This window comes from Mangrovibacterium sp. (assembly GCF_059905295.1).
On the sequence record NZ_JBZQJF010000129.1, the window covers coordinates 1 to 56915 of the forward strand.

The 56915-nt window shown below is 43.1% G+C and carries 53 protein-coding genes and 1 riboswitch; of the genes, 19 read left to right on the forward strand and 34 right to left on the reverse strand.

Annotated features, from left to right (window positions below):
- A partial coding sequence (locus tag AC37HE_RS06775) for a hypothetical protein (protein ID WP_500782043.1) occupies positions 1 to 226 on the forward strand: 226 nt, incomplete at its 5' end.
- Positions 227 to 266: 40 nt separating this feature from the next.
- Here AC37HE_RS06775 and AC37HE_RS06780 read toward each other — a convergent pair.
- The 11 genes from AC37HE_RS06780 to AC37HE_RS06830 all read right to left on the reverse strand — a co-directional run bounded on the left by AC37HE_RS06780 (position 267) and on the right by AC37HE_RS06830 (position 11423).
- Entirely contained in the window at positions 267 to 614 is a 348-nt protein-coding gene (locus tag AC37HE_RS06780; protein ID WP_500782044.1) for a hypothetical protein, read from the reverse strand.
- Positions 615 to 973: 359 nt separating this feature from the next.
- Complete coding sequence (locus tag AC37HE_RS06785) at positions 974 to 1585, reverse strand: alpha-ketoglutarate-dependent dioxygenase AlkB family protein (RefSeq protein ID WP_500782045.1); 612 nt, start codon at positions 1583 to 1585, stop codon at positions 974 to 976.
- Between the two features lie 268 nt (positions 1586 to 1853).
- The gene (locus AC37HE_RS06790; RefSeq protein WP_500782046.1) at positions 1854 to 2654 is read right to left on the reverse strand and encodes a hypothetical protein; all 801 of its coding nucleotides are present in this window, start codon (positions 2652 to 2654) and stop codon (positions 1854 to 1856) included.
- 309 nt (positions 2655 to 2963) lie between these two features.
- Positions 2964 to 3779: a bifunctional hydroxymethylpyrimidine kinase/phosphomethylpyrimidine kinase gene (thiD, locus tag AC37HE_RS06795; RefSeq protein ID WP_500782047.1), complete on the reverse strand. Its 816-nt coding sequence runs from the start codon at positions 3777 to 3779 to the stop codon at positions 2964 to 2966.
- 46 nt (positions 3780 to 3825) lie between these two features.
- Positions 3826 to 4827 carry a thiamine-phosphate kinase gene (gene thiL / locus AC37HE_RS06800; protein ID WP_500782048.1) on the reverse strand — a complete coding sequence of 334 codons (1002 nt, stop codon included), beginning with the start codon at positions 4825 to 4827 and terminating at the stop codon, positions 3826 to 3828.
- Positions 4828 to 4849: 22 nt separating this feature from the next.
- Positions 4850 to 5497 (reverse strand): TenA family protein, encoded by a 648-nt coding sequence (locus AC37HE_RS06805; protein ID WP_500782049.1) that lies wholly within the window; start codon positions 5495 to 5497, stop codon positions 4850 to 4852.
- An 11-nt stretch (positions 5498 to 5508) separates the two neighbouring features.
- Entirely contained in the window at positions 5509 to 6132 is a 624-nt protein-coding gene (thiE, locus tag AC37HE_RS06810) for a thiamine phosphate synthase (RefSeq protein WP_500782050.1), read from the reverse strand.
- A gap of 2 nt (positions 6133 to 6134) precedes the next feature.
- On the reverse strand, positions 6135 to 6932 hold the full coding sequence (gene thiM / locus AC37HE_RS06815; protein WP_500782051.1) for a hydroxyethylthiazole kinase: 798 nt from the start codon (positions 6930 to 6932) through the stop codon (positions 6135 to 6137).
- A gap of 106 nt (positions 6933 to 7038) precedes the next feature.
- Positions 7039 to 7136, reverse strand: a riboswitch (TPP riboswitch).
- Positions 7137 to 7196: 60 nt separating this feature from the next.
- Positions 7197 to 8483, reverse strand: coding sequence for an acetylxylan esterase (locus AC37HE_RS06820; protein WP_500782052.1), 1287 nt, complete (start codon positions 8481 to 8483; stop codon positions 7197 to 7199).
- Between the two features lie 46 nt (positions 8484 to 8529).
- Complete coding sequence (locus tag AC37HE_RS06825) at positions 8530 to 9324, reverse strand: polysaccharide deacetylase family protein (protein WP_500782053.1); 795 nt, start codon at positions 9322 to 9324, stop codon at positions 8530 to 8532.
- Between the two features lie 95 nt (positions 9325 to 9419).
- Positions 9420 to 11423, reverse strand: coding sequence for a fructose-1,6-bisphosphatase (locus AC37HE_RS06830; protein WP_500782054.1), 2004 nt, complete (start codon positions 11421 to 11423; stop codon positions 9420 to 9422).
- 331 nt (positions 11424 to 11754) lie between these two features.
- On the opposite strand from AC37HE_RS06830, the gene AC37HE_RS06835 reads away from it, so the two are divergent.
- Positions 11755 to 14571, forward strand: a complete 2817-nt coding sequence (locus AC37HE_RS06835; protein ID WP_500782055.1) for a PAS domain S-box protein — start codon at positions 11755 to 11757, stop codon at positions 14569 to 14571.
- Here the strand turns inward: AC37HE_RS06835 and AC37HE_RS06840 are convergent.
- The 3 genes from AC37HE_RS06840 to AC37HE_RS06850 form a co-directional block, all read right to left on the reverse strand.
- Positions 14568 to 16052 carry a sodium:solute symporter family protein gene (locus AC37HE_RS06840; RefSeq protein WP_500782056.1) on the reverse strand — a complete coding sequence of 495 codons (1485 nt, stop codon included), beginning with the start codon at positions 16050 to 16052 and terminating at the stop codon, positions 14568 to 14570. The genes AC37HE_RS06835 and AC37HE_RS06840 overlap by 4 nt on opposite strands.
- Positions 16053 to 16098: 46 nt before the next feature.
- Positions 16099 to 17007 carry a dihydrodipicolinate synthase family protein gene (locus AC37HE_RS06845; protein ID WP_500782057.1) on the reverse strand — a complete coding sequence of 303 codons (909 nt, stop codon included), beginning with the start codon at positions 17005 to 17007 and terminating at the stop codon, positions 16099 to 16101.
- 68 nt (positions 17008 to 17075) lie between these two features.
- On the reverse strand, positions 17076 to 18200 hold the full coding sequence (locus AC37HE_RS06850; protein ID WP_500782058.1) for a sialidase family protein: 1125 nt from the start codon (positions 18198 to 18200) through the stop codon (positions 17076 to 17078).
- A gap of 173 nt (positions 18201 to 18373) precedes the next feature.
- Between AC37HE_RS06850 and AC37HE_RS06855 the strand changes: the two genes are divergently transcribed.
- Complete coding sequence (locus AC37HE_RS06855) at positions 18374 to 19246, forward strand: AraC family transcriptional regulator (RefSeq protein ID WP_500782059.1); 873 nt, start codon at positions 18374 to 18376, stop codon at positions 19244 to 19246.
- A gap of 115 nt (positions 19247 to 19361) precedes the next feature.
- Here AC37HE_RS06855 and folD read toward each other — a convergent pair whose 3' ends face one another.
- The 4 genes from folD to AC37HE_RS06875 all read right to left on the reverse strand — a co-directional run bounded on the left by folD (position 19362) and on the right by AC37HE_RS06875 (position 25659).
- Positions 19362 to 20237 carry a bifunctional methylenetetrahydrofolate dehydrogenase/methenyltetrahydrofolate cyclohydrolase FolD gene (gene folD / locus AC37HE_RS06860; RefSeq protein WP_500782060.1) on the reverse strand — a complete coding sequence of 292 codons (876 nt, stop codon included), beginning with the start codon at positions 20235 to 20237 and terminating at the stop codon, positions 19362 to 19364.
- A gap of 19 nt (positions 20238 to 20256) precedes the next feature.
- Complete coding sequence (gene ffh / locus AC37HE_RS06865; RefSeq protein WP_500782061.1) at positions 20257 to 21585, reverse strand: signal recognition particle protein; 1329 nt, start codon at positions 21583 to 21585, stop codon at positions 20257 to 20259.
- Positions 21586 to 22049: 464 nt separating this feature from the next.
- Positions 22050 to 23843, reverse strand: a complete 1794-nt coding sequence (gene argS / locus AC37HE_RS06870; protein ID WP_500782062.1) for an arginine--tRNA ligase — start codon at positions 23841 to 23843, stop codon at positions 22050 to 22052.
- A gap of 544 nt (positions 23844 to 24387) precedes the next feature.
- The gene (locus AC37HE_RS06875; RefSeq protein ID WP_500782063.1) at positions 24388 to 25659 is read right to left on the reverse strand and encodes an OmpA family protein; all 1272 of its coding nucleotides are present in this window, start codon (positions 25657 to 25659) and stop codon (positions 24388 to 24390) included.
- Between the two features lie 155 nt (positions 25660 to 25814).
- Between AC37HE_RS06875 and AC37HE_RS06880 the strand changes: the two genes are divergently transcribed.
- Positions 25815 to 26351 carry a 3'-5' exonuclease gene (locus tag AC37HE_RS06880; RefSeq protein WP_500782064.1) on the forward strand — a complete coding sequence of 179 codons (537 nt, stop codon included), beginning with the start codon at positions 25815 to 25817 and terminating at the stop codon, positions 26349 to 26351.
- A 98-nt stretch (positions 26352 to 26449) separates the two neighbouring features.
- Here AC37HE_RS06880 and AC37HE_RS06885 read toward each other — a convergent pair whose 3' ends face one another.
- The 3 genes from AC37HE_RS06885 to AC37HE_RS06895 all read right to left on the reverse strand — a co-directional run bounded on the left by AC37HE_RS06885 (position 26450) and on the right by AC37HE_RS06895 (position 29922).
- Positions 26450 to 26866, reverse strand: coding sequence for a DUF5606 family protein (locus tag AC37HE_RS06885; protein WP_500782065.1), 417 nt, complete (start codon positions 26864 to 26866; stop codon positions 26450 to 26452).
- 220 nt (positions 26867 to 27086) lie between these two features.
- On the reverse strand, positions 27087 to 27419 hold the full coding sequence (locus tag AC37HE_RS06890; protein WP_500782066.1) for a DUF5320 domain-containing protein: 333 nt from the start codon (positions 27417 to 27419) through the stop codon (positions 27087 to 27089).
- A 445-nt stretch (positions 27420 to 27864) separates the two neighbouring features.
- Positions 27865 to 29922, reverse strand: a complete 2058-nt coding sequence (locus AC37HE_RS06895) for a TonB-dependent receptor plug domain-containing protein (RefSeq protein ID WP_500782067.1) — start codon at positions 29920 to 29922, stop codon at positions 27865 to 27867.
- Between the two features lie 318 nt (positions 29923 to 30240).
- Between AC37HE_RS06895 and AC37HE_RS06900 the strand changes: the two genes are divergently transcribed.
- Together AC37HE_RS06900 and AC37HE_RS06905 are read left to right on the forward strand one after the other, a co-directional pair.
- A complete protein-coding gene (locus AC37HE_RS06900) occupies positions 30241 to 30747 on the forward strand; it encodes an RNA polymerase sigma factor (RefSeq protein WP_500782068.1) in 507 nt (168 codons plus the stop codon).
- 103 nt (positions 30748 to 30850) lie between these two features.
- Positions 30851 to 31408, forward strand: coding sequence for a DJ-1 family glyoxalase III (locus tag AC37HE_RS06905; protein ID WP_500782069.1), 558 nt, complete (start codon positions 30851 to 30853; stop codon positions 31406 to 31408).
- On the opposite strand, the gene AC37HE_RS06910 is transcribed toward AC37HE_RS06905, so the two are convergent.
- The 6 genes from AC37HE_RS06910 to AC37HE_RS06935 form a co-directional block, all read right to left on the reverse strand.
- Positions 31405 to 33438, reverse strand: a complete 2034-nt coding sequence (locus tag AC37HE_RS06910) for an ATP-binding protein (protein WP_500782070.1) — start codon at positions 33436 to 33438, stop codon at positions 31405 to 31407. The two genes, AC37HE_RS06905 and AC37HE_RS06910, sit on opposite strands and share 4 nt — an antisense overlap.
- A gap of 140 nt (positions 33439 to 33578) precedes the next feature.
- Positions 33579 to 34160: a DUF2202 domain-containing protein gene (locus tag AC37HE_RS06915; protein WP_500782071.1), complete on the reverse strand. Its 582-nt coding sequence runs from the start codon at positions 34158 to 34160 to the stop codon at positions 33579 to 33581.
- 134 nt (positions 34161 to 34294) lie between these two features.
- Complete coding sequence (locus AC37HE_RS06920) at positions 34295 to 34768, reverse strand: hypothetical protein (RefSeq protein ID WP_500782072.1); 474 nt, start codon at positions 34766 to 34768, stop codon at positions 34295 to 34297.
- A gap of 227 nt (positions 34769 to 34995) precedes the next feature.
- Positions 34996 to 35514 carry a Spy/CpxP family protein refolding chaperone gene (locus tag AC37HE_RS06925; protein WP_500782073.1) on the reverse strand — a complete coding sequence of 173 codons (519 nt, stop codon included), beginning with the start codon at positions 35512 to 35514 and terminating at the stop codon, positions 34996 to 34998.
- Positions 35514 to 35939 (reverse strand): anti-sigma factor family protein, encoded by a 426-nt coding sequence (locus AC37HE_RS06930; protein WP_500782074.1) that lies wholly within the window; start codon positions 35937 to 35939, stop codon positions 35514 to 35516. Before AC37HE_RS06930 ends, AC37HE_RS06925 begins: the two co-directional genes overlap by 1 nt.
- A 37-nt stretch (positions 35940 to 35976) precedes the next feature.
- The gene (locus AC37HE_RS06935) at positions 35977 to 36552 is read right to left on the reverse strand and encodes an RNA polymerase sigma factor (protein WP_500782075.1); all 576 of its coding nucleotides are present in this window, start codon (positions 36550 to 36552) and stop codon (positions 35977 to 35979) included.
- A gap of 406 nt (positions 36553 to 36958) precedes the next feature.
- Between AC37HE_RS06935 and AC37HE_RS06940 the strand changes: the two genes are divergently transcribed.
- Positions 36959 to 37237 carry a hypothetical protein gene (locus AC37HE_RS06940; protein ID WP_500782076.1) on the forward strand — a complete coding sequence of 93 codons (279 nt, stop codon included), beginning with the start codon at positions 36959 to 36961 and terminating at the stop codon, positions 37235 to 37237.
- 6 nt (positions 37238 to 37243) lie between these two features.
- Here AC37HE_RS06940 and AC37HE_RS06945 read toward each other — a convergent pair whose 3' ends face one another.
- Positions 37244 to 37729, reverse strand: coding sequence for a PaaI family thioesterase (locus AC37HE_RS06945; protein WP_500782077.1), 486 nt, complete (start codon positions 37727 to 37729; stop codon positions 37244 to 37246).
- A 54-nt stretch (positions 37730 to 37783) separates the two neighbouring features.
- Positions 37784 to 38599, reverse strand: coding sequence for a prohibitin family protein (locus AC37HE_RS06950; RefSeq protein WP_500782078.1), 816 nt, complete (start codon positions 38597 to 38599; stop codon positions 37784 to 37786).
- Positions 38600 to 38753: 154 nt separating this feature from the next.
- On the opposite strand from AC37HE_RS06950, the gene AC37HE_RS06955 reads away from it, so the two are divergent.
- On the forward strand, positions 38754 to 39623 hold the full coding sequence (locus AC37HE_RS06955; RefSeq protein WP_500782079.1) for a nucleoside phosphorylase: 870 nt from the start codon (positions 38754 to 38756) through the stop codon (positions 39621 to 39623).
- A gap of 27 nt (positions 39624 to 39650) precedes the next feature.
- A complete protein-coding gene (locus AC37HE_RS06960; RefSeq protein ID WP_500782080.1) occupies positions 39651 to 40517 on the forward strand; it encodes a transglutaminase-like domain-containing protein in 867 nt (288 codons plus the stop codon).
- On the opposite strand, the gene truA is transcribed toward AC37HE_RS06960, so the two are convergent.
- Positions 40514 to 41284 (reverse strand): tRNA pseudouridine(38-40) synthase TruA, encoded by a 771-nt coding sequence (truA, locus tag AC37HE_RS06965; protein WP_500782081.1) that lies wholly within the window; start codon positions 41282 to 41284, stop codon positions 40514 to 40516. The two genes, AC37HE_RS06960 and truA, sit on opposite strands and share 4 nt — an antisense overlap.
- A 177-nt stretch (positions 41285 to 41461) precedes the next feature.
- Between truA and AC37HE_RS06970 the strand changes: the two genes are divergently transcribed.
- The 9 genes from AC37HE_RS06970 (at position 41462) to AC37HE_RS07010 (ending at position 51102) form a co-directional block, all read left to right on the forward strand.
- Positions 41462 to 42457 carry an AAA family ATPase gene (locus tag AC37HE_RS06970; RefSeq protein ID WP_500782082.1) on the forward strand — a complete coding sequence of 332 codons (996 nt, stop codon included), beginning with the start codon at positions 41462 to 41464 and terminating at the stop codon, positions 42455 to 42457.
- Positions 42458 to 42584: 127 nt separating this feature from the next.
- Positions 42585 to 43466: a DUF58 domain-containing protein gene (locus AC37HE_RS06975; RefSeq protein ID WP_500782083.1), complete on the forward strand. Its 882-nt coding sequence runs from the start codon at positions 42585 to 42587 to the stop codon at positions 43464 to 43466.
- Positions 43467 to 43469: 3 nt separating this feature from the next.
- Positions 43470 to 44462 carry a hypothetical protein gene (locus AC37HE_RS06980; RefSeq protein ID WP_500782084.1) on the forward strand — a complete coding sequence of 331 codons (993 nt, stop codon included), beginning with the start codon at positions 43470 to 43472 and terminating at the stop codon, positions 44460 to 44462.
- 69 nt (positions 44463 to 44531) lie between these two features.
- The gene (locus AC37HE_RS06985; protein WP_500782085.1) at positions 44532 to 45524 is read left to right on the forward strand and encodes a vWA domain-containing protein; all 993 of its coding nucleotides are present in this window, start codon (positions 44532 to 44534) and stop codon (positions 45522 to 45524) included.
- A 12-nt stretch (positions 45525 to 45536) separates the two neighbouring features.
- A complete protein-coding gene (locus AC37HE_RS06990; protein WP_500782086.1) occupies positions 45537 to 46571 on the forward strand; it encodes a vWA domain-containing protein in 1035 nt (344 codons plus the stop codon).
- Positions 46568 to 47425: a tetratricopeptide repeat protein gene (locus AC37HE_RS06995; RefSeq protein ID WP_500782087.1), complete on the forward strand. Its 858-nt coding sequence runs from the start codon at positions 46568 to 46570 to the stop codon at positions 47423 to 47425. The genes AC37HE_RS06990 and AC37HE_RS06995 overlap by 4 nt, the downstream gene beginning before the upstream one ends.
- A 102-nt stretch (positions 47426 to 47527) precedes the next feature.
- Positions 47528 to 49369 (forward strand): BatD family protein, encoded by a 1842-nt coding sequence (locus tag AC37HE_RS07000; RefSeq protein ID WP_500782088.1) that lies wholly within the window; start codon positions 47528 to 47530, stop codon positions 49367 to 49369.
- A gap of 23 nt (positions 49370 to 49392) precedes the next feature.
- The gene (locus AC37HE_RS07005) at positions 49393 to 50142 is read left to right on the forward strand and encodes a tetratricopeptide repeat protein (RefSeq protein WP_500782089.1); all 750 of its coding nucleotides are present in this window, start codon (positions 49393 to 49395) and stop codon (positions 50140 to 50142) included.
- Between the two features lie 93 nt (positions 50143 to 50235).
- Positions 50236 to 51102 (forward strand): enoyl-ACP reductase FabI, encoded by an 867-nt coding sequence (locus AC37HE_RS07010; protein ID WP_500782090.1) that lies wholly within the window; start codon positions 50236 to 50238, stop codon positions 51100 to 51102.
- Between the two features lie 562 nt (positions 51103 to 51664).
- Here the strand turns inward: AC37HE_RS07010 and AC37HE_RS07015 are convergent.
- The 4 genes from AC37HE_RS07015 to AC37HE_RS07030 all read right to left on the reverse strand — a co-directional run bounded on the left by AC37HE_RS07015 (position 51665) and on the right by AC37HE_RS07030 (position 55964).
- Positions 51665 to 52141 carry a hypothetical protein gene (locus AC37HE_RS07015; protein WP_500782091.1) on the reverse strand — a complete coding sequence of 159 codons (477 nt, stop codon included), beginning with the start codon at positions 52139 to 52141 and terminating at the stop codon, positions 51665 to 51667.
- 85 nt (positions 52142 to 52226) lie between these two features.
- Positions 52227 to 53684: an arylsulfatase gene (locus AC37HE_RS07020; RefSeq protein WP_500782092.1), complete on the reverse strand. Its 1458-nt coding sequence runs from the start codon at positions 53682 to 53684 to the stop codon at positions 52227 to 52229.
- Between the two features lie 74 nt (positions 53685 to 53758).
- A complete protein-coding gene (locus tag AC37HE_RS07025) occupies positions 53759 to 54346 on the reverse strand; it encodes an indolepyruvate oxidoreductase subunit beta (protein WP_500782093.1) in 588 nt (195 codons plus the stop codon).
- A gap of 10 nt (positions 54347 to 54356) precedes the next feature.
- The gene (locus AC37HE_RS07030) at positions 54357 to 55964 is read right to left on the reverse strand and encodes a thiamine pyrophosphate-dependent enzyme (RefSeq protein ID WP_500782094.1); all 1608 of its coding nucleotides are present in this window, start codon (positions 55962 to 55964) and stop codon (positions 54357 to 54359) included.
- Positions 55965 to 56111: 147 nt separating this feature from the next.
- Between AC37HE_RS07030 and AC37HE_RS07035 the strand changes: the two genes are divergently transcribed.
- The coding region (locus tag AC37HE_RS07035) for a sodium:solute symporter family transporter (RefSeq protein WP_500782095.1) at positions 56112 to 56915 on the forward strand (804 nt) is incomplete at its 3' end.

The window sequence follows — 56915 nt, forward strand, 5'->3', positions numbered from 1 at the left end:
GTTCGGCAATATGTATATGTTTTTTGACTACCTGGGACAAGCATTCAACGTTATAAAAAATGACAACCAAGGTGTCGACCTTATGCTGCAAATTGCAATCTACCAAATTTACTATGGCGATATGGAAGGGGCCGCCGCGACACTTAAAGAAATACGAAAAATTATCGGGAATGACGAATGGGAACTTGCCGACACCCTGAAACGCAAATATTTGAAGGGGGAATAACTTCGCCCGCTGCAACTCTGGATTCAAGTCGATTTCGCGATCAGTGTCTAAAAGCTTGCTGAAAAGTCTCCTTCAAGGTGCGGTTTTCAATTTCCAGCTCCAAAATCCGTCGTTTCAGCTTTTCCATTTCTTCATTCATACTGTTCACCCCGTTCTCTCCCTCACAAGGGGGTTCATCGTAAGGTAGCTTTTGGGCTAATTCGCGAAAGAAGTTGTATTGAAACATCTCCGAGAGCTCAGCAAGACGTTGTACCTGGATGGTAGGACGCAAAAACATTCTTCGTGCTGAAGTGTAACTTAAGCCAAGCTGGTTTGACACATCAACAGCCCTGATCTTTTGCTTTCGGGCCTCTCGTTTTATCATTTGCATAACAGGTAAATGTTCCATAACTATTCGTTGTTTAATTTGAACCAGATCATAGCTATAAGTTACGGCTATTTTTACTAAAAAATACAACACTACAACTTATTAATACCCTATAGTGTAGCTTTATACTTTGATTTATCGTATTTAAACTTCTATTTCCAACCTTTTAACACCGATTTCGAAACTTTTTAGATTCAATTAGAATCTAAAAAATTCAACTTCGATTCTTTAAACTCCATTTCAGATCTTTTTACTTCTATATCGAGTTTTAATAAATCGATATAGAATCTTTTTAACTCGAAAAGAATGCTTTTATAATCAAATATGAATAAAAAAGCTTCGGTATTTTAATATTTCTATAATTAGTTTGGGCATTTCTGCTACTGCCCCACAATGGTTCGGAAGGTCAGGTTAATGCGGGCGGTGCTAACCTTCTTTGTTGGTGGCAGGCGATGCAGCCAGTGTGCTTGTGTTTCGTCTTTCATCACCAGCAGGCTGCCGTGCTCCAGCAGCAACGAGCGGGTTTCTTTGCTTTCTTGATGCTTAAACGAAAACTTACGCTCGGCCCCCAGCGACAAGGAAGCAATTGCTCCGTTGGGCTTCAGATCCTTTTCCCCGTCGGCATGCCAGCCCATTGTTTCGCTGCCATCGTGGTATAGGTTAAGCAGGCACGAGTTGTAGGTTTCGCCGCTTTGCTTCTCGCACAAATGCTTTAAGGCCAGCAAATCATCGTTCCAGGGCAGGGCAAACTTGCTGGTATTGGAATAGCTGTACCGAAAAGGCCGATCGCCATACCAGGCCACTTTTCGTTTGGTCACAAACTTTTTACCAAACAGAATAGCTTCGTCGTTGCGCCATTCAATATCCTTTAACAAGCGGTTGAAATAACCGGTAGCTTCATCAACCGCAAGCACACAGCCATAGTATTCAACGGTTCCGTCATAGGGTAATAAGTTTTCCGATCTCGTTGGTAAGGTTCTAAACAGGTTCATCGCTCTTATTTTTCAGGATAAACAGCTCGAACGATAGAATGGTTGAACAGCTTTCACCACAAGCCCCGAATACAACAAAAAATCCTGATTCTAAGGAATCAGGAGAAGGGATGAAAGTGGAAGATGGCCTGAACATCAGGTTGTCGTTGTTATCCGGAGTTATCGGGTTGTCTTGAAACTCGAAACTCCGAAGGGGCTTTCACACAAAAAATCCTCCGCCGTTATCGTTGATTCGGCGAAGGATTAAATCAATTTCTTACTCAGGAGTCTATTTGGGGAACAAAAGAATAAACACCGCACGAACACCTAAGTCAGCTTTCGCACCTTTAGGTGCAGCCAGGTTCAGGCGAGGGCCGATAGCAAACTGTGCTTTTTGTTTGCCCAGGCTGGTTACTGCCGATGCAATCGGGTTCAACCACACTGTTGTGGTATTGCCTTTCCAGTTCTGTGTTATCTCAAAGTTTGCACCAAGGCCAGCACCCGAGGCCCAGTTATAGGTGAAGAATGGCTGAATAAACATGGAGCTAACATCGCCGTAGTCACTGTCACCGGCAATACTCCAAACCTGGTTAATCAGGCCACCAATGGTCATCCCGTTTCCCTGGTACAAACCAACCGCTGTAGGACCAACGCCCAATTTATGGGCTGAAAGATTTTTCGATCCATCCGGGACAAGCAGCACTGGCCCAGCTCCCCAGGTAATGCCGTTTTTGGCTTCTTTCGGACTAAAGAAAGCACTTACTACAGCATCGCCCAAACCATTCTGATGGCTACCCGCGCCACTAATGTTATACTGCGAAATTACCGGCTGTACCCAGCGGGCAATCAGGTTCCAGTCTTCAGAAATTGAAAGTGGAACAACCGGTTGAATATTGAGGGTATTGCGTGTACCATTGTTCGGCCCGATTCCCCAGTCGGTATTATTCTGAAGCGGAACACTGATCAAACTCGCAATGGGGTTCGACAACTTTTTAGCTAACTCGGCAGCATCATCCTGCGCCATTACAGTTTGCATACTTGCCAGGCATAGCAAGATTCCGAAGACTGAAACAAATTTTTTCATCATCATCTTAGTTTGTATTTCGTTGTTAAACTATTTATTTAAAACTTGGTCTAAGTCCTTCGCTATTTATCACTCATCCAAGTAGATTACCATACAATTTACGACATAATCATAAAACATCATATCGAAAATCAATAAATATTGACGATAATTTTTACGGGAATACAAATAAGCAATCGTACTCGACCAGATCTCCTTAGCGAGTGGCAAATCAAAAATTTGAAAAAAGCGGTGATGAATAACAGGATTAAATGAAGTCAGGGAGCTTCCTGATCCATCCATGAAGGATTTGACAAGAAAGCCCCTGCTGGGCTGCTATTTCCAGAATGGATGGAAGTGGTGTACCGGTCCGTGTCCCCGGCCAATATTGTACGAAGCTCCGTCGACAATGGCTTTATTGATATATTCTTTGGCTGCCTTCACCGCATCGTTGAGCTCCAGCCCTTGGGCCAATTGTGATGCTACTGCTGAAGAGAATGTGCAACCGGTTCCATGTGTATTTTTTGTATTTACACGCTTCGATTTCAGCTCTAACAGCTCGTCGGTCTCCGCATTATAGAAGATATCCGTCAACTCATCTTCTGTCAGGTGACCGGCTTTCAACAATACGGAAACCCTTCCTCCGCAAGACATGCTTCTCACAGCCTTGGGCAAATCAGCCTGGCAACTAATCTTTTGTCCGGAAAGAATTTCAGCTTCAGGAATATTTGGGGTGATCACCCGAACGGTTGGTATCAATTCATTTTTCAAAGTTGAAATGGCCTCATCCAGCAATAGCTTATCTCCCGAGGTGGCGACCATGACCGGGTCGAGCACAATATTGCGAATTTGATAGGGTTCCAGTGTCTCTTTAATTCCACGGATTAACTCCGACGAATGCAGCATCCCAATTTTAATAGAATCGGCACCAATATCGTCTAACACCGATTTTATCTGGCCTTTCACAAAGTCAACCGGAATTGGGTGCACACCATATACGCCCACCGTATTTTCATCGACAACTGCGGTAATGGCGCTGGTTCCAAAGCAACCACATGCCGACATGGTTTTCAAATCGGCCTGAATACCGGCACCTCCACTTGGATCGCTTCCCGCGATCGTTAAAACTCTTTTATAATTTAAACTCATCATGTGTTTTCTTAAACTTGAAACCTAGAACTTGGAATTTGGAACTTCATCATCCAAAATGATTAAAACCACCCTTGCTAAACTCGACAGCACATCCGTTTCGTAACCACTGAATTTGGGGCTCCCCCTCTTCAATTTGTCCAATAACGGTAAAGGACTTTCCAAACTGACTGGTAAAGGCGTTTTGCAAAGTCTCAACCCGATCAGCAGCAACCGTAAACAGCAATTCGTAATCTTCCCCGCCACCACTGGCCAATTCATCAATCTTCCAGCCCTGAGTTTGGGAAACACGCTTCAGTTCATCCGAAAGCGGCAATTGATCCAAATCAACCCTTGCTGATCTAGCAGATGCTTTCAGGATATGCTTCAGATCGGACGCAATACCATCTGAGATATCCATGATGGCATGCACGCCACCATTAGCAGCCAGAAAAGCTCCTTCGGGTAAGCGCGGTTCAGGCTGATGGTGACGCTCCAGCAGGTAATTGTGATCTTCGGACTGATTAAGTCCATCTAAAATAACCTGTAAGCCACCGGCAGAGTCGCCCAAACGACCGGTTACACAAACCATATCGCCGGTTTGTGCCATCGAGCGCATCCGTGCCTGTCCTTTTTTAATCGTTCCCAGCACGCAAACATTAATCGCCAAATGCTTGACTGATTTAGTCGTATCGCCTCCCAGCAGGGGCACTTGGTATTTTTGAGAAATAGTATGGTAACCATCCATCAATTTATCCAGGTATTCCACATCCATATCCGGCGGAATAGCAATGGACAGGAAGGTTCCGATTGGAGTTCCGCCCATCGCTGCAATATCACTCAGGTTTACCGCAACCGACTTATAGCCCAGCTGCTCCGGAGTGATGGCTGAACGCAGAAAGTGAACATCCTCCATTAACAGGTCGGTCGTTACCAACAAATCTTCGTCATCATTCATCGGCAAAATGGCACAATCGTCTCCAATGCCGGTCAGATTTTTTGTAACCAGCTCTTTAAACGATCCCGAAAAGCGATCGATAAAGCCAAACTCCCCTATTTCTTTTAATTTCATGATTCAATCTTTAGTTGACCAATCAAACACGCCACTTCTCCAATTCATAGGCGCTTTGCCAAAATAGCCATTCCATCTTAAACGATAGTTTGAAAGCTTGTGTCATGCGCTCCTGTTGAGCCGAAGTGCACTTATCGGCGTAGGTATCGCAGATATATAGTGCTTTAGCCACAGCCTTGGCAAATTCATCACCACCGTAGGTATCAATCCACGATTGGTAAGGATTGTCTCCTTCTGCTTGATTAGCGAGAATAAAATCACCAACTTCTTTGTACACCCAAAAACAAGGCAATACAGAGGCTAAAGCTTCTTCGGTTGAGGCACTTGCCAACTGTCGCCACATGTGCCCGGTATAAAGCAAATTGGTAGGTGTCGGCTCTGCTTCAACCGATTGATCTTTCAGGTAAAATTGATGTAATGCCTGCTCTACAGCAACAGTATCAGCTGAAAACCCCAGGAAAGCTTCCCGAAATTCTTTATGATCGAGACGAGCAGCAATGGCAGCCAGGATCTTTCCGTATTCTGCCAGGTAAAAAGCATCCTGTCGCAGGTAGAATAAAAACTTCTCCCGCGGCAAGCTCCCGTTCATCAGTTCATGTAAAAAGGGTATTTTTTGAATTTCAGCAAAGACCGGTTTACATTCAGCCCAAGCCTTTTCACTCCATGTCATCTTCTATCAATTTATTGAATTCGTTCTTTTAAATCTTTAGCGGCCAGCATCGGACTCTCGGCCGAGGAAATGGCCGATACAACAGCAATTCCCTGTGCCCCTTGCTCTATAATAGAAGCTGCATTCATCGCATTAATCCCGCCAATGGCTACTGCCGGATATTTGCTTATTCGGCAAGCTTCTTTTAATCCCTCCAAACCAAAAGGCTGAAAGGTGTCGGTTTTGGTAGGCGTTGCAAACACCGGAGAAACACCAACATAATCGATATCCAGGAGGTTTGCTTCCTCTGCCTGCTCCATATTTTCAACCGACAAACCCAGAATCTTATCCGGTCCCAGCAGCTGTCGAGCCACTTGCCAGGGTAGATCACTCTGCCCGATGTGCAAGCCATCAGCCTCAACAGCCAGGGCAATGTCCAACCGATCATTAATAATCAATGGGATATTCAAGGGGGAAAGCAATTGTTTCAGCTTAAGGCCGAGCTCGAAAAACTCCAGCGACGAGCAATCTTTCTCCCTCAACTGCACCATCGTCACGCCACCTTTCACTGCTTCCTCCACAATGTACTCCAGCGGCCGACCAAGTGACAAGCCCCGATCGGTTACCAGGTATAAACTTAAATCAAAGTTTTTCATGCTTACGACTTATAGATTTCTGCAATATTCGCGTCACTTAAATTGTAAAGCATATCCAGAAAGTGTAACTGTAAAGTGCCCGGTCCGTCAGCTTTGTTGGCAGCCATCTCCCCGGCAATACTCATTACAGCCATGGCATGCGTTGCAGCTTCCATGCGATTCGTATTTACACCGGCAAAAGCACCCAGTACAGCAGTTGCCGTACATCCCATGCCCGTTACACGAGCCATCATTGTCGAGCCGTTCTTTGTTGAAAGCACTTCTGTTCCATCGGTAATAAAATCTTCAGGGCCGCTAATTACAACCACGGCCCCTGTCTCCAAGGCCAGTCGCTTTGCAGCCTCAATCGCCGAATTGCTCGACGCGGAGCTATCTACACCTTTGGTTACAATATTCTCCTTCGCCAAAGCCATAATCTCGGATGCATTGCCTCGGATGAAAGTTGGCTTACAATCAGCCAAAATACGTGCAGCCACCTCGTTGCGGTATGGTGTAGCTCCAACCCCAACAGGATCGAAAACCACCGGAATACCTTTCGACGTAGCAGCCTTTCCGGCTTCAATCATTCCTGAAACCCAATCGGGGTTCAAGGTTCCCATGTTAATCACTAAGGCGGAGGCAATATTGACCATATCCTTCACTTCCTCCACGGCATGAGCCATTACAGGCGATGCTCCAATAGCCAGCAAGGCATTGGCCGTATTATTCATAACCACAAAGTTGGTGATGTTATGCACTAAAGGAGATTTTTCGCGTACTGCAGCCAAATCGGCGCTGATTGATTTTACTGTAATCATCATTTCAAATTTTAATGGTTCAAAAATTTTGAAACGATCATCTGCGGAAGGCCAAAAAAAAGCCGCCTCACAGGAAGTGAAAACGGCTTGTATATTACAAAATCTGGATTTTTTACAATCCTCGTTTCCCTACGCTGTTATGATACATTTCAGGTTCACGGAGTATGATCTCAGACAGGCAATCGCCTGACACCCCCAACGAGATGCGCAAAGGTAAAGATAATTTGCAACAATCATCCTTGGGAAACGAGTTAAGTGTCCAACTGACTATTTAAGTTTCGATGAAATCCAGTCTAAAATAACATGTCTTGTTTCTTCAGATACCCAATGTTCATTTACCGGAGTCAACAAGGCTTCCTTCGGGCTGGTCAAGGTATTGTAAACAGCATAACTGGTTGTTGGCGGACAAACGTTGTCGTTATATCCCCAAGTCATGAAAACCGGAACTTTGATGAACCGGGCAAAGTTGACCACATCGTAATAAGCCATTGTCTTTATCTTTTCCGGCGTATCCATGCCATTAAAATAAAGATCGAAATGCGGATAACCAGCTGCACGGCCTGCTTTAAACGCAGCCATATCACTCAATGCCGGGTGATTGGCAGCACACAAGGTTACACGATCATCCAAGGCTGTTGTGATCAGGGACAAAGCGCCTCCCTGGCTTCCACCCTGAGCAATCACATTTTTACCATCCCATTCCGGCAACGAGGTCAGGTAATCGATCGCACGCACGCAACTTAGATAAACCTTTTTCATGTAGTAATTATCTCTATTGTCAAGCCCGTTGGTCAAATAGCTGTTGTTTGCCTTGCCGAATGCACGACTGATTTCCGTATAGCGATCCTTCTCTAAATCGGGCCGAATGCCATGGATCTCCATATCGAAACGGATGTAACCACTTTCAGCATAAAACAGGTGTTTAGTTGGATCCATGGGTTTTATACCAGCTCCCGGAGGAGAGAAAACAACCGGAAATTTTCCTGCCTTTTTAGGTATGGTCAGGTAGCCATACACAAAAGCATTCTTTTCGTAAGCCTGCAATTTCACCAGGTAGCAGTCAACTTTATCGCTCGAAAACTCAGGAACAAAAGTCTTTTCAACCTTCATTGGGCATTTCTCAGCCTCGGCCTTTGCCTGGTCCCAGAAAGCCGTAAAATCATCCGGCAATTGGGTGTATGGTTTTAATTTTTCGGGTGAAAAGCCAACTTTTATATGGTGCTTAAATTCTTTCCCATTGAAGGTCACTGTTAACCGGCAATCTTTAAATCCCGGTTCTTTCATTGTTCCCAACGAAATTGTTGCCTGCCCCTTTTTTAACTTCACAGTTCCTTCATCCTCGGCCGGTCTTAACTCCGGACCAATACTATACTTAATCTCCACGCCATCCTGCAGCATTCCGTATCGGTACAAAGCAACAGTAACTGTGGCCTTTTCTTTCGTTTTATAAAGCCAGTCCGCGTGGTTTGGCGTTGTCACCCACAGCACGTCACTCCGATAGGGATAATTCTCCGCACGGCTAAGGCAAAAGCTTAGTACAAAAAGTACAAGCATGCTTATTCTTTTCATCATCATTGATTAATTTATAGAATTGTAGTAATTAATTTTTCAGTGTGAGCCCGAAATCCGGTTTAATTTCTTTCGTCGCCTCCTTCACATCAACAAATTGCAACAAGTCGCGAAGGGCAATAACATGATAATCGTTTTGGGACAGATATTCCAGGTATTCTTTGAAAAGCTCTGGCGGTGTTGTTACCCAGGGATGCTCGGCATCGGGCACGCCATGAATTGTAAGCACCACAATTTTCCCATCCTTAGCCTCAGTAAAAGCCTGCATAATTTCAGCTTTATTCTCCGCATTGCATGCCCAACTCGGAACCAGCAGCGGGTGATCGGTTAGCGGGTTGTATGGACGACTTCCTCCGGCACGAGCAAACTTGTAGCCCTCCTCCTTCAGAATATCTAAGGCCGATTGGTTTAACCCATAACCAGGATAGGCAAAATCGATTGGTTTTGCAATGCCCATTGAATCACATTTTTCGTCAATATAATGCAGGACCTCCAGTGCTTTATCCTTTTTCAGACTATTAATGTGTTCATGATGACGGGTATGATTGGCAATTTCAAATCCCATTTGATCCAGTTCACGAATCTGCCTCCAGTTCATGTACTTTGTGGAATCCGCAAAATTGGGAGGGAACTCACAAATAAAGAAAGTTGCCCCGAAGCCATATTGCTTCAGCAAGGGAGCAACAGTAGCATACTGGCTGGCCGTAGCATCGTCAAAAGTTAATACAACCAGCCGATCAGGAATTTCTTTTTTCAGGATCTTTTGTGCTTTTAGAAAAGGTGTACACCAAACCAAAAATGTAATCGTAAGTAGTAGCGTTTTCATAATTCGTAGAAATTGAGCGATCTTCAAAGATACAGCAATTATCAGTTTACAAAAACTGTGCGATCTTCATTGATCCCAGAGGTCAAGATTCAATCCTACCTAACACTTTTCACTTTCACGATTCCTTTTCGATACGCCTCCAAAAGACGATTCAAATCCTGAATTTGATTTTTAATATCGATTCCGTTATCGGTATCACCGACAAGTATGCGATCGGTTGCCCGCTCAATCATACTTCGGGTTGAAACAATATCAATCTCTTCCTGAATAGCATTTCTACTTGATTCGAAAGGAGCATGTTCTGCCAGAATCAGGCTATATGAATCATAGATCAAGGTATAACCGGCAATGCCTGTTACTTTTTGATAGGGTTTCGACATTCCTCCGTCGATAACAAATAGCTTACCATCAGCCTTTACCGGGCTCTCGCCTTTTCCAACTTTTACCGGCACATGTCCGTTAACAATGTGCGACTTCTCCGGATCGAGACCAAACTCTTCCAAAATCCGTTTACAGGTCTCTTGATCATCCCGCAGTTTATAATATTTATTGCTGGCTTCGTACTGGGAATCCTTATCATTCAGGAAATAACGTTCAAAGGTGGCCATCTTCTTTTTTCCAAACAAGGGAGAATCGGCACCGCTCCACAAGTACCACATATAATCGCGATCGCGACTACGTTTATCTTGTCTTTCCCGATTGTAATAAGCCCGCCGCGATACCTGATCGAATTGTTCACAAAGCTCTTTCCCTTTATAGGGTTTTCCATGAATGACAACTTCCTTAAAATTACCGTCATCATCAAGGGGAATGCATCCGTGATATAATAAGTTGGAATTATAAGTTAAAAACGTACTTCCCTTGGTGAATAAGGTCTTCACATGACGTTGCAGCCGTTCACTGTTCAGGAAGGAGAACCGAAGCTTTTCTGCCAAATCTTTTTCCTCAGCGGTCAACTGATACGGATTTTTAGGATCAATCGTCGGGAAATTTTTATCCGTTAATTCCAATTCGCGGCCATCAATTGTAATTGTTCCTTTTGTATAGTCGATTTTATCCAGCAATAAACGGTCGTCCATATGCATCTCCGGATTTCGTCGGATAATCTCCCCATTAAGCTTCATCTCCAAAATCATGATCGCTTTATGCATTTTGCTGGTCAGCTTAACTTGTGTTGAACCGGTATTTTCAGCAGGTGTATTGATTGGGATAAATGCTTCACAAGGATCATCGGCATAAGTCTTCAAGGCAAATGTTGCCAAAGGAAGTAGGTTGATACCATAAGCATCTTCCAAAGTCGCCAGGTTATCATAGCGGGCACTAATCCGGATTACACCAGATATGCTGGCCCGAATACCCGAGGCTGCGGCCATCCACAGAATATCATGATTTCCCCACTGAATATCCACCGAATGATGGTTCTGGATCACATCCATTACTTTATCGGCATGCGGACCACGGTCAAAAATATCGCCAATTATGTGCAAACGATCAATCAGCAACCGCTGAATAAATTTACTGATCGCGATGATAAAGGAATTCGCCCGGTCAACATCGATGATCGATTTTATTATGCTATTGTAATATTGCTCCTTTTTTGCATTTCGCTCATTCAGTAATTCGTCAATAATATAGGCAAAATCTTCAGGCATTGCCTTACGTACTTTCGACCGCGTGTACTTATCGGCCGAAACTTTAGCTACTTCAATCAACCGTAATAAGGTAACAGCATACCAACCTTCCAGATCTTCTTCCTCCTTGGTAATAATTTCGAGCTTCTCCTCCGGATAGTAGATCAATGTGGCTAATTGACGTTTCGTTTTTTCATCCAGCGAATACTGGTAAACAGTTTCAATTTTTTTTCGAACCATTCCCGATGCATTTCGCAAAACATGGCTAAAGGTCTCGTAGGCTCCATGTATATCTGTCAAAAAATGTTCAGTTCCCTTGGGAAGGTTTAAAATTGATTCGAGATTTATAATTTCAGTACATACAGACTGTACCGTCGGGAATTTTTCAGCAAGTAAATTAAGGTGCTTAAACTCATCAACATTAAAATCATCTTGCAATGATTTACTTCTTTTGTAATCTAAAACCATTTTGTAAAAAATATTTAGTTACTACAATTATCGAATCCGTATCGATTGGACCCTACAAGATAGCAAACATCTTCTTTTTTGAATTTAAATAGCCCCTGAAATTCTTGATAAAATTAACGGCATAAGCATAAGACCGAAATGTTGCTGAACAAATATAAACTCCGTCGAGTTTCCGCGGAATAAGGAAGTAGTGTTCGAACACTAATTTTTAGGGTTTTTCGAATACATGATCCTTTTTAAAATCATAAGTTTTATCTCTTTAAAATTTAATTGTAATTTTCTCGCCAACTTTATGATTTAAAAAGAACTCAATAAAGAAAGCTTCCAAACGATGATTTACGAGCTTATTTTAAACTCGACCTTACTTATAACACTAACGGTTCTCTTCAGCTTTGTTTCCAGAAGTAAAGAATCCGGGGTTGTGCCTCAGCCGGTCCTTGCGGGGCTCCTGTTTGGAGGGATAACCATCATTAGCATGAATATTCCGGTGACAATCTCTCCCGGGATCTTTTACGATGGCCGTTCAGTCGTCCTGGCACTTTCCTGCATATTTGGCGGCTATATTTCTGGCCTCATCTCCATGATCATGGCTTTTATCTATCGGCTATACCTTGGAGGCGATGGTGTTTACGCCGGTATATCGACCATTATTCTGACAACAGCCATGGGAATGCTTTTTCGCCGGTTATATAAAAATCAAACTCATCGGATTCCGGCCCTTGCATTCTATTTATTAGGAGTGGTAGTCCATCTTGCGATGTTAGCTTGCCAGTTCCTTTTACCATCTGAAACCGCCTTCCATGTTATTCAGCAAATATGGAAACCTGTACTTATCGTATTTCCGGTAGCAACGCTCATTATGGCTTTGGTACTACGAAATGAAAGTAACAGAGTCAACACTGAAATTGAACTATATAAAAGAGAGGCGACTTACCGATCCACGCTCCATAGTATCGACAACGCAATTATTACAACCAATGAAAAAAGGATAATCACCTTTATAAACCCAATGGCTATAGCACTCACGGGTTACGAAGAGCTCGATGCCATTGGTAAACCAGTCGATGACCTCATCCGGTTGATCAACGAAAATACATCGGAACAAATCAATTTTCCATTTCAGAAAATTCTGAGTGAAGAACGAGCATTTCGTTTCCCGAACATTTACCTGCTTTTATCAGCAAAAGGAGCGCAAACACCTATCAGCATCGGAGCTTCGCCTATCAAAGACAGTTTAGGCATTGTCACAGGCTTGGTTCTTTCATTCCGGGACCAAACACAAGAACGAAATTTGCGGCGAAAATTATCGGCAAGCGAACGCCTCTATTATTCACTGACGGAGCAATCACCTGTTGGTATTTTCAGAACCAAGCCAGATGGCTACACAAGCTATGTTAATCCGAAATGGAGCGAAATAAGCGGGCTCGATTTCGAAGAAGCATTAGGCGACGGATGGCTAAAAGCAGTACATCCGGCTGACCGTAAAAAAATTACTGAAGGTTGGGCACAAGCAACTGAAACCCAAAATCGATCTGAAATCGAATACCGATTCTCAAGAAAAGATGGTTCCGAGAAATGGGTTATGGGTGTTGCTGTGCCTGAATTCGACGAAAATGAAAACCTGACAGGTTACATTGGAACAATCGTGGATATTGATGAGCGAAAAAATGCCGAACGAGAATTAATTCAGTCCCACCAAAACTTTCATAGAACCATGGATGAGTTTCCTTTGGGCATGCGAATTATTTCGAATAAAGGAGAAACTCAATATACGAACAATGCCTTTTTAGAGCTCTATGAATTCGATAGCGAAGAGGAGTTTAACCAAACACCAACATCCCTCCGGTATACCGAAAAAAGTTTGCATGAACACGAAAAAAGGAAACTCAAACGCAAACAAGGAATTGAGACAGACTCGGAATATGAAATCGAAATTATTACGAGACGAGAGCAAATCAGAAATGTGCTTGTAAAGCGTAAAATCATCTTCTGGGATGACCAGCCCGAGTATTTAGCAATCTACCAGGATATTACAGAGCGTAAAAAAGCAGAGCACTCTCTGCAGCTCCTTGGACGCGCCATAGAGCAAAGTCCTGTTAGTACGGTCATTACAAACAACAAAGGAGAAATTACTTATTTAAACCCCAAATTCACCGAAGTATCAGGCTTTACCTGGGATGAAGTGATTGGCAAAACGCCATCGATTCTAAAGTCAGGACATCATTCTCGCGAATTCTATACCGATATGTGGCAGACTATTACTGCCGGCAAGGAATGGAAGGGTGAAATCCTGAACAAACGAAAAAACGGTGAGTTGTTTTGGGAAAATGCGCAAATATCGTCACTCGTTGACAAGAAAGGACAAATTACACACTACATTGGAATTAAAGAAGATATAACTGAGAAGAAGGAAATTATATCCGACCTGAAAGACGCTAAAGAGAAAGCAGAAGAAAGTGACCGCTTAAAATCAGCCTTCCTGGCAAACATGAGCCACGAAATCAGGACTCCGCTGAATGTTATTCTGGGATTCACCAACTTACTGATCGAAGAAGAAGTAGATCAAGAAACCCGGCAGCGCTTTTCTACCATTCTTTCTCAAAGCTCCGATAATCTGCTGCAGGTTATTAATGATATTTTGGATATCTCTAAGATTGAAACCGGACAGTTGATTTTTAACAACATCCACTTCAATATTCAACCGGTTATCCATGAGCTATATACCATTTCAAAACAATTGCTTAAGAAATACGATAAAACGCACCTCAAGCTCAACTATTTTGTTCCTCCAACCAGTGTTTCTATTCATACCGATAAAGTCCGTTTCAACCAGATATTCACGAACCTGATAAGCAACGCCATCAAATTTACGGAGGAAGGCGAAATCAATTTTGGAGCCAGATCTATTGAGAATGGTAATGTGGTCTTTTTTGTGGAAGATACCGGTATCGGAATCAGCAATGCACAGCAACAAGACATATTCGAACGCTTCCGACAGGTTGAAGATTCCACCACCCGTACCTATGGAGGAACAGGGTTAGGCCTTTCAATATCGAAAAAACTGGTTGAGCAAATGGGCGGTACCATCAGCTTAGCATCAGAACCGGGTAAAGGCTCAAGCTTCACCTTCCGAGTTCCGGTCAGCTAAACAACTGGTGACTTTTTAATCGCCCGATTAAGAACATGCCCCAATAAAAAGCCAACAATGAAAATTGCCACTGTTCCAAACACAATTGACAAATAGCTATGGAACGGACTGGCATAAGCTTCGAGTCCCCATTGTGGGAACCAAATTGGCGAAAGACTCATCCAGCCAATGATTAAAACACCGCCTACTACACCCCAAACAGCAGCCTTGCTGGTTACCTTCTTCGATAGATAACCCAACAGGAAAAGTCCGAGCATACCACCACTAAAAATGGAAGCCAATTTCCACCACGCATCCAATGCACTTTGCACATTGATCATGGCCAGTGCCACGCCAATACTCAGCACACTAAAAATGAATGAAGCCAAATAAAGAATCTGCATCGAGATATTCCTCTTCCACGCCCCCGACGATTGTTTAAAAAAGTCTGTTAGAATTACAGTAGCAGAGCTGTTAATACTCGTAGAGATTGTACTCATTCCAGCGGCAAAAACAGAGGCAATCAGAAAACCGGTTAATCCAACCGGCAACTGATTCGCAATAAACCAGGGAAATACTTTATCGGCCGGAGTTCCTTCTGGCAGCAAACCAGCATTCTGCTTATAAAAAGCAAAAAGCGCTGTTCCAATAAATAAGAACATAGCAGAAACCGGAACATACAACAAACCACCCACCAAAGCTGATTTTTGCGCTTCACGCTTAGAGCCGGAAGTCATGTAACGTTGAATATAGTTTTGATCAATCCCATAGTTCTGCAAATTGATAAAGATTCCATAAATCAAAACCACCCAAAAGGTCGAACTCGTTAAATCCAAACTAAAGCTTCCTAAACTAAACTTATCATTTTCAGCTGCAATCTTAAAAACCTGTCCAACACCATCAGGCATTTCAAATATCAGCGTTCCAATACATAAAAACGCCCCCAAAATCAGAATGATCGCCTGGATCGCATCCGTCCAAACCACGGCCTGAATACCGCCTAACAACGAATAAAGCATCACGCTAAAGCCCGTAACAATAATAATCGTCGTCATATTCCAATCCAGCAAGGTGTGAACCATTAAGGCCAGCAAAAACAAAATAGTCCCTGCCCGCATCAACTGAGTCAACAAATACATCACAGAAACATAGGTTTTAGCCCAACGACCAAAACGCATCTCAAGGTAAGTATAAGCCGATGGACTGTTGATGGACCGATATAACGGAACAAAAAAGCGCACTGCCATATAAGACGCAAAAGGAATGGACAAACTGAATGCAAATGCATTCCAATTGGTTAAATAAGCTTGACCGGGCAAGGCCAGGTAGCTTATGCTACTCACAAAAGTTGCAAATATGGATAACGATACAACCCAGGTTGGAATTCGTTGGTTACCCATGGTATACGCTTCAGCCGATTTATTTTTTCGGTAAAACGAACTTCCAAATAAGACAATCCCGAGCAAATAGGCTATAAATACGATGACATCCAGCTTACTCATGCTTTTATTTCAGTTTAGGTTTGAAGGTTTTATTGTTTTCGTAGGTTTAAAGAAGTGACTTATAATCTAATTTTTCCAGTGCTTCCTGGACTATTTTTCGTTCGGGTTCGTTAAAGCGATGAAAAGGTTCAGCCATAAAATCGTTGCAAATTCCCATAACTGAAAGCGCACACTTCAGTCCTTTCAGATAACTGGAACCAAATTGACCAACATTGTAAATAGTGGTACTAATTTGCATCACCTTATCGCGCAATGCCATCACCTTAGGCATATCGTGTGCCGCAGCTGCGTTATACAAATCGACATAGAGTTTTGGAAACATATTCGCACCTCCATTTACACCACCGTGACCTCCCATCATGACAAACTCAGCAGTAATTTCTTCCGGACCAACCATAAAGGTAAAATCAGGGCGGTGTTTCAGCAGATGCTGTACCTGGTTAAAATAGGCCAGGTTTGCCGAACTGTCTTTCATGCCGATAATTCCGGGAATTTCAGCCGCAGCACGTACGGTCTCCGGTGCAAACATCACTTTGGTATGAACAGGCATGTTGTAGATAAACAGTGGCAGTGGCATTTGTGCCATAATCCGTTTCAAATATTCGAGCAATTCAGGTTGCCCCGAAGAGAAATAATAAGGAGGGGTGATTACGACCGCATCAGCTCCGTATTGCGCAGCCTTATGTGCCAGGTTTAAACTCTCGGTAAAAGCTGAATCAGAAATACCGACCAATACCGGAATCCGGCCTTTTGTAAATTGGCAACTTAAGCGGATCAGCTCCTCCCGAATCTTGTAACTTAGACTGGCAAATTCGCCCGTTGTACCCAATAGAAACAGGGCGTGGACTCCACCTGAAATCGTATGTTCAATTAATCGTTCCAGACCATCAACATCAAGTGTGTCATTATCCAATAAGGGAGTTACCAATGGAGGTACAATCCCTTTTAATGGCATTGAAAAATTTGGTTTCATGTTATATATCCCAATAAGAAGGTTGATTTATATCGAAGCAGTCTAAAACATTAATTATCGGCTGCTTGCTCTTTATCATTTTTGGTACCCGGCCATTGCCCGTCTACAATTGGCGTCAACACCAGTTTCTTCGGGTCAACAACAATGTGCTTTATTTTTATCCGGTTCCAGGTATAGAGAATATGGACCAGTCCATCGCTCGTTTGAATCACTGCCGGGTAAGAAAATTTTGAGTCAGGCGTGTCTTCCAACACCAAAGCTGCCGACCAATGTTCACCATCTTCCGATACCGCAACATTCAGTGGTGTACGCACGCCTTTATATTTACCGTCGGGAGGCAACACGTGGTTGTAAACCAACAACTGTCGTCCGTCGGCCAATGTTACGGCATCGGTTCCCGAGTTATTTTGAGGCAAACTGGTCTTCGTCATTTTTGACCAGGTTTCACCACCATCAGTTGACCAGGTTTGCAAAATAGCCCGGTTCTTACTACGACACAATGCCTGCAAACGACCATCTGCATATTTCAGGACACTTGGCTGAATGGCGCAAATTTTATAGCCATCATTAACCGGTGCTGTTTTTCGCCAGGTTTTCCCAAGGTCATCCGAAATTTCAAAATGAACCCGCCAGCCATCTTTTTCAGTACTGGTCGGTGAAATAATTTTACCATCGACAAACACCGGCTTATTCTTAATAGGCCCGATGATTCCATCCGGCAAATGCGCTGGTTTCGACCAGGTTTTTCCACCATCATTTGAAGTCATCTTCATCCCCCACCAATCCCGTGGATTAGGTCCGATCTTGTAGTATAATTGCAACTCACCATCCGGAACCTGAAACAAAACCGGATTCCATGTCGGGTAGCGAAGTGTATCATTTACAATACCATTGGCTACATTTTCGGGGGCTGTCCAATGACCATTTTCATTACGGGCGACATAAATACAGCAATCCGGTTCCCGCTCATAAGTCCCACCGAACCACGACGCAACCAAGGTTCCATCAGGTGTTTCTGCAATCGTGGCAGCATGGGGTGATCTAAAGGGTGCTCCCTGAAAAACGAAAATAAATTCTTCTTTAACGATCCCCTCTTTATAAGTCCGCTCTTTGGTGCAACTCACGGTTGCTCCCAGTATAAATATTAACAAAAATAAATTCCAGTATCTTTTCATTGTCTTTCCGTGAAAACGTTTACAGTTCGAAAACGTAAAACTCCTGTTTCTATTGCAAAAAAACAAATTCGAAAGGAGAACTCTTTAGCAGATATTAACCAAAACATATGCTTTCTTAACTATTTTGTATTAAAAATGCTTATTTTCACTAACGATTAGTTAATATTTAACAAATGGAGTACATATTCGAAAATATTTACGTCCCCCATCAGCATTCCTTCATAATCCGCGAGATGGAGTTAAAGAAATACACAGCGCGTGTACACTCACATAAAAACTTCGAGCTTAATTTCATTCTATCTGGCTCAGGAAAACGGATTGTCGGTAATAACATCTCAAGCTTCGATAAAAATGATTTGGTCCTGCTGGCTCCCAACCTTCCTCATTGTTGGGAATTTCTTCAAACCGAAAACGAAGAGCCACCAAAATGCATTGTTATTCACTTTTACGAAGATCTGATCAGTTCTGATTTTTTTAACAAGCCCGAGCTTGAAGTGATTGTTGATCTGTTGAAACAAGCTGATGCCGGTCTTTTTTTCAGCGGACGGGAAATACCTGAGATAAAATTGATTCTTGAAGAACTTCCCAATCAGCAAGGGCTGACCAGTTACATCAGCTTACTTCAGATATTTAGCTTATTGCTTCAATGCGAAAAAAAGGAATCCATTTCACAGGGTACAATTGTTCATGGTGGATTTGATCAAAAACTTCAGCAGATTAATAAAATTTACGAGTACGTTTTTCAGAACATTCAGGAAGAAATTAAACTCACTGAAGTCGCAACATTACTCAATATGGCTCCCGGTTCGTTTTGTCGTTTCTTCAAAAAGAAAACTCAATTAACCTTTATGGAGTATGTCATCAAAATAAGAATAAACTATGCAGCCAAATTATTGGTTGAAACCGATAAACCGATAAATGAAATCGGCTTCGATTGTGGTTATAACAACCTGGCCAATTTTAATCACTACTTCAAAAAGCGAATGGGGCAAACACCTTCGGAATATCGTAAAGAGTTTCGCTGGCAATTGCAAAAAGATCATTGAGACAACCCAATACTCAACCAATACCATCCCCCCTGAAGTTAAAATCCGCAATTACCTAAAAACAAAAAAGGTGACTACCAGAGTCACCTTCTTCTATCTTGTTTTCCTTAAAGTCTTATTTGTAAATCTCTTTCTTCGCTGCCAACAACGTATTTTTCAACAACGAAACACGGGTCATTGGGCCTACTCCTCCGGGAACAGGTGTTATGAATGAACATTTTTCAGCAACTTCGTCAAACACAACATCACCTTTCAACTTCCAACCCGATTTGGTTTCAGTTGATTTAACACGTGTTGTACCTACATCAATTACCACAGCTCCGGGTTTCACCATATCAGCAGTAACAAAGCCGGGAGAACCGATCGCTGCGATCAGAATGTCAGCTTTAGCACAAACCTCTTTCAGATTTTTGGTCCGACTGTGAGCAACAGTTACCGTTGCATTCATTGCCTTTTGCGACATCAAGACGCTCATCGGACGACCAACAATATTGCTTCGGCCGATAACAACGCAGTCTTTGCCGGAGGTTTCTATTCCGTGACGCTTGATTAACTCAACAATACCGTCGGGAGTTGCCGACACAAAGGCAGGCAAGCCAATCACCATGCGACCAACGTTAACCGGGTGAAAACCGTCAACATCTTTTTTGGCGTCGATAGCTTCAATAATCTTTTGCTCGGAAATATGTTTGGGCAAAGGCAATTGAACGATGAAACCATCGACATCATCGTCGTTGTTCAATTCTTCTACTTTGGCCAATAATTCGGCTTCGGTAACATCATCTTCGTAACGAATCATGCTTGATTTGAAACCAACTTCTTCGCAATCTTTGATTTTATAAGCCACGTAGGTTTCGCTACCACCATCATGACCAACCAAAATTGCAGCTAAGTGAGGTTGTTTAGCCCCATTAGCCAGCATGTCTTTGACCTCTTGTGCAATTTCTGCTTTAATTGCCTTAGCCGTTTTATTTCCGTCAATTAATTGCATTCGTATTTCTTTAATAGGATTAACGTTTTCTCAGATTCCCCATCATTCCACGCATATTCTTACCGGTTGATACCATGCGCATCATTTTACGGGTTTCGTCGAATTGTTTGATCAGGCGGTTAACTTCCTGAATATTTGTTCCCGAGCCATTGGCAATACGCTTGCGGCGCGTTCCGTTCAGCAAGGCCGGATCTTCGCGCTCTGCCGGAGTCATGGAGTAAATAATTGCTTCGATATGTTTAAAGGCGTCGTCATCAACATCGATATCCTTTAGTGCCTTTCCCATACCCGGAATCATAGCTGCCAGATCCTTCAGGTTACCCATCTTTTTGATTTGCTGGATTTGAGAAAGGAAGTCGTTGAAGCTAAACTGGTTTTTAGCCAATTTCTTCTGCAGCTGGCGGGCTTGGTCTGCATCAAATTGTTCCTGGGCACGTTCAACCAACGAAACAATATCACCCATACCTAAAATACGGTCGGCCATACGTTCAGGGTGGAACACATCCAGTGCTTCCAGCTTCTCGCCGGTACCAACAAACTTGATTGGTTTATTGACTACTGAACGAATTGAAAGAGCAGCACCACCACGAGTATCACCATCCAGTTTTGTCAGGATTACCCCGTCGAAGTCCAGACGATCGTTGAATTCTTTAGCTGTATTTACAGCATCCTGACCAGTCATCGAGTCAACAACGAACAGAATTTCATCCGGATTGATAGCTGCTTTAACAGCTGCAATCTCCTTCATCATCTCTTCGTCGATGGCCAAACGACCTGCAGTATCTACAATCACCAGGTTTTGGCCATTGGCCTTTGCGGATTTAATGGCCGCTTTAGCAATCTCAACCGGGTTCAGATTACCAGGCTCACTATATACAGGAACATTAATTTGCTCCCCCAGAACCTTCAACTGATCGATCGCAGCCGGACGATAAACGTCACAAGCAACCAACAGTGGGGTTTTACCTTTTTTCGATTTCAGGAATTTTGCCAGTTTACCGGAGAAGGTGGTTTTACCCGAACCTTGCAAACCTGCCATCAGGATGACAGTCGGGTTACCCTGCAGATTGACATCAACTGAGCTACCTCCCATCAGGGTTGCTAACTCATCGTGCACAATCTTTACCATCATCTGCCCTGGCTTAACAGCATTCAGTACATCCTGACCAAGGGCTTTCTCTTTGACAACTTCAGTAAATGATTTGGCTATTTTAAAATTGACGTCAGCGTCCAATAAGGCACGTCTAACTTCTTTTAATGTCTCTGCAACATTAATCTCAGTAATTTTCCCCTGCCCTTTCAGCAGCTTAAATGACCGTTCTAACTTCTCATTAAGACTTTCAAACATAGTAGAAGTACAATTGATTTTTTAAAGCTCGGGCAAAAATACAAAAAAATAAAATGTAGAAGAATTTAAATTTTTCCCTTTTCCTGAGGGTAACCTTTCGACTTGTTCCGGGATAAAGAAACGAGTGTGCGAAAATGGAGAATGATCTAAAGAGTGGAATCTTAGTTTTTACTCCAAACCCAACGAAGTATGATGCTGTAAAGACTTGTTCTTAAGGCATTATTTTCGTTTCGACCCTCAATTCTGTAGGAATTAATAGTCGACAAAAACTGTTAATTCGCATTAAAAAGTCCCTTTTTCACGAATCGCAATTTTCTAGAATCAGGGGGTCAGAGGACCCCCTTTTTCCTTTTTAGGTATCCCCGCTTCCTTCATTTATTCACCCTTCGCTTATAAATAGAAAATGGGAAGCAATTCCATGAATTACCTCCCATCTCGTTTATTTTAGTGTCTTTTAAAGCTTATTACATACGCTCCGGCACTGCAATTCCCATCAAGCCCATTCCTGACTTAATGATTTTAGCAACCGTGGTTGACAAGGTCAAACGGAACTTCCGGATATTTTCATCCTCTTCATTCAGGATTGAATGATCATGATAGAATTGGTTGTATTCTTTCACCAGGTTATAAACGTAGTTGGCAATAACTGCAGGGCTGTAAGAGTCGGCTGCTTCCTGAACAGTTGCCGGATACAGCGACATGCTCTTAATCAATTCTGTTTCTTTCTCAGAAATGGCCAAAGCCTTGTCAAAATTAACCGCTGCTTCAATTCCCTTCTCTTCGGCTTTTCGAATCACCGAACGAATACGCGCATAGGTGTATTGGATAAACGGCCCTGTATTTCCATTAAAATCGATCGACTCCTCCGGATTGAACATCATGTTCTTCTTCGGATCTACTTTCAGAATGAAATATTTCAAGGCTCCCAGCGCAATTGTCTTGTAGGTTTCCAAAGCTTCTTCTTCGGTATAACCGTCCAGTTTCCCTAACTCTTCCGAAGTTTTACGGGCAACATCAACCATTCCGGCCATCAAATCATCCGCATCGACCACTGTACCTTCACGCGACTTCATTTTACCGTGAGGCAATTCCACCATTCCGTAAGAGAAGTGGTGCAAATCTTTTCCCCAGCTGTAGCCCAGTTTATCCAGTAGAATAGATAACACTTTAAAGTGGTAATCCTGCTCGTTTCCTACGACGTAAACCATCTTATTGATTTCATAATCGTTGAAACGCAACTTAGCCGTACCAATGTCCTGAGTCATATAAACCGAAGTACCGTCACTGCGAAGCAGCAGTTTTTGGTCTAGTCCTTCGCCTGATAAATCAGCCCATACCGATTCATCTTCACGACGGGTAAAAATACCTTCATCCAAACCACGCAACACTTCATCTTTACCCACCAGGTAGGTATCCGACTCGTAATAAATTTTGTCGAAATCAACTCCCAGCTCTTTATATGTTACATCGAAACCATCGTATACCCAATGGTTCATCATCGTCCAAAGCTCAATGGTTGCCGGATCTTTAGCTTCCCATTTGCGCAGTAACTCGCGGGCAGCGACAATCGATGGAGCTGTTTGTTCTGCTTCATCTTTCGATACGCCTTTGGCTACCAGTTCTTCAATTTCCTGTTTGTAATGCTTATCAAACAACACATAGAAATCACCAACCAGGTGGTCTCCTTTGGTACCTGTGCTTTCAGGTGTTTTCCCTTCGCCCCATTGTTGCCAGGCATACATCGATTTACAGATGTGGATACCACGGTCGTTCACGATGTTGGTTTTTACCACACGTTTCCCGCTGGCTTTCAGCAACTCGCCCAGTGAAAAACCAAGCAGGTTGTTACGAATATGTCCTAAGTGAAGAGGTTTATTGGTGTTTGGCGACGAATATTCAACCATAAACAAAGGTGAATCTTCTTTAGCCGCTGTGAATCCGTATTTTGAATCGCCGAAGGCTTCAGCTAATTGGTTAAGCCAGTAAGTCGTTGAAATCGTTACGTTCAGGAATCCTTTGATCACTGAAAATGCCGCAACCTCATCAACCTGTTCTTGCAAATATTGTCCCAGTTCGTTCGCAGTTTGCTCCGGAGACTTTCTTGAAATTCTCAGAAAAGGGAAAACCACAACTGTCAAATCACCTTCAACATCTTTACGTGTATTCTCAACTTGTACTTTCGCAGCTTCAATTTCCTGCCCGTAAAGTTGATTAACAGCTTGTGCAATTTTCTCTTTAATTATTTGTTCGATAAGCATGTTTCTAATTTTTTTAGGGATGCGCAAAGATAATAACCTGAATTCGATTCTAAAATATTTTCACAGAAAGTCATCCAGCATCAGATGAGCATTTAAAATTAGGAAGGCATAACGGGTTATTTCGATGAATTCAAAATATCTGGATGGTTTCAGACAGACTTCTCTTTCGGGAAAACGATACGATTCCAGTTATAATGCAGAAGTAATATCGGAATTAAATCCGGTTATCCTTGTTACCCAAAGTTGCAAAAGATCAAATTTACGATGAAGCTTGATTGACTCGGTGCGCAGGCCGTCAAAACGCCCGGCCGAGGGTTCGTTTTGACAACCCCGAGAATTCGGGGTTTGTATCCTTTTCATCGACTGGAAAAGGATAGGCCCATCCGGCCTGAGGATAAAAAGTTAAAACAGATTTCGCCTGCTAAAAGTTATACAAACTCCTCACCCGACTGTAATCGGGACCGACTTGCTTTTATATTTCATGGAGGTTTTAGAAAGAAAAAGCCCCGCGAACAGCGAGGCTTCCCATATGCTTATTCAACTATTATTCTGCTACAAAAATTTCAAATTCAACCCGACGATTCAGGCGGCGGTTTTGCTCCGTGTTGTTAGGAGCTGCCGGATTGGCTTCTCCCAATCCGTTCGACGACACGATACGTGAACGGTCGAAGCCCATACTGGTCATGAAACGCATCACCGATTCGGCCCGTTTTTCCGAAAGCTTCTGGTTGTAATCGTCGCTGGCCAGGTCGTCGGTATACCCCCACAAACGAACCAGGTAAGCCGGGTTTTTCAACAACATTTCTACCAGGTTGGCAATCCGGTTTTTCGAAAATGAAGTCAGGTTACTGTCGTCCACAACAAAATAAACCGGTTTCACTTTGATGTCGAGCACCCGTGTGTTTCCGCTTTCAATAGCTTCAGCAGCTGTCATTTTCGACGGATCGGTTTCTTTCACATTCGTTTTATTCGTATCCGGCTCGGGGCAACCATGATTTTCTTTCGTTCCTTTTTGATCCGGACAAGCATCGTCGCGGTCCGGAATTCCATCCTTATCTTCATCCGGGCAACCATGGGTTGCTACTGAGCCCGGCTCAGTAGGACACTGATCCAGGTGATCAATTACACCATCACCATCAGTATCAATCGGGCAACCATGCTCATCAACAAAGATATCGCGTGGTGTATTCGGGCATTTATCCCGTTTATCAGGTACGCCGTCACCATCCGAGTCTTTCGAGCCTCCAAAGGTAATGGCAACACCAACAGTCACCTTCCACAGGTTGTCGCGGTACGGCAGTACAGTCCAGGTAACACTACCGCCACCCGGTTCGGTATAGCTTTCAGTATGTTCGCCAACCTTGGCTCCATTTATATAACCGGCTTCAGCATACAGAGCCACATTGTGTTTCACCGGGTACTTCACCCCCAAACCTAAATTGAAGTTGATTTTATTCTCTTTGTTATCGGAAATATAACCTGGTCCCCCCCAAACGTAAGGTTTCAACAGACTACTTTCCGGTAGAACCAATCCGTTATACAATTTATAGCGAATCCCCAGCGTGGTTAATGCCACATCGAGATTACTTTCGATCTTATTATTGGCCAATCCCAGGTTTTGACGGATAAAACCATCGAACGACGGACTAAAATAGCGGCTGATTGTTAGCTCCGGCATAAAGCCAATGCTACCTTCTCCCAAAGCGCCGTAAGCACCGCCTCCGACACCGATCCCCCATTTCTGATCTAAGGACTGTGCTGAAGCAGTAGCCACGAAGAAACTACATACCAAAAAAAGTAGAAATTGTCTTTTCATAGAGAGTTGTGGTTTTATTTCAGAAACTTATATTCTGCTAATTTATTTTATTTCCTGAATAATTAGTTCTACATCCTTAAAAACTGGACGAATAAATCCCATTTGCCTATAAACTTATGGATTGAATCTCTATTTTTGCTGAAAACACGGTCATTTTGTACACCATCATCGATATAGAAACCACCGGACAAAGCGCCAAAAACGGGAAAATAACCGAAATCGCCCTATACCGCCATAACGGTATTCAGGTGGTCGACTCGTTTCAAACACTGGTTAATCCGGAATGTAATATCCCTTATTTTATTACCCAACTAACCGGCATCGATAATGAAATGGTGTCGACAGCTCCGAAGTTTTACGAGATTGCCAAACGTGTTGTGGAGATGACGGCGGGAACTGTTTTTGTGGCTCACAATGTATCGTTCGACTACCGTTTTGTGCAGGAAGAATTTAAGCGGCTGGGCTACGATTATAACCGAAAAACCATGTGTACTGTGAAATTAAGCCGGAAATATTTGCCGGGCCATGCTTCCTACTCGCTGGGGAATATCTGTTCCGACCTCGATATTCGCATTGACGGACGTCACAGGGCTGCGGGCGATGCTTTTGCTACAGTGAAACTGTTCGAAATTATTTTGCAAAAGCACATCAACGGCTCTAACAATTCGGCCAACCAGCCACGACTGTTTTGATGGACGAGTCGGGAGTAGCGAGACACAAACAACAAGCAACCAGCAAAGCATAAAAAAAGCCATGCTAGGCACGGCTCTTCATTCAATATCGAATTGATTTATTCTTCTGTCTTTTCTTCAGTATCTGCCTCTTCCTCTTCTTCGATGTTCAGCAAATCGTTTTTCTGAAGCAGGTTATACCACTGAATTACTTTTTTCATATCCGAAGTATATACCCGATCCTGATCATACTCAGGCACCACTTCTCCAAAATAAGCTTTCAGGGCATTGCCATCCATTTTAGCAAGCGCTGCTTTATTTTCTTTTTCGGCAATAGCCTTCAAAACATCCTTCAAGGCCACTTCGCCGGTTTGGGTAAAAATGGCGATATCTTCCAACGAACTAATTTTTGACGTTGCATATGCCGGCTGACGCTTTCCTGTCAGTAACGACTCAACGATAATGCTATTCTTTGCTTCTGCAACCAATTTAAAAAGTCCTGGTTGACCTGAGATGGCTAATATTCCTTTTAACATGTTGTTTTCATTTTTAAATGATCGCCGCGAATATACTAACCTGAGTTCAATTATAAAATATTTTAACAGAAACTCTTGCTTGCACCAGGTTTGTATTTCAAATTCAGAAGTCATACCGGGCTATTTCAAAGAATTTAAAATCCCCCAAAGCGCAAAAACCATTTCACCCGTTTCTCTTTTAACTTTTGACTTTCTACTTTTTACTTTTTACTTCATCTGGCTACCCGCGCATCAGGCTAATTGCTTCTTTCAACACCTTTAGTTCCATCTCCAGCTCTTGTACCCGGGCTTGCAGCACTTCTTTCTCTGTATTTTCTTTTGCAGTGGTATAGTCCGGTTCGTTGTAAGGCAACTGTTCTGCCAAATCGCGGAAAAAATTGTACTGAAAAGCTTCGGAAAGCTCAGCCAGACGCTGAATCTGGATATCATTCCGCTTTAATAACTGCCAAACGCCCGAGTAAGTGAGCTTTGTTTCATGCGCCATTTTCTGAATACTCCAACCACTTGCTTTAAGTTGCCGGTTGATTACTTTAGTCCAATCTAATTGTTCCATATTGGTTCTTTTTTTGTACAAGTTACGGCTTTCGGCAGCTAAAAACGCCATACAATAAGCTCTTTTTTACAGCTCCGCTTAATTATTTTACAGCTTTACTTACATTTCTTTAAGCGTCGCTTAATTATATTATAGTTTCTCTTATTTATATTATAGCTCCTCTTAATTATCTTACAGTATCTCTTATTTATTTTCCAGATCTCCTTATTTTTCTTACACTTCCTCTTATATTTTTTACAGACTTACTTATCTTTCTTACAGATCTACTAAAATTTCTTTAAGCAAAGCTTATATTTTATTAAGCATAGCTTGAAATTCATTAAGCAAAACTTATAAATCATGAAAGCAAAACAGGAAAAATTGAATGACCGAGAAAAAGAAAAAGCGCTGCCACGAAGTTTGAAGCTTCACCGACAGCGCTTGTCTGATTTATATTTTCTGTGGCTTATTTACTAAAGTCGAGTTTATAGCTAATTCCGGCACTAATCCAGCGGCCAGGCTGAACCAGGTTACCCAGGTCGAAGTAGCGTTGATCGAAAAGGTTCGACACCGTGCAGTAAAGCTGCGTCGAAGGCGTTTTATAAAACACTTTCAGATCGGTTAACCAGAAAGGCTTGTAATTTTCCTCGCCAACATATTCCGTATCCACGTACTTGGCATAGCTGCCGTTGCGGTCCTGGAAGCGGAACTTCCAGCTGGCATGCAATTTCCCGACAATCGCATGATCGAGGCTGAACACCAGTTTGTGTTTCAGGTTATCGAGTACATAATTCGACAGGTAATTATCGGAGCCCTTGCTCAGCGAGTTGTAAGCGTAGTTCAAGCCCACATGTTTAATCGGGAACGATGCACCGGCAACTGCGGCCACATTAAAATTGGCAGTAAGCTCGGCCCCATCCGATTTGATCTCGGTGAGGTTTTCGGTTTTCCACAATTCGTCCTGTGTTTCGCGTACCCAGTCGATCATATCCTTACCAATTCGATGATAATAAGCCGCCTCAACGTTAATGGCGCGCGTGCGGTATTTCAAACCGGCTTCGTATGTGGTCGAGCGCTCCGGCTTCAAATCAGGATTTCCCTGGTTGGTCGGCCCCGAATAATACAAATCGGTAAAGGTGGGCATACGCAACGATTTGTTGAACGAAGCATAAGCCCTGAACTGATCGGTGAATTTATAGCTCAGGTCGATACCGGGGTACACGTTCCATTCATTATTCAAATCGGAAATCCAATTGGCCATAGCCCCCATGGAAGCCGTAAAACGATTCAGGTAGAAGGTGTGTTCAGCAAAATACGAGACAATGGTACGCGAATGTCCCTTTGTAAATTGCTGCCCCGGTTCGCCGGGCACATCTATTGGTGTATCCAGCGCTTCACCCAGCACATTACTCCAGATATTTTCGGAGCGGAATTCGGCACCAAAAGCCGTTTTTCCGAGCTTCGACTGAAACCAGCTGTTCAGGTTCAACCCAAACACATCGGTCATGTGGTAATTGTGGCCCGTATACCAGCTGGCCGGGTTGTCGCGGAAAAGCTCAAAACGATCATGGTGGCGACGCCAGTAAGCAGCCGGTGTAAAATGCAACTTCTCCCCTGTATTCATCTTCACAGAGGCAAAAGTTGTCTTGGTCGCTTCATACTGATTCGGATACTTCGGGGTGTAAAAACTATTGGCACCAAAACCTTTATCGGTGTAACCCGCCTGGAAATCCAAAGTTCCGGGTGCAGTTTTCAATCGTCCCTGGTAAAAAAAGTTATAGGTATCGAAATCGGTATTTTGAATATAACCGTTGGAGGCTATATTGCTGGCAGCAACAAAACTGGTAAGCTTACCGGTTTTTACATTGCCCGATGCATTTAAATCGCGCAGACCATGCTCGCCAAATGCTGCATCTACTTTGACAGACTCGTCATCGTCGGGTTCGGTTACAATATTAATAGCACCCGAAAAAGCATTGGGGCCATAAACACGCGCCGACGGTCCGTTTAAGATTTCAATACGTTTGACACTTTTTAAACTAACCGGTACGTCGAGGTTGTGGTGACCGGTTTGGGGATCGGAGATGTTGATCCCGTTGAGAAGAATAAGAGTTTGGTCGAAGGACCCGCCCCGGACCGACACATCAGCTTGTACTCCGTAAGTACCGCGCTGCCTGATGTCGACTCCAACAGCATACTCTAAAAGGTCTTGGATACTGGAGACGGGTGCCGCCTCAATTTCATCACGCTCAATCACGGAAACAATCCGTGCTGCCTGCGAATAGGTAACAGGCGCTCGCTGGGCACTAACCTCAATCTCATCGAGGTTGTAATCCGTATTCACCTTCAGTGTGTCGGTTTGGGCAACGGCTTCCTGCGGCAAGCTAACATACAAATACGCCACTGCCAGCGAGGCAATGTGTACTTGTTTGCGTAAAGCCTGAAACAAGGAATAACGTTTTCCTCCCCAACGTCTGAAATGAACTACTTCAGCCCGCTTTGGGTTGTTAATAAACTTTTTCATTGGTTACTTTTCTGTTACAGAAAGATGCAAAAGTAAATAATTGAACCTTTTTTAGAACATAAACAGCTCTTAAATGGTTGTATTATCGGACTTTTTACCTTAACTTGTTATAAAAAGAATTGTTGAACAACATCGAATTCTCTTTAAACAAACCCACAACCTCTCCGTAAGTACTTAAGTTATAGACTCGATCCGGAAACGGATCAATTTTATTTATCGCGAATAAATAAAATCGAATAATAAAAGACAGCAAAATCTTTTATTGAGCCAAAGTTGTTATTTATATTTGTTCTAAACAATAACGTTAAATCAGACGCCATGACACAAGTTCAATTTAACAACGCCTTACTCGGACTGCAAGACAAATTACTGTACTATGCACTGAGCCTAACCGCTGACCAGGAAAAAGCACAAGACCTGTTACAGGAAACTTTCCTGAAAGCATTGACCTATCGTGATAAATTCGCGCAAAACACCAATTTCAAGGCATGGATTTACACGATTATGAAGAACACCTTCATTAATAACTATCGCCGTAACGTGAAGGCTAAAAACACGTTTGATGGATCGAACAATGATTTCCATTTGAAATTTTCAAAGGACAAAATCTATCCGTCACCCGATTCATTCTTCAGCTCAAAAGAAATTTTGAGAAACATCAATGCACTGGAAGATGAATACAAAGTTCCGTTCACCATGTTTTTGGATGGTTACAAGTACAAAGAAATTGCCGAGTACCTGAATCTTCCGTTGGGAACCGTGAAAAGCCGTATTTTCTTCACTCGTAAGAAATTGGAAAAAGCTCTAAAAGATTACGCAAATTAGTTTAGACATAGTAGCATTTTAATCATCATGAAAAGATCCGGATCCCGGATCTTTTTTTTGTTTTAAGCCAGTCGTATCTTTGAGGGAACAAAACAAGAACACCATGAAAAAAGTGACGGTCCATTTAGCTGAAGGCTTTGAAGAAATCGAAGCCATAACCATCATCGATGTCTTACGCAGAGCAGGCATTGAGTTAACAACTGTAGCTATGAGCGGCAACAAACGGGTTTCCGGGGCACACCATGTACCGGTTGAAGCCGATAAACTATTCGAAGAAGTGGACTTCTCCCAAATTGATATGATTATCCTTCCAGGAGGAATGCCCGGTGCTAAAAATCTGGATGCCCACGAAGGATTGAAAAAACAAATCCTGGCCTTCCATAATCAAAAGAAACCCTTAGGAGCCATTTGCGCAGCGCCACTGGTTTTCGGTCATTTAAATATTCTGGAAAATAAATCGGCTGTTTGCTACCCGGGGTTCGAGAAAGAACTAACCGATGCCCGGGTTTTGTACGATCCCGTAATGACTGATGAGCATATCTTTACCGGTCGCGGGGTTGGTGCTGCCTTAAAATTTGCCTTAACAATTACAGCCAAACTGGTCAGTAAAGAAAAGGCCGACCACCTGGCCAAGGCCATGCTGGTAGAAGGCTGGAACTAGCTTTGTTCTTCGGCTAAGGGAACCGTGAAACAAAATGTTGTTCCCTTGCCTACTTCACTTTGCGCCCAAATTTCACCTTTATTAAGCTGAACGAATTCCTGACAAAGAATAAGTCCTAAACCGGAACCATCTTCGTTGTTCGTTCCTTTTTTCCGGATTTTCGAGTCGATGGAAAAGAGTTGATCCATCTCTTCTGCAGTCATCCCAATGCCGGTATCTTCGACACTACAGGCAACAAACTTCTCCAAAAACTGGAAGCGAAGTTTCACCGCCCCACCCTTGGGCGTAAACTTAATGGCGTTGCTAACCAAGTTGCGCAAAACGGTATCAATCATCATCGGCGTGGCATATACAAAAATATCACCCGGCACTTCGTAATTCAATTGAATGTTTTTCTGATCGGCAACAGCTTGCAAGAGGTTGCAAATTTTATCTTGCTGGGATGAGAGTTCGAATACAGTTGGTTCGTACTTCATCACTCCGGTCTGAATCCGGCTCCAATCCAACAAATTTTGAAGCAGGCGAAAAATATTGTTCGTGGAATTGTAAATGTCAACAGCAAAACGCTTTCGGTCTTTATCGTCAAACCGGTCGTAATCATGTTGCAGCAAAAATGAAAATCCCAGCACAGTATGAAGCGGATTTTTCAGATCGTGAGCAATAATGGAGAAGAACTTATTCTTCGAGGCATTCATCTGTACCAACTCATTCCGTTGCGCTTCAATCTGGATATTCTTTTCGGTTAACAGCTTATTGATCCGCTTCCGGTGATAATTACCAAAGGAGACATAAGTGATAACGACCAGCAAAATGAGAATTGCAAAAACACCCAGGTTACGAAACGCTTTGTCCTTTTCAATTTGAATCATCGCCAGTTTCTTCTCAGAATTCAGTTTTGAAATAAGCGCTTCACTTTTCGTAAACTCATATTTCTTTTCGATAGCAGCCGCCTGGTACGAACGTTCCTCTAAGCGCATGCTATCCAAATACGTTTTATAGCTTTTGTAGGCTTGTAGGGCTTGCTTAATATCTCCGCTTCTCTCATAAAGGCGCGACAGATCTTCATAGTACAGCTGAATAATATAGTAGCCATAGCCATGATCAACGGAGCTTTTCAGCCCTTCCTGAAAAATTTGTTTGGCCTTTTCGTAATTACCCAACTCGGTATACACACAGCCTAAGCCTTCCAAAACAAATACCTGGTTGCGAACATTACCTTCCCGCACATAAATATCGTAGGCCTTTTGATAATAAGCCAGTCCAACTTCCAGACTATCCTTCTCTTCCGTGTAGATATTTCCCAGGTTATTTATAGCTGCAGCCAAGCGACTAACATTATTAATTTGGCTGAACAGCTTAAGTGCCTTTCGATAGTATACTTTAGCCGAATCGATTTGTCCCTGATTGTAATAGCCCGTACCCAAACCATTATAGCTATTTCCCAATCGTGCTAAATCATCATTCGCCGAAGCCAGAACCGAGGCCTTATGATAATATTCGATGGCAGATTTATAATCTTCAAGACGGTTATAAACCATCCCCATATTAATGTAGATCCGGGTCAGGTTCTTCAGATCTTCCGTACTCTCGTAACTTTTAACGGCTTCAATCTGACTGGCCAAAGCTTCATCAAACTCTCCCAGGTAGTAATAGGCCAATCCAATTGTGTTGTAGATTTCCCCGACCATCTGCGTGCTATCGAGATCAGTATAACGATTAATCGCTTCTTTATAAACAGGAATAGCCTCCTCGTACTCCGCAGCAGCAAACAGACGTTCTGCCTCAACCCAGTAGGTCCTGGCTGTCAGGTCCGGCCGTTGTATTTTCCCGGCAATCTCAAATATCTCTTGGGGATAATTTTGGATAGAGGCGGTATCGTCGATATCAGTCAGCTGGATGATTTGCAACATTGTCTCAACTTTCTGTGCTCCGCTTTGATGCTTAAGCTCATTTTTCAGGCTATCAACTTCTGAAGCACCAAAAAGGTCGAAGGTCAGAAATAGCAGTGCTATGAGTAGTATTTTTTTCATCCAGAGAGCTTATACACAAAGATGTTAATTTTATCGAATTTTCTGAAGAAATCAGAACAAATATTGAGCTTTCAATTTTCTGATTGACAAACAAAAAGGCAGGTCGACACCTGCCCTTTCTAAGATTTATTATGCTATTTTCAATTCTTACAGCCTCTTCCACATCCTTGTCCTCTCCCCATTTTCGGCCCGCATCGTTCCATTGCTGCTCCAATAATCTCATCAAAAGACTCCTGATTTAAGAGCTGAGGCTTATAATCAACACCACTACTTTCCAGTACCCGATTGAACGCCCGAAGATGATTTCGGCTTCCCCGCAACAGGTTTGAATAAATCTGCTTAATGGTTTCATTTGTTGTTAGGCTCAACTGCTTCTCCAGATCCTGAATATCCAATTCTTCAACATAAGCACCACATTTAAGAGCCTCAACCAGGGAGGTTTTACCCGCGCTTAACAACTTATCGTAGACCTGCTGCAGATGATCATTCGTAAAAACACCAGCCTCTGCATTTGCCGGATCTTCAAGCCCTGCATCCTGCAACAATCCGAACATGGCTGCCATGTGATTTGTCTCAGCCGAGGAAATATTGCTGAAGATGCGCATTCCGTATAAGTCGAGATAGTTCACATATAAATCGTGAGCTAATTTCTCTTCTTCCCGCATCAGTAACATACCGGCATTTACTTCAGCCTTGTCATCCAGGCTACCCGTAATTGTCAACTCTCGGGAATCTAATTTTGTGTTGCACTGAATGTCTGCCTTTGATCCCTTAAGGAAGCTTTCTGCTTGACTTAAGCTTGGCCCCAATATGATCAAACAAATCAGGGAAGCTTTCAATATTTTTAGACCGGTTTTCATTGTGTCACATTCTGGCTACCAATTAAACATGAGCCACGCCCGGCTCCCTGACTTTGTCCACATCCTTGACCGCGACCTTTACCTTTTTTACCTTTCTTCCCGTTTTTTCCCATGTTAGCATCTGATTTGTTTCCATTTGATTTGCGGGCATCAATCCACGTCTGATATTCTTTTTGTTGATCGGCATCCAGCAGTCCGTTAATTTGTGTCTGATGTGCAGTTCGGGCTGTCAGCATTTTTTCGCGAATTTCTTTTTTTACCTCTAAATCACCCGTCGACTGACGTTCTGTTCTGTAATCGGCCATTTGTTTCTGATAGCTTGCTTCCAGCTCAGCAATCGAAGTTTTTTGTTTTTCCGTTAGATTCGAAATCCCGTTGATACATGAATTTCGCTTTTGGTTTTGAGCGTCGACTTGCAGTCCGGCCACGACCAAAAGAATAAGAATTAAAATTCCTGCTGTCGTTTTCATAACTTCTGATTTTAAATTAATAATAGAATTTTGTATTCGTTATCTCCTTCTTATCTGAAAGGTTTTATTCCTTTGACACAACCCGAAATAAAAACTTGCGCTCTTGCAGGAATTTTCCAGAAAAAATTTAATCAGTAGTGATATGAAAAAAAAGAGAATGGAGTTGACGGCTAAACCATCAACTCCATTCTCTTTTACTATTTCCTTCACCGAAATAGGCTACCTTGTCACTCTCGTTGCTTTCCGTTTCGATGTTGTTTCCCGGGTAGGTTCACTCGTTCATCAGCATTTAGCAACGACTGAAAAATGGCAGCCAACTTCTCCCTTTGCTCATCGGTACAGATCGATTTGAGTTCCAGGTAAAAATCGCAGGTTGTCATCTTTAATTGTTCATGATCGTCTCCTATCTGCCGGGCTATTTTTTCCAGTTTCGACCGACTCGCGGAGTCTGAAAATAATTCGAGTAGCATATCCTCTCTAAGTTCACTCATATCTTCCGTAAACCCCCGAGCCCTTCTGTTAAAGCCTCTGTTGGCCTCGCGAAAAGGGACAAGTTGTTCATCTGTCAAATTAAGCTGTTCTTTGAAAAAACGTGTTCTCCGCTCTCCCGGAACATTTGTTTCAACCCGATTACTTTTTATTTCAGGGCTACTGTGGTTGTGATAAAGAACCGTAATAACAGTTGCGAGGTTTGTTACCAACAAAATTACGACCAGCCAACTCAATATTTTTATATTTCGAAACATTACTTCAGGTTTAATAAGAATTCTTCAATTGGTTCTTCTGCTAAATCATCAAAGGGCATAAGCACGGCTTGTTCGGTAGCTGGTACATCCATCCGGCTGTGATCGCCAACCCAAATGCCAAAACGAATCCCCAAAGCCAGTAGAAAAACGACCAGAACAGGTTGCAATACTTTTTTAAAAATCAAAGGCCGTGTTCGACTTGCCTGAATCCGGTTTTGAACACCAGCAACAAAATAGGGACCTACTTCCTGCTCGTTGTTAATGTCCAACAGGGAAAGTGAACTTTTCAGCTCGTCTAAATATGCCCCACATTCAGGACAAGCTTCCAAATGCTTCTCGACCAACTGCATTTCAGCAAATGGCAATTGTCCTTCGATGTAGAAAATCAATTTTCCCCGAATTTGACGATGGTTCTTTGTTTTCATATTGTATTGACACATTTCCAATTAAAAACTTGCGTTCTCAAATACCCTTTTTATAGCACTCGTACAATTTTTTCTGCAACCCACGTTTTGCCCGGTGAATTAACGACTCCACAGAAGACAACGAAAGGCCCATCACATCGGCAACATCCTGGGAAGAAAGATCATCTATCTTACTTAATGTGAATGCTACCCGTTGCCGCTCAGGCAAACTGTTGATCGCCTTGTACAAATTGGTTCGTCTTTGCTCGTTTTCCACTTCTTGATCAGGCCGTGAGTTCCAGCTCTCATCCGTTACATCAACCTTCATTTCCCCGGAGATATTCACACCTATGGACTGAAAAAAACGCCGCCGTTTATTATCCCTTATGAAATTCAACGAACGATTGACCGCAATTCGATAAATCCAGGTTGACAATTTAGATTCCCCCCGAAACTTATTCAACGAATGAAACAATTCAACAAATATCTCCTGAGCCAGATCTTCTGCATCATTTCTCTCCCGGATAAACCCCAAACAAGTATGCAGCACCAAATTTTGGTATTTCTCCACCAAAAGCCGGAATGCGCGATCGTCGCCATTCGTAATATGCCGCACTAACTCCTGATCAGTCATTCTATTCTGAATTCATTTTGGGGTTTGACACGAATTTAGTCAAAAACTTGCACCATCATTCGTATTTTCAGTATCAACCTTATGTGCAAACGCCCTTACACAAAATAGGTAATGATGTTCCTCGTGATTAGATATGAAAAATAATAACGGCGTGCTCTCCCAAGTCGATTTTTCCATACTACTATCATAATTATTCAAGGAAGTCGATGAGAAAGGATCAATTTCAGCCCCCAATATGCTCCCCGAATATGAAAGCCAATGCTCACAATCTAACCTATTTACTGTCATTTGTCATGTTTTTAGAAATGTCCGATAACTTTTGTCTATTCATTTAGCATTTTTAACGAAATTACTACCTGATAAAACCAGAATTCCCTATTTTTATCCAAAATTTTGATTTCGAAACATGAAAGTAGTCATTCTAACCTCTTCAATTTTTTATTTGCTTGGTTTAAAAATGTCTCAAAACATTGAAACAAGTTCAAAAGCTCAACCTGATGCAAATGCAGTGCAGGTTAAACAGGAACAAACAATCGACGCAAAACAAACAATTGAACAACAACAGGACGAGAAAACTCTTTTTGTGAAACCTCAGGAATCAATTAAAGCAACGGAGCCTGACACCAATGTTACAAACCCCGTTATTCGCCAACGCACCAACCACTTAATGGAGAAAATGGACTAAGAATATTTACTCCGTTTCGAAAAAGGCTTCAATTCCCGGATAATGAAATTTCTCCCGGGCAATATTTTCCGGAAATACAAAATAACTGATATCTGCCTCGGTACACATTTTTCCATCAGCGTTAAATAACTGTGCTCTGATTTTAGCAATCCGTTTTTGCCTTTCTACCAATTTTGCCCGCAGAATTATCTTTCCGGTATTGGTAAAGACAGTTTCCCGATATTTTACATCCAATGAGGTGGTAACACCCGCAGTCTCACATTTCACATAAACCACCCAGCCGCCAATTTCATCGAGCATAGTAGCCTGAATACCTCCATGCAAAACATCCACCCAGCCAACAAAGTGAGCCTGAGGTTCCCATTCGGCATATAACTCTTCACCATCTTCCCAAAACTCCAACTTCAAACCAATCGGATTGAAAGGCGAACAACCAATACACTGATACTTTTCCGGATCGTCATTCCGGTGAACATTTAATATTTTTCGCATAACTCAACATCAAAAAAAAGCCGGTTGTTTTCGAACCGGCTTCTATCTGTTTTTTTAATTATTTCCCAAAATTAGTGGCAGACCATCTTTTGCACTGCCAACAACGACCACTTTAGCGTTCTGCGATTTTGCCAGTTCGAGCGTTGCTTCAATTCCACGTTGCTTCAAAATTTTGTCCGTCAAACTGGAGTTGATAATATCGTTGAACTTAGCAATACCTTCTGCTTCAATACGCTTACGCTCAGCTTCCGATTCTTCACGGGTAAGACGAAACTGGTAAGCTAAAGCCTCCTGCTCTGTTTTCAATTTATTTTCGATAGCAACCCGAATTTGATCAGGCAAATTAATGGAGCGAATCAGCAAAGCCCGCATGTCAATATTATTCTTCTCGAGAATAATCTTTGTTTCATCAATAATAGCCTGTTCAACCTCGCTACGCTTTGTTGAATAGATTTCTTCAGCAGAATAGCGCCCTGCAACCTGCCGCACCATCGAACGCACTTCCGGAACAATTAACTGATCAATATAACGGGTGCCAAATACTTCGTGCAAAGTACCAATTTTGTCGTAAATCGGGTTAAAACGTACCGACACATCCACATTGATTGACAAACCATTTTTATCGAGTACATCCATCGTTTCCTCGCGTTGTTGTTCTTTCACATCGTAAACAATTAAATCGTTCCAGGGAGCAACAACATGAAACCCCGGCAGAAAAATATGCTCTTTATCGAGCCCATCGTTAAAAGGACGGAAAATGATCCCTCGTTCTCCCGGCTGGATCGTAAAAAACATACTACTTCCGGAAAAAATCAGAACCAGAACAGCAACAACAATAATAATGATGTAAGATTTTTTGAGAATATTCATTTTAATAATTTCAATAATTAATAGCTTAGTTAAATTACTTGGTGAAGTAAAGATCATAAATTAAGAAAAACAAACGAATAATAATGCACGCATTTATGTTTTGTTGCTCGGATTATTTTTAGTTAGATTTGAACAACATCAAATAAACAGTCTTATGATTGGTTCCTCTGAGCTCATTATCAACCCGGATGGAAGTGTTTTCCATTTACACCTGAAGCCGGAACACCTTGCAGATAACATTATTCTGGTTGGTGACCCTGCCCGGGTTGAATTGATTACATCACTATTTTCAAATATTGAATGTAAAATTCACAATCGCGAATTCGTCACCATCACAGGCCAGTACAAATCGACACGTATTACAGTGCTTTCGACCGGAATTGGAACCGACAATATCGATATTGTGGTAAACGAATTGGATGCGTTGGCGAATATCGATTTTACAAAACGCGAGGTGAAAGCACAAAAGCGCAGCCTTAACATCATCCGCATTGGAACTTCAGGCGGATTACAACCCTATCTGGACGTCAACTCTTTCGTGGTTTCCGAAAAAGCAATCGGATTCGACGGATTACTGAATTTTTATGCCAACCGTGATTCCATATCTGATTTAGCGTTTGAAGCGCATTTTAAGGAACATTTAAACTGGAACGAGAAGCTTACTTCGCCTTATGTAGTCAGTTCTTCAGCCGATTTGTTCGCAAAATTCCAAACTAAAGATTTCACGCGAGGCGTTACCATATCGGCACCTGGCTTTTATGGTCCGCAAGGGCGTGTGTTGCGGTTACAGCTGGCCGACCCAGACATCAATTCTAAAATTGAGAGTTTCAACCACGAAGGCTATAAAATTACCAACTACGAAATGGAATGTTCTGCTATTTACGGGTTGTCGGCACTACTGGGACACCATGCATTAACTGTTTGCTTAATCATTGCCAACCGCTTAAGTAAGCAAGCAAACGGAGACTATCATTCGTCTATGAGAAAGCTTATCCAGCTGGTTTTGGATAAGTTAGTAGAATAAACTATATTGACCGCGGGAGGGAATATTATGGATACTGATAAACTTCAGGCACTTATAACACTATTAGACGACCCGGATCAGTCCGTATTCGAGATGGTAGAACGCGAGTTACTGAAAGAAAAGAATCTGGAAATAGAAGAATTGGAACACATTTGGGAAACCAGTCTGGATGAATTAATCCAGACCCGAATCGAAAACCTGATTCAACAAATCCAGTTTCGCGAAACCAGTACCAAAATTCAAAATTGGGCCAATCAAGAGGAGGTCGACTTGTTTGAAGGCTTTTTTCTAATCAGCCAATATCAGTACCCCGAGCTCAAACTGAAAACTATCCAAAGCCAGCTCAAAAAGATAAGCAGCGACGTTTGGCTTGAAATTAATAACCGATTGACATCCATTGAGAAGATTACAGTACTCAATCACATTTTGTACGATGTAAACAAATTTACGATCAACCTATCCAATCTTCAGTCGCCTCAAAACTGCTATCTAAACCAGCTGCTTGAAACTAAAAAGGGCAGCCCTATCTCGCTGGCAATACTTTACACACTGGTTGCCCGGGAATTAGGTTTTCCGGTTCAGCTTATCAACTTCCCCAAGAATCCACTTCTTGCCTATGTCGATAAAGAAACAGCCCGAAAAGCACATGGTGAAGACTACGATTCGCCCATTCTTTTTTATATCAATCCGGCTAACCGAGGAGCAATCATTGGTCGAAAGGAAATTGAGTTTTTCATGAAGAAAAATGAAAATGCAGATCCGAACCTTTTTGAAACTCCTTGCGAGGACAAAAAAATAATCAAACTGCTGCTCGAAAGCTTGATTAGCTCTTACGAATCGTTAGGCCATCAGGATAAAGTTAATGATCTCCATGCTATTGTGCAGTTACTTTAGTCTACCGGAACTGATCGTTTAAAGACAACATCGGGGTATTCTATATCTGTCAGAAATAAGCCCGAGGCTGGAACTGAAACACCGGCGGCTCCACGATCTTTCGTCTCAATAACTTGTCGAAATTCTTCGATGGTCATTTTTCCAAGTCCTACTTCAACTGATGTTCCAACAATTGCCCGCACCATATTTCGTAAAAAACGATCGGCTTTGATTACAAACTTCAACTGTTGTCCTGTTTGAATCCATTCAGCCTGAAAAATTTTACAGTTGTTTGTTTTCACATCCGTGTGCAACTTACTGAAGCTGGTAAAGTCTGTATAATCAAATAAAACTCTACAAGCTTCATTCATCCGCTCAACATCCATAGGCCGACTGTTGTACCAGGCTGTTTCCTGGACAAAAGGATTTTTTTGTTGCGTAATAAAGTAATGATAAGTGCGCGAAATAGCGCCAAAACGAGCATGAGCCTCGCCATCCACTTTGACAATGTTGAAAAGAACAATATCATTGCCCAAAAAACGATTCATTTTATAGACAAACTGAGTATCATCCAATTGACTCTTCTCCGAATCAAAATGTGCAACATAGTAGCTTGCATGTACTCCGGTATCGGTTCTCCCGGCACCGGTAACCGCGATTTCTTCGCGACAGATTGTACTTAATGCATGTTGCAGATCTTCCTGTATACTTTTAGATTTGGGTTGAATTTGCCAGCCATGATAGCGGGTTCCATTGTAGGCTAATTCAATAAAATATCGTTGTTTCAAAATCAATCTTTTTTAAAATAAAAATTAAATTGCAGCTTCCCGAAATGCCCTGTTTTATTAATTTTAACGGCTCTTACCCAAACATAACACTTAACAACTTTTAACAAAGTTATACCCTTTTTTGGACAAGTATGCTTTAATTTCGTCAACCTAAAATATAAAAATCGATCTAAAAAAATGAATCAAGCAGTTGATATTCGTGAGCTCAACGAAAGAATCGAAAAAGAAAGCTCTTTCGTGGATTTGATCAGCATGGAAATGAACAAGGTGATTGTAGGACAAAAACACCTTGTTGAAAGTTTGTTGATTGGTTTATTATCAGGTGGTCACATCCTGTTGGAAGGTGTACCCGGTTTGGCAAAAACCTTAGCCATCAACACACTGTCGAAAACCATCAGCGCCGATTTTGCCCGTATTCAGTTTACACCGGATTTATTACCGGCCGACTTACTTGGCACGCTAATATATAGTCAGAAGAATGAAGAATTTGTCGTTAAAAAGGGACCGATCTTCACCAACTTCGTATTAGCTGACGAGATTAACCGTGCACCGGCAAAAGTTCAATCAGCACTTTTGGAAGCTATGCAGGAACGCCAAATTACAATTGGCGACGCAACCTTCAAGCTGGAAGAACCATTCCTGGTTATGGCCACTCAAAACCCCATTGAGCAGGAAGGTACCTATCCGCTTCCTGAAGCACAGGTCGACCGTTTTATGCTGAAGGTGGTCATCAAATACCCGCAAAAGGAAGAAGAGAAACTAATTATCCAGCAGAACTTGCTGAAGCAATACCCGCAAGCGGCAACCGTATTAAAACCGGAAGACATCATCAAGGCCCGCAACGTGGTTAAGGATGTGTACCTGGATGAGAAAATCAGCAAATATATTGTTGACATTGTTTTCGCAACACGTACCCCATCGGAATACAAACTGGAGAAATATGCCGATATGATTTCGTTTGGTGGTTCACCTCGTGCAAGTATCAGCTTGGCACAGGCTTCTAAAGCTTATGCCTTTATTAAACGTCGTGGTTATGTTATTCCGGAAGATGTTCGTGCAGTTTGTCACGATGTGCTACGCCACCGGATTGGATTGAGCTACGAAGCAGAAGCCAATAATATTACAACAGAAGATATCATTACTGATATTCTGAACACTGTTGAAGTTCCATAAAAGTTCCACGTTTCGAGTTTCAGGTTCCAAGTAAACGACATCTGAAACTCTGTAATTGTAACCGTTCAAGGTACGCATTACGACTTTGAACTTAAAACATGAAACTTTGAACTTAAAAGCGAAGCCAGTGGAACATACAGATTTATTAAAGAAAGTCCGCAAGATTGAGATCAAAACACGGGGATTAAGCCGCAATATTTTTGCAGGTGAATATCACTCGGCGTTTAAAGGTCGTGGTATGGCTTTCAGTGAGGTACGCGAATACCAGTTTGGCGACGATGTCCGAAGTATCGACTGGAATGTAACTGCCCGTTATAATAAGCCTTTCATTAAGGTTTTCGAAGAAGAGCGGGAGCTAACCGTGATGCTGCTGATCGATGTCAGTGGTTCGCGGGATTTCGGTTCATTCGAGAAATTCAAAAAGAATGTCATTACCGAAATTTCAGCTATTCTCTCCTTTTCAGCCATTCAAAACAACGATAAGATTGGTGTCATTTTCTTTTCCGAGACAATTGAGAAATTCATTCCGCCTAAGAAAGGAAAATCACATATTCTTCGCATTATCCGCGAGCTTATTGATTTTGAACCGGAGCATAAAGGCACCAATATCACCGAGGCGATGCGCTACATGACCAATGCCATCAAAAAGCGGTGTACCTGCTTTATCATTTCCGACTTCATTCAGCGTGAAGCCGATTTTGACAAAGCATTGACCATTGCCAATAACAAACACGATGTGGTGGCTTTGCGCATTTACGACGAACGTGAAACCAGCCTTCCTCCAATAGGCATGATCAAACTGAAAGATGCTGAAACCGGAGAATATGTTTGGGTGGATAGCAGTAGTAAGAAAGTGCGCGACAACTACGAGCAATGGTGGAAGGAGCTTAGTGCAAAGCTCGACTGGACATTTAAGAAAAGTGGTGTTGATTATGCCAATATCAACACGAAAGAAGACTATGTAAGATCCCTGATGACCTTGTTCCAAAAACGGGGATTAAAAGCATAAAACATGAGAAAAATAAAATTATCAATAGTCATCGTTTGTTTGCTTGGGTTAGCTCAAAACACCTTGCATGCGCAGGGAGTTAAGGTTAATGCAGTCATCGACTCAACCAATGTGTTGATTGGTGACCAGCTAAACCTACGCCTCGAAGTTGAGCAACCAAAGGATTTCAAGGTTGAATTTCCGGAAATTGGCGATACCCTTGACAACGGCATCGAAGTTATAGCCCAGTCACCGCTGGACACCTTTAAATTAGATGAACAGGAACAACTGAAAATCATCAAAAACCTGACGATTACCAGTTTCGACACCGGTCGCAATGTGGTTCCGGCTTTTAAGTTCAAGCTGGTTCAGAACAATATGCAGGAGGATATGGAAACACTTCCTGCTGATTTTTTTGTTCATGGTATGGCCATCGATACGACAAAAGGACCGGTAGATATTAAGCATCCGTATGGTGCTCCGGTAACCCTAGCCGAAGCGTCGCCTTACATCCTGGGAGCTATTTTGATTTTGGCTATCGCCTTTTTCATCTTCTATTATTTCCAACGTCGTAAGAAAAATAAACCGGTATTTGGTAAAGCCGCCAAGCCCAAAGAAGCACCGCACGTTATTGCATTGCGCGCCCTTGAACGAATCCGTGAAAGTAAAGTTTGGCTGGAACCCGATAAGATAAAGCCTTTCTACAGTGAGGTTTCCGACACCTTACGCTTTTATATCAAAGATCGTTTTGGCATTGATGCACCGGAGTTTACCACTGACGAAACAATGCAGGCTTTTACAAAACAAAAGGATTTACTTACGGAAAAGTCTTTTACCCAGTTAAAGGATATTTTGAAACTGTCGGATCTGGTGAAATTTGCCAAATATCAGCCACTACCTGACGACCACAACCTGAGCCTGATGAATGCTTTCTTCTTTGTAAATGACACAAAACTGGAAGAACGCAAGACCGACATGAAAGACGAACGCGAAGGAGAAGAAGTAGAACTCAAGTAAATGCCATCACCAGAAATAATGAGCATTACCGAAGTTCAAAAAATATTTTCTACGAAACAGAATTAAAAAATGGACGGAATAACATTTAAAAATCCGGAATATTTTTACCTGCTATTTGTGCTGGTGCCCATGTTGGCCTGGTACATCTTCAGGTTCCAAAAATCGGGAGCCAGCATTCGCTACTCCACCACACTAGGTTTTGCACAAATCAGCAAAAGCTGGAAGCATTATATGCGCCACTTGCCCATTTTATTGCAAATGGCCGGCGTATCACTGTTGATTGTTGCTTTAGCCCGACCTCAAACAACAGCAAGTTGGGAAAATTCAACAACCAAAGGGATTGATATCGTGGTTGCCCTCGATATCTCAAGCTCAATGCTTGCCCAGGATTTCCAGCCTAACCGATTAGAGGCTGCCAAAAATGTGGCAACCAAATTTATTGCAGGCCGCCCCAACGACCGTATGGGCTTAGTGGTGTTTTCAGGCGAAAGTTTCACCCAATGTCCCTTAACAACCGACCACGCCGTACTCATTAACCTGTTTAAGGATATTCAGAGTGGTATGATTGAAGACGGAACAGCCATTGGTAACGGACTGGCAACATCGGTAGCCCGATTAAAAGACAGCAAAGCAGTCAGCAAAGTCATCATTTTGCTGACCGATGGAGAAAACAACAGCGGTGAAATTGCCCCGGTAACAGCTGCCGAGTTAGCAAAAACTTACGGCATCCGGGTGTACACCATCGGAGTTGGAACCATAGGAACAGCCCCCTACCCGGTGCAAACCCCCTTTGGCATACAACTTCAGGATATGCCTGTGAAAATTGATGAAGCAACGCTGCAAAAAATCGCAGATATTACCGGCGGAAAGTATTTCCGCGCAACCAACAACGAGTCGCTCGTGAAGATCTACGAAGACATTGATAAGTTGGAAAAATCAAAAATAGAGGTGAAGGAATACAGCCGTAAGCAAGAGGAATACCAACGCTTTGCTTTGCTTGGCGGATTGATTCTGCTGGCCGGATTTTTCCTGAAGATTACCTTATTCCGTAACATTCCTTAAGCTGAAGAAAAAATGGAAATGTTCAGATTTGCACATATTGAATATCTATACGGATTAGTCATTATCCCTATTTTGACAATCCTTTTTATACTAATTCGTACCAAGCGTAAAAATGCGCTGAAACGTTTCGGGCAACCCGAAATCGTCAATGAACTGATGCCCAATGCAAGTAACAGTCGCCCGGTATTGAAATTCATTCTTTGGATGATGGCTTTAAGTTCCATCATTTTCGCTGTTGCTCAACCGCAGTTTGGCAGTAAGTTAAAAACGGAAAAACGGAAAGGCGTTGAATTGATGATTGCCCTCGACGTTTCAAATTCGATGATGGCTGAAGATATTCAGCCTAACCGTTTGGAGCGCGCTAAGCGAGCAATATCGCGCTTAATTGACAAATTGGATAACGATAAAATCGGTTTGATTGTTTTTGCAGGCGACGCCTACACCCAACTCCCGATTACAACGGACTTTTCTTCGGCTAAACTTTTCCTGAACTCGGTAAGTACGAAGATTGTTCCCCGGCAGGGAACGGCCATTGGCGCTGCGATTAACCTGGCGGCAAATTCCTTCAGTCCACAGTTTAAAGGTAATAAAGCCATCATCGTCATTACCGATGGGGAAAACCACGAAGATGATGCCATTGGGGCTGCCAAAGCTGCCGCCGAACAAGGTATAATTGTTCACACCATTGGGATGGGGCTTCCACAGGGAGCACCAATACCGGTTTATGAAAACGGACAAAAAGACTTCAGAAAGGATAAAAACGGTCAGGTGGTCGTAACAAAGCTTAATGAGCAAATGCTGCAGGAAATTGCGGCTGCAGGAAATGGTATTTACGTTCGGGCCAATAATGCAGAGGTGGGCTTAAACACCCTCTTCAACGAAATCAACAAGATGCAAGGTGCCGAAATGGAATCGGTTGTTTATGCAGAATATGCAGAACAATACCAATGGTTCATCGCCCTGGCCCTGTTCTTCCTTTTTATCGACTACCTTGTTTTGGAACGCAAAAACAAATATTTGAAAAACATCAAATTATTTGGAAAATGAAAAGAAATTTAAAATTCTATACCGTATTCATTAGCTTGGCTTTCATCTTCCTTGGGCTGACAGCTCAAGCGCAAAACGAACGCAAATTTGTTCGTCAGGGTAACAAGTTTTATGAGCAAGCTATGGCAGATACGACCAAGCAGGATACTGCTTCATTCAACAAAGCTGAAATCGCCTATCGCCGTGCGATTGAGAAACGCCCGGACGATTTGAAATGGAACTTCAACCTGGGCGATGCCCTCTATAAGCAGCAAAAATTTGATCAGGCGCAAAGTACTTTTGAGGATATTGCGAAAAAAAGCACCGACAAAACAGAAAAAGCCCGTGCTTACCACAACATTGGTAACTCGTTGTTGATGCAGAAAAAGCTGGACGAAAGTATTGAAGCCTATAAAGAAGCGCTACGCAACAATCCCAATGATCTGGATTCGAAGTACAACCTGCTGTATGCCATGAACCTGAAGAAGAAACAGCAACAGCAGCAAAAGAACAAGGATCAAAACAAGGATAAGAATAAAGATCAGAAGGATAAAAATAAGGACAAGAACAAGGACCAACAAAACAAAGACAAGAATAAGGATCAGAATAAAGACCAAAACAAAGACAAGCAGAACCAGGATCAGAACAAGAATAAAGATCAACAAAACAAAGACAAGCAAAATAAAGATCAGCAAAACCAAAATAAGGATCAGCAACAAAAGCAGCAGCAACAGCCACAACAGCAAAAAATTTCGAAAGAAAATGCAGAACGCTTGCTGCAGGCTCTGCAGAACGATGAAAAGAAGATTCAGGAAAAAGTGAAAAAAGCAAAAGCTGAAAAAGCACAACAACGCCAGACCGACAAAGATTGGTAGGCTAAAATAAGGTTACGAAGTTGAATCGGAGATTTTGCATTTCCCGAATCTTAGCTTTAAATGTTAATTTTGAATGGCAAATAACAACGCATAATGAGTAAAATGATTAAGAGACTCATCCTACTAACCCTACTTATACTTCCGGCATGGTTTGCCTCAGCCGACAATGTTCGGTTTGAGATGACTGGTCCGAATGTTGTATCTACAGGAGAACAGTTCCGGCTTTCATTCACCTTGAACGAACGGGGAACTGATTTAAAACTGCCCGATTTATCGGCTTTCGATGTACTGATGGGACCATCAACTTCCCAAAGTACCAGCATCCAGATGATCAACGGGCAAACGACTCAATCGGTCACCTTCTCGTACATTTACATCCTGCGAGCTAAAGACGTTGGTAAATTCACCATTCGTCCTGCCTCGGTATCTGTTGATGGTAAGGTCTATGAGTCGAATGAACTGGAGATCGAAGTAGTTAAAGGTCAACCGCAGGCTCAGCAAAGCCAAAGTAGCAGCAGTGGCGGCGGAGGCAGCAGTACGCAGCAAAGCCAGCAAAATGTACCTTCTGCCAACCTGACAAAAAGTGATCTTTTTGTGAAGGTTGACCTGGATAAGTCGAGCGTTTATAAAGGGCAGCAAGCCATTGCAACCGTCAAGATTTATGTGAGCCCGGATGTTCCCATAACCAATTTCCAGGATGTGAAGCTGCCTTCGTACGAAGGTTTCTGGACCCAGGATATTGACACACCAAATCAAATTACTTTTAACCGCGAGGTGTACAAAGGAAAGATCTACCAGGTTGGTGTTTTAAAGAAAACGATCCTCTTCCCGCAACAAACCGGAAGAATCAAAATTGATCCGTTCGAAATTACCTGTTTGGTACGTCAGCAGATTAAGCGACAACGTAGTTTCTTTGATGATTTCTTCGACAACTTCCGCACGGTGTCGGCCAAGGTAACCAGTGATCCGGTTTACCTGAATGTAAAAGATTTGCCTACTCCGCCGGACGGTTTTTACGGTGGTGTTGGTCAGATGAAATTCTCAGCAGCCATTGATAAAACAACGGCGAAAACCAACGAAGCCATAACGCTTCGATTAACTATTTCAGGAAGCGGAAACCTACGCCTGATTGATGCACCGAAAGTTGATTTCCCGAAAGACTTTGAAGTTTACGATCCCAAAACCGATGAAAACATCAAATCGACCAACCACGGTTTAACAGGAACAAAAACCTTCGAGTACCTGATCATCCCGCGTTATGCCGGCGATTACACCATTCCGCCCGTCAGGTTTTCGAGCTTCGACCCGGAAACCGGTAAATACAAAACCGAGACTTCATCTTCATTCAAGCTAAGTATTGCCAAAGGCGATGATGCTCAAAATGCAACGGTAACCAGCTCGTTTAACAAGCAGGATGTCCGTTTCATTGGGAAAGACATTCGCTACATCAAACAAGGTCAGTACAAACTGCGTAATCTGGCTCAGTCGTTCTATGGCAGCACCGCATTCTGGTTGTTGTACATTATTTCGACCGTGATCTTTGTGATTGTAGCCATTGTTTACCGCAAAAAGCTGAAAGAGAATGCCAACATTCAGTTGGTAAAAACCAAAAAAGCGAACAAAGTTGCACAGAAACGTCTGAAGGAGGCGGCCAGCCACCTGAAGCAGCATAACTCAGAGCAGTTCTACGAAGCTGTATTGAAAGCATTCTGGGGATACCTAAGTGACAAGCTGAGTATTCCGGTTGCCAACCTGAACCGCGATAAAGCCATTTCAACCCTGGTACAAAAAGGGGTTAACCAAGAGCAAATTGATGAGTTTATCCGGATTATCGACACCTGCGAATTTGCCCGTTATGCGCCAAGTTCGTCGGATGCAGCATTGGAAGAAATTTACCAGAAATCAGCAACCCTGATGGGTAAACTGGATAAACAAATCCGTTGAGTAACTGTAAAATGAAAACAAACATGAAGAAATTCATTCAACTTATATTTTTACTGACAATCAGTTTGTCGGTTTTTGCTCAGGATGCTTTACTGGATAAAGCCAACAAGCATTACATTGCCGGCGAATACAATGATGCCATCACAGCATACAATGAAATTCTGAATAGCAACAAAGCTTCGGCCGAAGTGTATTACAACCTGGGGAATGCCTATTATAAGACCAACCAGTTTACCAAAGCCATTCTGAATTACGAACGGGCAAAGCTGCTGGCACCAAACGACCAGGACATTCAGTTCAACCTCGATCTGGCCAACCAGCACGTTGTCGACAATATCGATCCGCTGCCACAAGTGTTCTTTATTCGTTGGTGGAACAACATTACCAACAAGTTTTCGGTAGACCAGTGGGCACGTATCAGTGTAATCTGTTTCATCCTGTTTCTCATTCTGGCAGGCTTCTTCTTTTTCACCCGAAACGGGACCTTCAAACGAATATCCTTCTGGGCAGGAATTTTAATCGTAGTTATTTCCATTTTTAGTTTTAACTTTGCCGCCCGGCATAAAAAGCGAATCACCCAGCATAATTTTGCCATTATTGTGCAACCTAGTGTTACGGTGAAAAGCTCGCCATCCGATAGCGGAACAGATCTATTCCTGATTCATGAAGGACTGAAAGTTCAAATCAAGGATAGTTTGTCGGGCTGGATGGAAATTCAATTGTCTGACGGGAACCAGGGATGGCTACCCGATAACAGTATCGAACGAATTTAGAACAATGCCGGCCAAAGCCGGTATTTTTTGTTTTATACCATATTTTAAAAACCATTTTAAACGCGAGTTGTTACAACTCAAAAATTTAAAAACATGGCTTACAATTTACTTAAAGGTAAACGAGGGATTATTTTTGGTGCCCTTAACCCCGATTCTATTGCTTGGAAAGTAGCAGAACGTGCGTACGAAGAAGGCGCAACCTTCACACTAACGAATACATCCGTAGCCCTACGTATGGGTGAAACTGCGAATTTGGCAGAAAAAACAAATTCAACATTGATTGCTGCTGATGCAACAAACGTTGCTGATCTGGAAAACCTGGTTCAGGAGTCAATGAAAGTTTTAGGCGGAAAAATCGATTTCGTATTGCACTCAATCGGTATGTCACCCAACGTTCGTAAAGGTCGTCACTACAGCGATCTGGACTACAACTATCTGGATAAAACACTGGACATCTCTGCAATCTCTTTCCACAAAGTAATGCAGGTATGCCGTAAAATGGATGCCATTAACGAATGGGGTTCTGTTATTGCTTTATCGTATGTTGCAGCACAACGTACCTTCTATGGTTACAACGATATGGCCGATGCAAAAGCATTGCTGGAATCTATTGCACGTAGCTTTGGCTACATCTACGGCCGCGAGCGTCGTGTACGTGTAAACACCGTTTCTCAGTCTCCAACCCGCACTACTGCCGGTAGTGGTGTTAAAGGTATCGACCGTCTGCTGGACTTCGGCGAACGCATGTCTCCGCTGGGTAATGCTTCAGGCGACGAATGTGCTGATTACTGTATCACCTTATTCTCCGACCTGACTCGCAAAGTAACCATGCAGAACTTGTTCCACGATGGAGGGTTCTCCTCAATGGGTATGAGTATGCGTGCGTTGGAACAATACGAAAAAGGATTGGAATGCGACTGTGACACCGACAAAGGTACATGCGACCATCAATTCGATTAATTCAGACGCTGTTCTGATAAAAATACAAGAGGTTGCTTCTGTTGCAGAAGTAACCTCTTTTCGTTTGCGACCTGTTTATATTTACGCAGGTTGAATTTGAAGGATTAGCCAGTCGAAACAACTCCTGCAAACCTGTTTAGCTATTTTCTGCACCTCATTTTTGCTCCTGCAAACCTGATGGGGCATTTTCAGTAACCCTAAAATGCTCCTGCAACCTGCGGGAATGATTTCACCCTGCCCCATAAACTCCGACACTTTGCGAGAGCATTTTCGCCCCGGACATACGGTCTTCTGCAGTTTGCGAGAGCATAATCAGTTTCATCTGAAATGCTCCTGCAATCTGCGAGAGCATTTCAGGCAACCCTCTATCGCCGCTGCAATTTGCGAGAGCATTTTCAACTGTGCAAATTGCCTACTGCAACGTGCAGGAGCAATCTCCAATTGTTGGTTTTGGCTCCTCTAATTTGCGAAAAGTGTTCCTCGGCCAAATGATCAGGCTTTCAGGTAAACCAAGTCGCGCCTTCAGGGTGCTAAGCACCTTAAAAATTGACCGGAGCAACCACTAAGCTTTCAGATATGCAATATCGTCCTCGTAATCGAATTGAAGGTCTTCGTGTAATTTGGCAACAGTTGTTTCAATTTTCTTCACCTGGCGGGCATACATGTTTCGAATGATGGGATTAGTGCTCATCGGAATCTTTTCGGTGCGCATCTTGCGGCAAAAATAGATGAGCAACTCCACTTCGGTGGTTTTAATGCCTGAGTAGCGAATGGCCTGTGTGGTGTCCTTGAGAATTTTTCGCAAGCTTTTTTTGATGAGGTAACCGCTGCGCCGATTCATGCTTTTAAAACCCGCATCAATCTCCGCCTTTACGCTTTCAATAAAGCCAGCCTCATCTTCCGACTCAAACAAGAGGTAGGTCAGCAGCTCCTTATTGTCCTTTTTGAAGCGAGCCATTCGCAGGCAAAGCTCCTGCAACTGTTGCGGCGGGTAATTTTTGAGTTCCTCTCGGATTTCTTTGATTGATCGGCTTTCCATACCCGAAGAAACTAAAAAATAAACGCCCGACAAAGTTATCGGGCGCTTGTTCATATCTTACCTTGTCCTAATCCGGACTGAACTTTTACTTCGTTGTAGAATGAGCCTTCATTCCAAAAGGAAATTCAGCCGATTCGGTGCGGGCAGCCCACAAAATCTGCTGCATCTCTTCAACAATCTCGGGATACTGAGCAGCCAGGTCATGCTCCTCGCCCGGATCCTTGGACAAATCGTACAGCTCGTGAGTTTGTTTCTCCGGATCGGAAACATCGTAGCTTACATATTTCCAATCCCCCTGACGAATTGCCTGGCGACCGCCATTTTCGTGAAACTCCCAATACAGGTAGTCGTGTTGCTTTTGTCCGGGCTGGTTCAGCAAAGTTGGCAGGAACGAAATCCCCTGGATATGGGCCGGCTTCTCAGCACCTACCAAATCGGCAAAGGTTGGCATCACATCCCAAAAGGCCGAAATCAGGTCGGTTGAGCTTCCTGCGGCAATATGTCCCGGCCAGCGGGCAATCATCGGTTCACGGATACCACCTTCGTACAAATCGCGCTTATAGCCTTTCAGCGGACCGTTGCTATCGAAATAATCCGGATCGGCACCACCTTCGATATGCGGACCATTATCCGAAGAGAAAATCACCAGTGTATTGTCGTCAATTCCCAGTTCTTTCAACTTGGCCATCAATTCACCCACTTCGTCGTCGAGTACTGAAACCATAGCCGCAAATGCAGCATGACATTCATTTTGCGAACCATAGCCACCAGTGCGGAAGCGTTTACTCCCGAAATCAGCACCTTTAAATGTCTTTTCGGGATCGTATTTCCCACGATACTTCGCCAAATACTTTTCCGGTAATTTCAACTCAGCATGCGGAATTGTCGAAGGATAGTACATAAAGAAGGTCGTATCTTTATTTTTCTCCAAAAATTCCAGAGCTTTCTTTTGAATCAACTCGGGAGCATATTCCTCAAACTGGTTGTCCACATTACCGGTCATATCAACCTTTGTTTTATTCTCCCAAAGGTGACCCGGGAAATAATTATGTGCCAGCGTTTGGCAGTTATAACCGTAGAAATCGTCGAATCCCTGGTTATTCGGATCGCCTTCGGTGTTGATAAAACCAAGGCCCCACTTACCGAATGCCCCGGTTACATAGCCATTTTGCTTCAAAAGCTCGGCAATCGTAAAGGCGTTGGCCGGAAGAGGAATCTGTCCTTCAGGTTTCACCCCGATATTACCACGGATAGGTGTAAAACCGGTTGTTTGACCGGTTAACAAGCTGGAACGCGATGGCGCACAAACCGCACAACCGGCATAGTGGTTGGTAAAGCGCATTCCCTCAGTCGCTAACTTGTCGATATTCGGAGTTTGAAATTTTTGCTGTCCGTAGCAGCTTAAATCGCCATAGCCCAGGTCGTCGGCAAGAATGTAAATAATATTGGGCTTACGGGGTTTTTCAGTTACTTTTTTAGTGGATGTTTGGCAGCTCGAGAATAAAAACAAGGCGGCCAAAACGGCTAGATAGTTTCTTTTCATGTTAGTTTTTTTGAGTAGACGCGTAAAATTAGAAAAGATATCCGCTTTCGCCATGTTTTTCAGACTGAAAAGGCCTAAACAAAGGCCTGTTTTGCAACAAAAGCACGTCCGGCGTCAAAAGCCTCATGATTTAGCAGGATCACCTTTTCCCCTTTAGACTGAAATACCTCGTTAATCCCTTTGCGCAGCGAGTCAAGCTGTAGCGGAATATAATCGGCCAGTGCACCAAGCATAATCATATTTAAAGCTTTGGGGTTGCAAAGCTGGTGAGTGATTACCCCTCCATCAACTAAAATATGTCTAGGACGTTTTTTGATTTCAGCCCACAGCTCTTCAACGGGGGGGTAGTTGGGTAAATTCAGGAAAGGCTCCATATTGCTGATCAATACACCATGGGCATGCAGAAAAGGCAGCTGGCGCAAAGCCTCCATCGGCTCCATACCGAGCAGCACATCGGCTTGCCCGTGATGAATTAAATCGGCACAAACCGCATGATCGGCTATTCGAACATGAGCAACCACTGCCCCGCCCCGCTGGCTCATGCCATGTGTTTCGGCCTGCTTAACCGACAAGCCTTCGTGCAAGGCTGCAACACTCAAAATAGCGCCAATCGATAAAATGCCCTGTCCGCCAACCCCTGCTAAAATGATATCTGTTTTCATCGTATTCAAATTAAGCTTGTTCTTGTTTCTCCTGTCTTTTACGCCGGGCTGCTGCCTGCAAACATTCGCGCCTTGGAATAACGACCGACACACCTTCGAATTCCAGTTCTTCTTTGTAGATGCGGATCATCTCCTCCTGATTTTTATGCAGTGGCACAAACACCCGGATATGCGCCGGATCAACACCCATCCCTTTACAAATAGCCTCCAGCTTACCCAAACCGGCCGGTTTCTGTCCTCCCGTCATCGCCACGGATTGGTTATCGGAGATGACCACCACCATATTGGTATGTTCATTCACGGCATCTAACAAGCCCGTCATACCCGAATGCGTAAAGGTTGAATCGCCGATAAAAGCGACAGCCGGGAAAAAACCGGCATCAGCAGCGCCCTTGGCCATGGTGATGGATGCGCCCATATCGACACAGGAATAAATTCCCTGGTAAGGCGGAAGAGCAGCCAGCGCATAGCATCCAATATCTGAAAATATATGCCCCTGGCCATAAGTCGCAACAACCTCCTGTAAAGCCTCAAATGCATCGACATGCCCGCAGCCCCGGCAAAAGGACGGAGGTCGCGGAACAACCGATTTCGGGATGGGATAAGGCGTTGCATATTCAATCTTGAGGGCTTTCCCAACCAGGTCGCTGGTCAATTCGCCGTAACGGGGCAACCAGCCATCGAGCTTGCCATGCACCGGCGTCCCTTTTCCGAAGAAATCACCCAACTGCTCTTCAACCAACGGATAACCTTCTTCAATGACCAGCAACTCATCACATTCTTTTTCCAGCTTTTTCAGAAGTGTCCCTGGAACCGGATACTGACTGATTTTAACACGCGGATAAGGAATTTCAGTGCCAACGAATACTTCGCGGAAATAATTCCAGCCTAAACCGCAACAGACAATCCCCAAACGATGATCGCCACCTTCTTCATAGAAATTATAAGCAGACTCTTCGGAAAGCATCTCCAACCGGCTTTGTTTATCCAACAGCCCCACATAGTTTTTACGGGCGAAGATGGGCAACAGCAGAAACTGTTTCAGGTTTCGTGGCAAGTGCAATTCGTGCGGGTGAATGGACCGGCGACATGTAACAGCCGAGCGCGAATGCGACAAACGGGTGGTTAACCGCAACATAACCGGCAACTGTAATTGTTCCGAAAGATGAAACGCTTCGTAGCACATATCGTAGGCTTCCTGCTGGTTCGACGGTTCCAACACCGGGATCATAGCAAAACGACCAAAGTAGCGGGAGTCCTGTTCATTTTGCGAGGAGTGCATTCCCGGATCATCGGCCACCGCCAGTACCAAACCACCATTCACCCCGGTAATAGCCGAATTCATAAAGGCATCGGCCGCCACATTCAGGCCAACCTGCTTCATGCACACCAATGCTCGACGCCCGGCATAACTCATCCCCAAGGCCGTTTCATAAGCCGTCTTCTCGTTCGCCGACCATTGCCGATGCACATGACGTTCGATTGCAACTGGATTTTTCTGAATGTGTTCGGTAATTTCGGTTGAAGGCGTTCCCGGGTAGGCATACACTCCGGAAATACCAGCATCGACAGCTGCCTGGGCAACCGCTTCATTTCCGAGGAACAAATGGCGTTTCATAAGCTTTCTCGTTTGATTCATTTTAAGTTACAAAGAATTGCCGCATTAAGCAATGCCTATTATCAGGTGAGTTGATCGCCCGGGAGCCGGTAAAAAACAATTCAATTGTTATTTTTGTGCTTTGCCCAAGTGCATAAGACTTATTCAATGAAAGTAACCATACTCGTCCTTTACGGAGTTGTGCTCCTGGTAATCGGAATTTTCTCAGCCCTGAAGATAAAAAGCCCGTCGGATTATTTTGTCGGTGGCAAGCGTAACGGCGTCTTCCAGATTTCGGGAAGTTTGCTGGCCTCTATCCTGGGTGGTTCAGCCATACTGGGTTCGGTCAACCTGGCGATTCATGAAACCTGGGCAGCAGCCTGGTACCTGCTGGCCGCTTCTGCCGGATTGTGGATTCTTTTGCCACTCGTGCGTAAGGTTAGCCAGTACGGCAAATTCACCTTGACCGATATGCTGGGGCGTTTTTACGGTGAAACTGCCCGCAAATCGGCTTCTGTCATTATACCTCTGGCCTGGACCGGTATCGTAGCAGCACAAATTATTGCCGCCGCAAAAATCCTGTTCAGCTTATTTGGCTTACCCTATGCCGATGGCGTTATCATTTCGTCCGGCGTATTCATCATTTACACCTTAATTGGCGGACAAATTTCAATTTTAAAGACCGACTTCGTTCAGGCCATCATCATTTTGGCAGGCATCGTTTGCTCAGCTGTCTTTTTGTCGTTTACTCCTGGTACGCACACCAGTCCAATAGTAGCAACATTTCCCTTCAACAGCCATTTTTCCACCACTGATTTGCTCATCCTGTTTCTGACCTTTTCGAGCACCTTCGTCGTGGGCCCCGATATTTACTCCCGGGTCTTTTGTGCCCGCGATGAGAAAACGGCCCGGCGAAGCATCGCTATTGTTGCGGGTATCCTCATCCCCTTTGCCTTTGTTTTAACTTATTTA

Bases quoted from the DNA above. Each gene is read 5' to 3' on its own strand.
- AC37HE_RS06780 (WP_500782044.1), bottom strand. From the start codon at position 614: ATGGAACATTTACCTGTTATGCAAATGATAAAACGAGAGGCCCGAAAG.
- AC37HE_RS06785 (WP_500782045.1), bottom strand. From the start codon at position 1,585: ATGAACCTGTTTAGAACCTTACCAACGAGATCGGAAAACTTATTACCC.
- AC37HE_RS06790 (WP_500782046.1), bottom strand. From the start codon at position 2,654: ATGATGATGAAAAAATTTGTTTCAGTCTTCGGAATCTTGCTATGCCTG.
- thiD (WP_500782047.1), bottom strand. From the start codon at position 3,779: ATGATGAGTTTAAATTATAAAAGAGTTTTAACGATCGCGGGAAGCGAT.
- thiL (WP_500782048.1), bottom strand. From the start codon at position 4,827: ATGAAATTAAAAGAAATAGGGGAGTTTGGCTTTATCGATCGCTTTTCG.
- AC37HE_RS06805 (WP_500782049.1), bottom strand. From the start codon at position 5,497: ATGACATGGAGTGAAAAGGCTTGGGCTGAATGTAAACCGGTCTTTGCT.
- thiE (WP_500782050.1), bottom strand. From the start codon at position 6,132: ATGAAAAACTTTGATTTAAGTTTATACCTGGTAACCGATCGGGGCTTG.
- thiM (WP_500782051.1), bottom strand. From the start codon at position 6,932: ATGATGATTACAGTAAAATCAATCAGCGCCGATTTGGCTGCAGTACGC.
- AC37HE_RS06820 (WP_500782052.1), bottom strand. From the start codon at position 8,483: ATGCTTGTACTTTTTGTACTAAGCTTTTGCCTTAGCCGTGCGGAGAAT.
- AC37HE_RS06825 (WP_500782053.1), bottom strand. From the start codon at position 9,324: ATGAAAACGCTACTACTTACGATTACATTTTTGGTTTGGTGTACACCT.
- AC37HE_RS06830 (WP_500782054.1), bottom strand. From the start codon at position 11,423: ATGGTTTTAGATTACAAAAGAAGTAAATCATTGCAAGATGATTTTAAT.
- AC37HE_RS06835 (WP_500782055.1), top strand. From the start codon at position 11,755: ATGATTTACGAGCTTATTTTAAACTCGACCTTACTTATAACACTAACG.
- AC37HE_RS06840 (WP_500782056.1), bottom strand. From the start codon at position 16,052: ATGAGTAAGCTGGATGTCATCGTATTTATAGCCTATTTGCTCGGGATT.
- AC37HE_RS06845 (WP_500782057.1), bottom strand. From the start codon at position 17,007: ATGCCATTAAAAGGGATTGTACCTCCATTGGTAACTCCCTTATTGGAT.
- AC37HE_RS06850 (WP_500782058.1), bottom strand. From the start codon at position 18,200: ATGAAAAGATACTGGAATTTATTTTTGTTAATATTTATACTGGGAGCA.
- AC37HE_RS06855 (WP_500782059.1), top strand. From the start codon at position 18,374: ATGGAGTACATATTCGAAAATATTTACGTCCCCCATCAGCATTCCTTC.
- folD (WP_500782060.1), bottom strand. From the start codon at position 20,237: ATGCAATTAATTGACGGAAATAAAACGGCTAAGGCAATTAAAGCAGAA.
- ffh (WP_500782061.1), bottom strand. From the start codon at position 21,585: ATGTTTGAAAGTCTTAATGAGAAGTTAGAACGGTCATTTAAGCTGCTG.
- argS (WP_500782062.1), bottom strand. From the start codon at position 23,843: ATGCTTATCGAACAAATAATTAAAGAGAAAATTGCACAAGCTGTTAAT.
- AC37HE_RS06875 (WP_500782063.1), bottom strand. From the start codon at position 25,659: ATGAAAAGACAATTTCTACTTTTTTTGGTATGTAGTTTCTTCGTGGCT.
- AC37HE_RS06885 (WP_500782065.1), bottom strand. From the start codon at position 26,866: ATGTTAAAAGGAATATTAGCCATCTCAGGTCAACCAGGACTTTTTAAA.
- AC37HE_RS06890 (WP_500782066.1), bottom strand. From the start codon at position 27,419: ATGGAACAATTAGATTGGACTAAAGTAATCAACCGGCAACTTAAAGCA.
- AC37HE_RS06895 (WP_500782067.1), bottom strand. From the start codon at position 29,922: ATGAAAAAGTTTATTAACAACCCAAAGCGGGCTGAAGTAGTTCATTTC.
- AC37HE_RS06900 (WP_500782068.1), top strand. From the start codon at position 30,241: ATGACACAAGTTCAATTTAACAACGCCTTACTCGGACTGCAAGACAAA.
- AC37HE_RS06905 (WP_500782069.1), top strand. From the start codon at position 30,851: ATGAAAAAAGTGACGGTCCATTTAGCTGAAGGCTTTGAAGAAATCGAA.
- AC37HE_RS06910 (WP_500782070.1), bottom strand. From the start codon at position 33,438: ATGAAAAAAATACTACTCATAGCACTGCTATTTCTGACCTTCGACCTT.
- AC37HE_RS06920 (WP_500782072.1), bottom strand. From the start codon at position 34,768: ATGAAAACGACAGCAGGAATTTTAATTCTTATTCTTTTGGTCGTGGCC.
- AC37HE_RS06925 (WP_500782073.1), bottom strand. From the start codon at position 35,514: ATGTTTCGAAATATAAAAATATTGAGTTGGCTGGTCGTAATTTTGTTG.
- AC37HE_RS06930 (WP_500782074.1), bottom strand. From the start codon at position 35,939: ATGAAAACAAAGAACCATCGTCAAATTCGGGGAAAATTGATTTTCTAC.
- AC37HE_RS06935 (WP_500782075.1), bottom strand. From the start codon at position 36,552: ATGACTGATCAGGAGTTAGTGCGGCATATTACGAATGGCGACGATCGC.
- AC37HE_RS06940 (WP_500782076.1), top strand. From the start codon at position 36,959: ATGAAAGTAGTCATTCTAACCTCTTCAATTTTTTATTTGCTTGGTTTA.
- AC37HE_RS06945 (WP_500782077.1), bottom strand. From the start codon at position 37,729: ATGCGAAAAATATTAAATGTTCACCGGAATGACGATCCGGAAAAGTAT.
- AC37HE_RS06950 (WP_500782078.1), bottom strand. From the start codon at position 38,599: ATGAATATTCTCAAAAAATCTTACATCATTATTATTGTTGTTGCTGTT.
- AC37HE_RS06955 (WP_500782079.1), top strand. From the start codon at position 38,754: ATGATTGGTTCCTCTGAGCTCATTATCAACCCGGATGGAAGTGTTTTC.
- AC37HE_RS06960 (WP_500782080.1), top strand. From the start codon at position 39,651: ATGGATACTGATAAACTTCAGGCACTTATAACACTATTAGACGACCCG.
- AC37HE_RS06970 (WP_500782082.1), top strand. From the start codon at position 41,462: ATGAATCAAGCAGTTGATATTCGTGAGCTCAACGAAAGAATCGAAAAA.
- AC37HE_RS06980 (WP_500782084.1), top strand. From the start codon at position 43,470: ATGAGAAAAATAAAATTATCAATAGTCATCGTTTGTTTGCTTGGGTTA.
- AC37HE_RS06985 (WP_500782085.1), top strand. From the start codon at position 44,532: ATGGACGGAATAACATTTAAAAATCCGGAATATTTTTACCTGCTATTT.
- AC37HE_RS06990 (WP_500782086.1), top strand. From the start codon at position 45,537: ATGGAAATGTTCAGATTTGCACATATTGAATATCTATACGGATTAGTC.
- AC37HE_RS06995 (WP_500782087.1), top strand. From the start codon at position 46,568: ATGAAAAGAAATTTAAAATTCTATACCGTATTCATTAGCTTGGCTTTC.
- AC37HE_RS07000 (WP_500782088.1), top strand. From the start codon at position 47,528: ATGATTAAGAGACTCATCCTACTAACCCTACTTATACTTCCGGCATGG.
- AC37HE_RS07005 (WP_500782089.1), top strand. From the start codon at position 49,393: ATGAAGAAATTCATTCAACTTATATTTTTACTGACAATCAGTTTGTCG.
- AC37HE_RS07010 (WP_500782090.1), top strand. From the start codon at position 50,236: ATGGCTTACAATTTACTTAAAGGTAAACGAGGGATTATTTTTGGTGCC.
- AC37HE_RS07015 (WP_500782091.1), bottom strand. From the start codon at position 52,141: ATGGAAAGCCGATCAATCAAAGAAATCCGAGAGGAACTCAAAAATTAC.
- AC37HE_RS07020 (WP_500782092.1), bottom strand. From the start codon at position 53,684: ATGAAAAGAAACTATCTAGCCGTTTTGGCCGCCTTGTTTTTATTCTCG.
- AC37HE_RS07025 (WP_500782093.1), bottom strand. From the start codon at position 54,346: ATGAAAACAGATATCATTTTAGCAGGGGTTGGCGGACAGGGCATTTTA.
- AC37HE_RS07030 (WP_500782094.1), bottom strand. From the start codon at position 55,964: ATGAAACGCCATTTGTTCCTCGGAAATGAAGCGGTTGCCCAGGCAGCT.